Here is a 43,018-nt window from a genome sequence, read left to right as displayed (position 1 = left end):
AAATGGGACCACGGTCACAACCACTCAAATGGGACCACGGTCACAACCACTCAAATGGGACCACGGTCACAACCACTCAAATGGGACCACGGTCACAACCACTCAAATGGGACCACGGTCACAACCACTCAAATGGGACCACGGTCACAACCATTTAAATGGGACCACGATCACAACCATTCAACTGGGACCACGGTCACAACCATTCAACTGGGTGAATCGCCATGGGTTTAAAAGACACCTCAGAGTCATTTAAAATGGCTTAAAGAGAGATGCACATGAGCAGTAAGCGTTATCCTGAAGAGTTTAAAATCGAAGCAGTCAAACAGGTTGTTGATCGTGGCCATTCTGTTTCCAGTGTCGCAACATGTCTCGATATCACTACCCACATAGTCTTTATGCCAGGATAAAGAAATACGGGCTGGACTCTTCCACCGACAAAGAGCAGTCAGATGCTCAGGCCGAGATCCGCCGACTCCAGAAAGAGCTGAAGCGGGTTACTGACGAACGGGACATATTAAAAAAAAACCGCTGCGCAGGGCAAGGTGAACGCGCAGTATAACCTTGTAGTTATGTACGAATAGGGCTTAGATGTGCACCAGGACTACAGCTAGGCACGGGACTGGTATGAAAAAGCCGCAGCGCAGGTTGCTGCAGATGCGCAGTACAATCTGGGTATTACGTACTTTAACGATCAGGGTGTTCGTCAAAATAAATCTACTTCTAAGGAATGGTTCGGTAGAGCTTAAGGTAAAGGAGTCCAGGTAGTTTGTAATAATTACAAGGTATTAAACGAACAAGGTTTTTAATTGATGAACTATATCTTGCAGGAAAAAGACTGAACGGCAACGATGTTGCACTCATAGACAGACCGCGGGGCATACTAAAGCGGTCCATATATGAGCTTCCGATTTAAAGCGGAAGCCGGAAAGAGCAGGAAATCAGATTAATATGGCAAGCCAATCCCGGCGGACGGGTCAGTTAGGTTTAGATAGTAATGCCGTCTTACCCATTTCTTTTTAGCATTGCCACCGCCTCGGTCCCGGGCATCTGGAACTGCACCCGATGGCGCGCTGCGACATCGAGCGCAAAAACCTTCGTGTAAACCTCCGTCGAGCTGATTGATTTGTGGCCCATCAAGCTCTGCAGAACTTTCAGTGGAATACCGGCATAGAGCATGTGCATGGCGTAGGAGTGGCGGAACGTATGCGGGGTCACCGGCACGGAGAACGTCACTCCGTCGGCAGCGGCCGATTCCACCGCTTCATTCAGCCAGGTCCGGACCGTCCGGTCGGTGATCTCCCAGATGCGTGCCTTTTCCATTCTGCCGGTGCGTTTATTCCGGCGTTCCAGCGGAATTTTCAGCGTGGCCACCATCATCTCCAGCTGACTGACGTACTGGCTGTCCGACAGCGGCACCAGTCGATGGGGCTGACTGCCGGCGCGAGTCCTGCCTGCCGTTCTTGCCGCTTTCTCAGCCCGCTGTTTGAGCGTGGCCAGCTGCACAAACGGGTAGGGCGGAGCCAAGGAAAAATCACTCCGGGTCAGGGCTAGAGCCTCATTGATACGCGCGCCGGTATTCCACAGCGTCGCAAGCAACATTTTACGGTGCAGATCGGGCTCGTAGTGGAGGAGGGCGCTGACTTCCGGCGCCAGCAGATATTTTGGCAGTTCGTCCTGAATGAGAGCCATCTGGCGTAAGGCGAGCGCGGCCGGATAGTCTATGGCCACCGGCAGCTGCGCGGGGGAAAACGAAATGCCATGGCTAGGTATTGCCGGCATCATTGTTTGTTGTCCTTAATGGGCAGGTGTTCCTCGATAAGTCGTGCCAGTGCCTTCTGCACGTAATCTTCCCCGACGGCAACATGAATGTCCCCGCGGCGTTCAAGCTCTGCGCCGATGGCACTCATGCCGTGCATCATCGGCAGCAGTTGGCGTAGCAACATGGCATGACTGCATGCCGCCCTTATCCGATCCGCAAACTCATCCTCATCGCGGGAATACTGTTCCGGTGACGGCCTCTCCCTGCCGTTCTTCTCAAACTGCAGCTGCTGGCATAGGGTCAACAGTGCCACTATCTCATCGGCAATCACACTGGCATGGATCTCATGCAGACTAACCTTGTTCATATTGTTCTCCTTGGTATACCGGTATCGTTTTCCTGACGGGCGCTGATATTCAAACCTTTCATTACACCCCGGCGTCAGGTTCTATACCTGACCATTTGACGACTTTGGTCAGGGTGAAGGGATCATCAGGCATGATCACGGACTTCCTTCCGGCAGTAGGACGGCGCCTCGCCCGGATTACGGGTGATATACGCCGGAAACTCAGTGATCTCGGTCTGGCTGTAAGGAGCGAAATTTTCAGTGCCGCCGAAACGGCTGCGGAATCCCTTCAGTACCGCTTCTTCACCGGCAGGCCCGGCAGCAGACATTGTGACAGCCATGCTTTCAGGATCTATAAGTGTATACAGCCCTTTCTCATCGCTGCGCTGGTTCATCCTGAACGTCAGTATCAGATCACCGGCATCGCTTCCTTTCGCACCCGGAGTTCGCCAAGTGACGGAAACGCTAAAGAGGGTATGACCATTTTCCTTGGACTCGACCTTTCCCCTCGAGATCATTGTTGTGGGTAAGCTGAGTTTTCCGTCTCCCGGAAGGTCTGAGTGGCAGACGACCACACTGCCGGGCGGGTAGGCCTCATCGAGCCGCTGCATTTCTTCCCGAGTTGCGGCGCTGACCCCGTAAGTCGTGCCGACAATAACAACCATAACTCCTAACCGGCTTGCGATCTCCTTAATTGTCTTCATTATGCTTTCATCCTGATATTTGTCGGTTCAGTCCGGTTCTACGAATTGATAAATCCCGCCAGCGATGCTCACTAAGAAAAAAAGCAGGAAGGCAGCAAAAGTGTCACTTTTATTTTCCAGTTCAACAAAATCGATTCTGCCTGGAACAGGCACTTCATCCAATGCCTGATGTTTGTACTCACGCAGTTTCCAGCCGTTTCCCGCACCATTCCATATTGCGAGAACCACGCCAGCAGGACTCAATAAATTACGAGAGATATAACCCGGCCCCATAAGGGATGAATCCCGTAACCAGAGAACGGGATAGGTTTTAACCAAGTGGTCATAAACACATTCTGCCGAATGAAAATAATTTGCCTGCAAACTACATGAGTTACACATATATATTCCTTTTGTAATAATTCCGCCACGCAACCAGCACCCACTGACGCAGTTGAAAGTCACACAAAATGACTTTACCTGCCGTCATTATTTTAATGGTGATAATAAGCAGCCATATAAAGACGCCATTAAATTACCGGATGGCCGTTTCCGCCAGATCCGACTTTCTGGCGTATGCAAACTTTCCGGAAGTGTACCACGGCGGGGAAATAAGCGAAGCGCCCATTTATGCCGCTGAGCGACAGGTGGCGATCGGGCCGTAAAACACAACATATAGACAAAACCGCAGCTGACACCGTGGCACATCTTGTGTTTCCGGGCCAGCGGGCGGGGAGTGACGATCATGAGATCCGGGACCTGGGGTTTTCGGATCTGCGGAGAAGATGAGAGGGACTTATGCAGGACAGGCACTAATTGAAGAAGATTGTTGCGGAATACGGATTATTGTCTTTCGGGAACTAAAAGGCGCTGATTATTGCACTGAGTGGACAAATCATACTGAGGCGTATATGCGACGAAGCGGCAGGCATTATTTTCATCCTGAACGTTCTTCCCGCCCTTTGTTATCGTGTCCGGTCAGTAGAGTCCGCTTTGTGCCATAAGCAGACACTGGTCTAATAATCAATCTCACTAGCCCTGACTAAAACAAGGGCTACCGATTTCTTAGGCACTTCTTCAGTATGTCAGCGGTAGCAGGTAGCGGGATTCACCATGCACGTTGGTGATCCTATACTTGTGTGGCGGCACGTCGAAATATTTTTTAAATATACGCGTAAGGGTCTGTTGTGATTCAAAACCATAACGTACTGCCAGATACTGGACCGGCTCGTTGCTCTCTTTCAGCTTCTGCGCAATTTCCGTTAGCTTACGGCTGCGGATGTATTTGCCTAATGAATATCCAGTCTCTTTTTTAAACATCCTTTGCAGGTGCCATTTTGAATAGCCTGAGCGCTGGGAAACTTTTTCAAGAGAGAGCGGTGATTCGAGGTTATCTTCAATCCAGTTCAAAATGCTATGAATAGTAATAGCATCATTATTGCGGTTAACCATCGCAATACCTCTTTCTGTTTATGTCACTTATGGGTGAATATTCAAAAAAAAATAACTACATCTGTTGATGATTGTTTATTTCAGCAGGGTATATCCAATCCGGTCACGATATACCCATATGAAGTTTTAGAGATAACGGGTAGCGTGGTCGTTCATTATTTCAGAAACGGCAGGTGCCCAATATAATCCATTTTCCCGATCTGAACGCCCTTATGACGCAGGATCGCGTAGGCTGTCACCATATGGAAGTAAAAATTCGGGACTGCGTGCTGATAAAAATAATCCTTTCCAATAAAGGCTCCGGCCCAGCCGGTGGGTGCAACGATTCTTTCTTCCCAACCATTGAAGTCGCTTTCTTTCATTGATGTGATATAGCCGATAGTCTTTTCGATACGAACTTTAAGTTCAGGGATCGTTTCCTCGGTATCTTCAAAAAATGGCGCTTGATTGCCTGTCAGGACTGAGGTGGCCAGGTTCGCCGTGTCACATGCCATTTGCACCTGACAGGTAAGCGGGAGCATATCTGGTGAAAGACGGGAATTAAGAAGAACTGCTGAATCAAATTTATTTACCTCAGCGTGCCTGTTCGCCTTATCGAGCAGGCGAGAAAGAGTATGGAGCATTTTTGTGAACTGTGTGATCTGTGCGTACATCATAAGTATCCTTTTGGCGGTGTAGTGGTTCCGATCATTAAGTGGTGAATAATCGTAAATAATTCTTTATTTATGGAATGTGACACTTTCACCAACGGGCGCTTTATTAATCCTGTATTGATTTGCAGGGTGAGTCATATCCGGGTAGCCCAGAGATATACCAAATAATAATTTTAATGACGGATCTATACCGAGTTCTTTGCGAATGGTTTCGCCGTAAAAGCCTAACATGGTCTGGGGAACACCACCTAAACCGTGAGCGGTGAGAGACAGCAGAAGCGTCTGAGCGTACATACCTATGTCACCAGCCACACGAACGTTGTCGCCCACTTCCGGCATAAAAAGCAACGCAACATGAGGCGCACCAAAGAATTCCAGGTTACGACGTGAAGCATCACGGCGCAGATCGTAGTCATCGCGTTTAACGCCAATAGCCTGATAATAGGCCGCGCCTTGCTCTTTATAACGTTCACGGTAGACACCCGGAAAATCATTGATGCCAAAACTGAAGTCTGGCGTTAACTGCCCTGCCTCATCCGCAGCAAGAATGGCCTTGCTAAGGGCATCCCTTTTTGAACCTGAGACAATATGCGTTTGCCAGGGTTGAGTATTACAGTTTGATGGTGAGTGCTGTGCATCCTCCAGCACGGAACGGAGAGTATCTTCAGGGACCGGATGAGGAAGAAAGGCGCGCATTGAATGGCGTTCGCGCACGACATCCTGAAAAAGCATTGAGTTAGACATTATGTACCTCTTTCAATAAGACCGGAAACTAACCAGATGAAGAATTAAGATTTTGGTGACACGGTTTTCATAACCAGATCCTGCAAAAATTACTAAGAAGAAATTTTACCCTTTGCAAAATGGAATGGAATCATCAAAAATAGAAATCTAATTCTCATAAATGGAAAGCTCCATGGATTTTAACGCAGCGAAATTGTTCATCTCAGTGGTGAATTCCGGTAGCTTTTCGGCGGCAAGTGACATAACCGGGGTCCCCATCGCCACGATAAGTCGGAAAATTAATGAACTCGAACATGGGCTGAACGTGCTGTTACTGGAGCGTTCACGACAGGGGGTTAAACCCACCTATAAAGGGCAACAATTCTTTGAACAGGCCCGTCTGGGGATTGAGTTACTGGAAGATGCGCAAAAATCTGTCACTTCTGCTCACGCGCTACAGGGAAAATTGCGGCTGTCTGTACCACCTGATTTTTCGCTGTGGTGGGATTTATTGATTGCGTTCCAGCAACGGTATCCTGATATCACCGTATTTTGTCATTCTGGTGAAAGGGTCGTTGATTTGTTCGCAGATGGCATCGATGTGGCGCTCAGACTGGGTGACCTGAATACGGATGACGTTATTGCTAAACCCCTTATGACTCTGGAAACGTTATTTGTCGCCAGCCCTAAGTTATTGGCGCGTCACGGTACTCCTAAGACACTGGCAGAAATGGTTCAGCTCCCGGTTGCTGCCTGGGAGAGCCTGAATCAGGGGCTTTTCGAATGGAATTCGGGGACCGAAAAAGTTAAATATAAACCTGTCTTTTCCTCTAACAATTTACAGGGGCTAATTCATTACGCCCTTAGTGGTCAGGCGGTTGTCCAGTTGCTGGATTTTTCAGCCAGACCCTGGATTGGAAGCGGAGAGCTGGTACAGCTTTTACCTCATCAGCCCCCGCAAAAAATCGTATTACATCAGGTCTATGCACGCCATAAATATCCTTCAGCGCTGGTGCGGGCATATCTGGAGTTTTGTACAGAGTGGGTGGGGAAGCTAAGTTAGAATGACAATAACAACGTCCGCTCATCGCTCATAGCGTACCTTCAGCTCAGTTATCTGGTCCGCTCCGTGCCAAAAGCGGACGTTAAAATGAATTATCTTAGTGGTTAGGTTTATGCTTATACGACGAAAGCCATCAGTTTTCTGGGCAGATTTTCTTATCGGATAATATTCACCTGTCAGGTAACCCGTTACTGTAATGAAGCTTATTGCTCCATCCAACACCGTGTTATTGCCCAGCAATTATAAGGCTGCCGCCAGGCAGTTTCTTATGTTCCCGTCCGGCCGTTCGGTAAAACGCCCATAACACCGAACTATGTAACAGGGAAAGTGACGACTACTTGGATTTTTAAGCGCCCGATGACTTCCTACTTGTTGAGATACCTGAGAGCGATTAAGCATACACAATTATCTTAACTCTCTGTGTAATACATATGTATTATACAGAGAAATGCCTAATTTTTCAGGTTTATCTTTATGAGTACGTAACACAAAATTTATTACAGTGGGTCATTGAAAATTGATTCATGCGGCACGCATTTTCTTGCGTTACGATTCCATTTTCGTGCTCGGCAACAAATGCCATGTCTCTTGTAATTGGGATTATCCAGGTCAGATCGTTTTTCCAAAGATTAACGTTCCAGAAATCAGGCAGGATAAAGTTTTCTTCGGGCGATTTAACTAACCCCCACGTTCTACTTTTAAATATAAAATTTAATTTGTTCAAGTCCATTTTGAATGTCAAACCCCGAAACATATCATCATGCATTTTTCCATCTGGCCTCATAAAATAAGCCCCTTTGTACTCTAATGTGTCCTGCTCTTCAAAAGACAACTCACTTCCGATCATTCGGAAATTGACGCTTTCCGGACGTTCGCTGGCTAACCTGCCCCTGATATTCCACATCAGGTAGTAATCAGTTATTCTTCCGAAATTAAAGCTATTTTCATTATTTATTGCTTTATCTACTTCTTCCTTAAAAGCATCCTCTATCCTTTTCATAAGTCTTTCCGTGGATTCATCCCATCCTTTTTTTGAATAAAAGACTCCATCGTTGACAGCCTTTTGTTTTACGACCCCGTCTTTATCTACTATCTTCACATAAACTCTATTTACATCCTGTGAAAATAGTTTCAGGAACTGTCTGCCCAGGTAATGCTGTTTATACGTGAACTGCACGGTTTTGGTTCTGTTCCTACGTGGTTTTTTCATATTACCTCAGAATATACATGACGGATTAAGTTCAGCTTAGCTTAGCATGTCCTGATCCTAAACTGTTCCGGTGAGGCCACTGCTGTTTGAGGGTATGAGATGCCCGGACACGATAATTCGGTAAAACCCGCATTCTCCCGAATTGCGCAGCTGCGGTGCGGAATACTACATTTCGTGCTTCACTAAGCCGACAGATATACCAGATATAATGGCCTGGCAATCAGCACTAGGGGAGAACGTGCCGGTTGCCCCTCAGCGCCATTCGGTAAAATTTCGGTAACGGAGGCTTTAACCGAATGCGATTTACCGCCAGCGGAGTTTTTCTTCTTGCTTTTTTACACACTGCACAATGGCGAGGTGGTATTAGAAAATGTCATTTCTGACATTAAGCATATGTCCGCTTTCGCTCAAAGCGGACCTTCCATTTCCACCTGCCTTTTGCTTTTAACCCCTTTCTGCCGTCTCTCGTTCGCCCTTCCATACGATTAATCAGTACAGATCCGACTTCAGGGGTTTTCGGATCTGAGAAAAGAAGGTGTACAGAAAAAAGACAGCTAAGCATACGAATTTATAAAACGTATGCTTCGCAGTATTTAAGTGCTCTCAAATCCAGGATAGTGTATGAGCATTGCAGTAATGCATCCACGCATGAAAAGGTACACGTAATGAGTGAAAAAGAACATGACATGACAAACGACGGTGGAGAGAGCGTAACGTACACGCTGCGGAACATTCCCGCCGACATCGACCGGGTGATTACCGACCTGGCAACTCACGCCCGTAAGCCAAAGGCGACGTTTCTGCGTGAGTTCCTGGAAGACAGCTTCCGCGACGTCATCGACAGTTTCGCCCTGAAAAACCCGCTCATCGCCTCTCTTGATGACGAGCTGGCCAGTTATCTGGGCGCCGAGGTCATGGAGAAACGCTACCAAAGCCACTACATCACCCGCTGGAACCAGGAATACCAGAAGCTGCTCGGGATCTCAACGGAAGAGGAGCTTCGCCGGGTGGTGCTGACCAACACGCCCTTCCTGCACGCACGTGCCGACCAGGTGCTTAAGGGCTGGAAAAAGATCCCGCGCGGGATCTCTCTGACCTTTTCCCTGTTTGCCGAGATCGCCGGCCGGGACAGGGAAACCATTGACCGTGCCTGGAACAGGATTTTTTACTCGCAGTTGCAGGAGAAAAAACACCGCTTTTACCAGGATATCGAGGCCATCCGTGTCCTGAAAAAGCTTCCTGTCCTCTCCGGCTACCGCTGGACGAAGGATGACATCACCGTGCGTATCTACCGCCCTGAAGACTACGCCTACGGCGCGTGGCGTGTTGCTCTGACTCTCCCCGAAAATTACGCCCTACAGATGTGGAACATTCCGTTTCCCGAGCTTGAAGGCCGCCGCTTTTCCGCCGACCCGGGCTACAGCGCACTGATCAGCGCCGAACCCGACAGATGGGATCAGGCCTTCCGTTTTGTGGACGGGAATTGTGAGCTTCATCTTTACACCAACGGCATGGAAGAAGACCAGAATCCCACCCCGCTACCGGATGTCGCTCAGGCGTTGATCAAAGTGGTGGAATATAACCTGCTGTAACGAACCCGCCTCTGCGGGCACAACTGCATCATCAGGAGGGTGCAATGAAAGGACGACAGAGCCGCTATGTCACCGGCGGAGAGAGTTTCGCGGAGATCGCCCGTCGCCCGGTCGGGACGGTGGTGATGCTCAGCCTGAACACCGGCCTTGAGGATGCGCTGCGGGAGACATCCAAATCCCTCAAGTCGGCCTTCAGCCGGAGTGGCCGTAAATGCCGGTTGTCAGCCGGAACAGCGGGAGGTCCGTTTACCTGTCGCAGGCAGGGCACCGCAACCCATCTGTTCGTGGCGGTACTCTGAGGGGGCAGGGGGCAAAAACCTGAAAAATGTATTAGCCTGGCTGCCACGGTACGGCCGAAAATAGATGTACAGAGAGGAATGAATAGCACTTTTTGCTAAAAATACACCAACAATACTATGCTATAGTAACTTTAATGGAAAACTGCGCCTTGACATAGTGTGAGTTTTCTGTTAACCTTACTTACATAGTATCGTTCCGTCCCGCTCCACCCCAACAAATCCGTTTATTTCCCGCCAGACTGGTCATCACCATTCCGGCCTGGATTTTTTTTGGATTTTTTTCCGGGGAGCACCCGGGACGAGCTTAAAATCAGGATGACAAACAGGAGGATGCGAATGAACACATCATAGCGGGGCTGAAAGAGAAAACATTCTGTACGGTATCAACAGCGTTCACGCGTGTGAGGCGCCGGGTGCCTTTTCAATCAAAAAATGAGGTCAGAACCATGATCACAGGCAACACATCAGTGTTAACAACAACCATCCATTGGAGGATATATGGATTTTCTGAAAGACACCGAGGGAACGGTTTTATTCCCATTCCAGACTGAAATCGCTTTTGTTCTGGCGATTATCACCACCGCTAAAAACCTTTCCGTCAGTGCCTGGGGGCACATCGGACAGAAGCAATACTGGAGCGCGTGTCTCTGTATTTTGCTTCTGGTGGCTTACGTGGGACTCTGTGCCGCGGTGGTCTGGGCTGTAGTACCCTGGCTTAAGGCCTTTATTGTGTCGAAATTTGCGGTTTCGGCACTCTGGATCACGCCAGTAAAGAGCGGGCTGCTCTGGGGTATCGGTAAAGTGGTTGGAGCCGCTTACCGAAAGTTTACTCTATCTAAGTAAGAGCCGCAACGCTACACGAACGGATGGCGAATGTCAACAGATATTCGCCATCTCCTTACGGCGGTGGTCCCTGTGGCCACTGCCGCTTTCGCCTGCCTGCTTTTCTTGCCCATGGAACATGATAGCAAACGCCTGGCGTGACCCTACAACGTAAACCGCGGGCCTGTGCGGTAACGATCATCAGCAGCCAGCATTCTCTCAACCAGAGAAAAATCGTTTTCACTGCAGAACACGTACTGCTCTGCGTACTCCACCTGCAGCGCGTTGTAGTGCGTGACATGCTCCGGGGTAAGCGGCATAAGAAGATAGTCTGTAAATGTGTTGAGATGACTGAGCATTTCAAACGGGCGCATGTGACGCGGGATCCGGTACGGGGCTCTGGCCATGAGTAGCTGAAGATTCTGCTTATCTCGAATCATTTTTTCCCGGATGGAAGGGCAATACATGGCCAGCATCAGCGTCGATGACAGGGGCAGATAGATTTCTATGCCGCGTACGGCCAGTCCGAGATTACCGTACGCCCCGAAGTCATTGCTGTTCTTAAGCACTACGGGATTGTCTGATACGTAAAACGGACGTTCTGGCCTGGTTTCCAGAAGGTACCAGTCCTTTTTCAGCAGGTGATCAATATGTGACATCTGCTGGACGAGCTGCCGCAGAAAAATATCCTTGGTATCGCCCCCGGACGACAGGCCCAGGGTTTCCAAGGCCTGCTCTTTAGTCGAACCGATTGCCTCCATCTTATCGGTAAGCACCGAAATCATGCCTGAGATACGCTCCAGTTCGCCGAAGGTTCGTGCGCGCTGCACGGCAACAAACACGGCCAGCCTGTAGCGTTCGTCATGTGTCAGCCTGCGAATATCCCTGTGCGCCAGCAGGGCTGCAATTACCGGTGCCGCGTGGTGCTCGTAAATCCCCAGGAGTGGTTCAAGACTCAGACGGTCCGGGTGATTATCGAGGTTGTAGAACGTGTTGCGGACGGTCGCATCATCCGGCGTGGTGGCATAGGCGCGCCCGACAGCCTTGTCAAAGGCGTATAAACGCTGCCGCTTACCCTTTCCCGGCGTACTGAAATGCTTCAGTAAAAAACGGGGAACCGTATGCTGCCTGACCACATCGGTCTGCAGGTTGACTGGATCGGCCATAACTTTATCTCCCTGAAAAGCCACGCAGGTGCATCGGTATTGACTGCATGGGCAGCTGGTTTGCGGCATAACATTAGAAAACAGAACCAATCGATAATTCCTGTGTTTAACGCCTTGTCAGTATCGATGAAATTTAAATCTCCGGTTATGGTATTTTTCGGATCTCAGCGGAAGAAGAAAGAGATTATTGCTGATAAAGCATAAATTCAGGAGGATTGCTGCAACTAGGGGATTATTGTGACTGAAGGAACAATATATGAAAGTGATAACAAAATTGTTCATCCAACGAACGTCAGCTCATCCTGAATATGTTTTGCAGCCCTCATGCTACGTTTCCGCCATGCATATGCAACTCACCGCGTTCCTAGCTGACGGTGCTACTGCCCGGTCCGGAACGATCCTGATCTGAGGACAGGGCGCGCCTGCCCCGCCTCATCTCAGGGTCCGGAATACGTGAGAATCATAAGAAAAAGGCAAAAAATTGATTTCGTGATCGTTATCAAAGTCAGGCCGACGCAATGACAAAGCGCAAGAAAATCTGTCATTAAATGCGTGTCTTATCACATAAACAAATCAATTAATTTTTAATAAATAAACTCCTATATGCTATTCCTTTTTGGAATACCCCCCCCGAAATACTATTCGGTCGTAAGAACTGATTCCATTTGCTAAAACAAAAACACGCAAAAAATAAGAAAGCTTTTTCCCTACACCACAGGCAGAAAAATATGAAACAACCTACAACTCAAAAACGAAGCGGCTATCGATGGATAGTTGCCGTCATGTTCTTTACGGTATACATGATAGCCGGTGCAGACCGGGCAAATATTGGTGTTGTCGTTCCCTTTATAAAAGAAGACTTTCATCTCTCAAACGTAGATATCGGATTACTGGCCAGCCTATTTTATATTACCTATGCACTGGTTCAAATCCCGGTTGGTTTTCTGTTCAGCAAGTATGGCATCGGTAAGATTTTATCCGGATGCATGATCTTAACGTCTATATCAACATTGTTTATTGGACTGACAGGCAGTGTATTACAATTAAAATTTGCACGTGCTGTTCTTGGGGCATCGGAAGGCCCACTTAACATTGGCATTGTCTCCATTATTAACCGCTGGTTCCCTGCCAAAGAAAAAGGTCTGGCGACCGGTATCTTCATGTCCTCAATTAAATTTGCGCCCGCTTTTGTGCCACCGCTGTGCGCCTGGATCGTGCTGACATGGGGCTGGCGTGAAGTATTCTATATATTCGCGGTACCCGGGTTCCTGATTGCCATTATGTGGCTGATGTTCGTCAAGGACGATCCGTCAGAAAGCAAATACTGCAATGAGGCCGAGCGGGATTATATCCTCAATTCTGATAACGAAGCCCTGGCTCAGACAAACGCCGTTACCGGAACGACCGAACCCGCCAAATCAGGTTTTCTTGACACGCTGATCCGTCGCAAAGAAGTCGATTTACTGAGTGACTCGCGGTCAATTTTCCTGTCCTGGAATAACTGGGCATGTGCAATAGGCTACGGGCTGATGGTGGGCATAACATACTCCATTATGACATGGGTACCGTCTTACCTGATTAATGAAAAGCATATGTCAGTTCTGAGCATGGGTTTCGTGGCCTCTGCACCCTGGGTCGGTGCCATCATTGGTAACCTGTTGGGCGGCGTCCTGTCCGACCGCCTGTTTAAAGGACGCAGGAAGCCCGTCATGTTTATCACTTCTGCATCCACGGTGATCATGATGTATGTACTGATTAATACCCCGACCATCCCGGTAGTCATTGCAGGTCTGTTCTTTCTGACGGGAGTATTGCTAAACATCGGTTATTCAACCTTCCTGGTTTATCCGATGGGACTGGCTGTTAAGCAGAAAGTACCGTTGGCGGCATCCGTTGTTAATACCGTAGGCTCTGTTGGCGGGGCTGTCTCTCCGTTCGTCGTCGGCGTGATCCTCGATAATTACGGCTGGGACCAGGTCTTCCTTTTCCTGAGTATCTGTTCCTTTGTCACCCTGTGCTTACTGATGACCATGATTGAGCCTGTAGCAAAAAAGAATCCCCGGGAACCTAAAAGTACCCTTTTAGTAAACGAAAGCACCCGAATTGAGCAGCCGTAAATAAGGAGTAAGGCATGAAAGTTTTTATTATGGACCCGGTAAGTCCAAAGGTTATTGAAGAAATTTCAAAAAAATATGAAACCGTTGCTTATCCGGAGTCCCGCGATCGCAACTGGCATGAAGAAGCAGATGCGCTGATTGTGCGTACCTGGGTTGTAAGTGCTGAAGATATAGAAAAAGCCCGAAATCTTAAAATCATCGCCAAGCATGGTGTGGGCGTGGACAACATTAATGTACTGGCTGCAAAAGCAAACAATATCCTTGTGACCAATACACCTGGCGCCAATGCCATCAGCGTGGCTGAGTATGTTGTGACGCTGGCGCTCTCTCTTTATCGCAGCGTGCCGCTCTATTCTTATCGCGTACGCTATGGCGAATGGAAAGCCCTGCCGAAAGCATTTGAGCTGAGTGAAAAAACGGTAGGTCTCGTCGGTCTGGGTGATATCGGACTGCGCGTGGCAAAAATCCTGAAATCCGGGTTTGGCGCGCGGGTTCTGGCTTACGATCCCTACGCTCCGGAGCAGCTGTTCACTGAAAACGGTGTTGAGCGGGTACTGACGGTGGACGATTTACTGACCACGTGTGATGTGGTGAGCCTGCATGTCCCGTTGACGCCGCAGACCAGGAATATGATCGCCAGACGTGAACTGAGCATGATGAAAGAAGATGCAGTTCTCATCAACGTATCCCGCGGCGGGATCGTCAATGAAGACGATTTATACGATGCACTCAAAAATAACGTAATTTTTGCAGCAGCATGCGACGTCTTCGTCGAGGAGCCCCTGAATAAGGACTGCCCTCTGCTTGAGCTCGATAATTTCGTGGCCTCACCGCACGTGGGCGGCAGCAGTAATGAATCTCTGATCCGTATGGGCATGGGCGCATTTGCCAGTGTTGATGCCGCCCTGAATGGCCAGTCCCCTAAAAACTTAATTTCTTAATCCGGAGCCTTACTATGCGTACTACTAAATTTGACGACGTTATCAACTTCCCGCGTTTATCTGAAGCACAGATCGAACGCGCAAGAAAATACCAGGCCGCAATTCTCTCCGATGTAGCAGGCCGACGTGGCGCCCTTCACAGCTCCATTAAGCCGTTGCGTAATGATATGCAGGTGGTGGGCACTGCTTTCACGGTTGAATCCCGTCCGGGTGATAATCTGATGTTCCACGTTGCGCTGGCTCTGGCCAAGCCCGGGGATGTCATTATCGTTGCAGGCCAAGGTTATGCATCCAGCGCCATGTTTGGCGAACTGATGGTAACTCAGGCAGAAGCGGCGGGTATCGGTGGTTTTGTTGTGGATGGTGCCTCCCGCGATTTCGACACCATCGGCAATTCCAGAATGCCAATCTTTGCCGCAGGCCGTAACCCGGCAGGCCCGACTAAAAACATCGGTGGTAAAATTTGCTGCCCGATTTCCTTGGGTGACGTGGCCGTACAGCCAGGTGATCTGGTCGTCGGTGACTGTGACGGCGTGGTCGTTATTCCTCGCCAGGAAGTGGACGCCGTACTCGAAGCTGCAGAAAAAAAGGTGCAGGCTGAACAGGAACGGATGAAAGAAATTGAGCAGGGCATCCTCGTTTCACCTTGGCTGGATGATGCGCTGCGTGCCGCCGGTGTTATTGCGGCAAACGAAACCCTGATGTGATTTTCAGCCAGCAGTAATATGTAGCAAAAAATCTTCGCCCCAAGTAGTTTTTAACCGAATCATTGCAGTGTAATTATATAAATAATTATACAGGAAGCGTGCGCATTTTTTTTCGCCGCAATCTTAATGCGTACAATGATTCGGTTTTTTCTTTTTATTTACTTTCAGAGATTACCACCATGTCGATAAACAATATTGAAAAGTTGAACGCGTTAGTGGAACGTGTAAAAGCCGCGCAAAAGATTTATGCCACTTTCTCCCAGGAGCAGGTCGACAAAATATTCCACGCTGCAGCGCTGGCGGCAGCGGACGCCCGAATACCGCTTGCGAAAATGGCTGTTTCCGAATCCGGGATGGGGGTTGTGGAAGATAAAGTTATTAAAAATCACTTTGCCTCTGAATATATATACAATGCTTATAAGGATGAAAAAACCTGCGGTGTGCTGGAGGAAGATGACACATTTGGCACCATCACTATCGCGGAACCCATTGGTATTATTTGTGGCATCGTTCCGACGACTAACCCGACATCCACAGCCATCTTTAAGGCACTGATTAGCCTTAAAACACGTAACGCCATCATTTTCTCCCCGCATCCACGAGCCAGAAATGCCACAAATGAAGCCGCGAAAATAGTGCTCCGGGCAGCGATTGCTGCAGGTGCTCCGGCAGATCTGATTGGCTGGATCGATGAGCCATCTGTCGAATTATCTAACGCGCTGATGCACCACCCTGACATCAACCTTATTCTGGCGACCGGCGGTCCGGGTATGGTGAAAGCCGCCTACAGTTCCGGCAAACCTGCAATCGGCGTGGGAGCCGGTAACACGCCCGTAGTGATCGATGAAACCGCTGACATTAAGCGTGCAGTGGCATCGGTGCTGATGTCCAAAACGTTCGACAACGGTGTGATCTGTGCATCTGAGCAGTCTGTCGTGGTGGTGGACAGTGTCTATGACGCTGTCCGGGAGCGCTTTGCCAGTCATGGCGGATATCTTCTGCAGGGTAAAGAGCTGAAAGCCGTGCAGGGCATCATTCTGAAAAATGGCGCGCTGAATGCGGCGATTGTTGGCCAGCCGGCTTACAAAATCGCTGAAATGGCGGGTTTCACTGTTCCGGTCACCACCAAAATTTTAATTGGTGAAGTGAAAAATGTGGACGACAGCGAACCCTTTGCACACGAAAAACTGTCTCCCACCCTTGCCATGTTCCGGGCAAAAGATTTTGACGATGCGCTTGTTAAAGCAGAGAAACTGGTGGCAATGGGGGGGATCGGTCACACGTCATGCCTGTATACAGACCAGGATAATCAGCCAGAACGTATACAGAAATTCGGTTCAGAAATGAAGACTGCGCGCATTCTGATCAACACCCCGGCTTCACAGGGGGGGATTGGCGATCTCTATAACTTCAAACTGGCTCCGTCTCTTACCCTCGGCTGTGGCTCATGGGGTGGAAACTCCATTTCGGAGAACGTCGGGCCCAAGCACCTGATCAACAAAAAAACTGTGGCAAAAAGGGCTGAAAATATGTTGTGGCATAAAATACCGAAATCCGTGTACTTCCGCCGGGGTTCCCTGCCGGTTGCGCTGGATGAGGTCATTGCCGATGGCCACAAACGCGCTATCGTGGTTACCGACCGCTTCCTGTTCAATAACGGGTACGCCGATCAGATTACATCTGTTCTCAAACAGGCAGGGGTGGAAACAGAAGTTTTCTTTGAAGTGGAAGCCGATCCGACACTGAGTGTGGTTCGTAAAGGCACGGCGCTGATGAATGCCTTCAGGCCTGACGTCATTATTGCCCTCGGAGGGGGATCGCCAATGGACGCAGCCAAAATCATGTGGGTGATGTACGAACATCCGGAAACGCATTTTGAAGAGCTGGCATTGCGCTTTATGGATATTCGTAAGCGTATCTACAAATTCCCTAAAATGGGCGTAAAAGCAAAAATGATCGCGGTTACCACCACATCCGGTACGGGGTCAGAAGTGACACCTTTTGCCGTGGTGACTGACGATAAGACCGGCCAGAAATATCCGCTGGCTGATTATGCCCTGACGCCGGATATGGCCGTTGTCGATGCTAACCTGGTGATGGACATGCCGAAATCATTATGTGCATTTGGCGGTCTGGATGCGGTAACGCATGCGCTGGAAGCGTACGTTTCCGTGCTGGCATCTGAGTTCTCTGATGGCCAGGCACTGCAGGCACTCAGGTTACTGAAAGAAAATCTGCCGGCGTCCTATCATGAAGGGGCCAGAAATCCGGTTGCCCGCGAACGTGTTCACAGCGCAGCCACTATTGCCGGGATTGCATTCGCTAACGCTTTCCTGGGTGTCTGCCATTCCATGGCACATAAGCTGGGTTCGCAGTTCCACATTCCGCATGGTCTCGCTAACTCACTGCTCATCTGCAACGTGATCCGCTACAACGCGAATGATAATCCGACGAAACAGACGACATTCAGCCAGTATGATCGTCCGCAGGCCCGCCGCCGCTATGCTGAGGTGGCAAACCATCTCGGCCTGACGGCGGCAACGGACAGCACAACGGTAAAAATTGAGAAACTGCTGGCCTGGCTTGAAAGCATCAAAGCAGAACTGGGTATACCGAACTCCATTCGTGAGGCCGGCGTTCAGGAAGTCGACTTCCTGTCACATGTCGACAAGCTTGCGGAAGATGCCTTTGATGATCAGTGTACCGGGGCTAACCCGCGCTATCCCCTTATAACTGAACTGAAGCAAATTCTCCTCGACAGCTTCTATGGCCTTAAATACACGGAAGAGGAAATGAGCGGAGAAAGGTTGCCGGTGAACGCCCGACATAAACAGGGTGAAAAAACGCTTACCCGGTAGGACCCGAGCTGGCTCCCGTTACCCCGGGAGCCAGCATAATAACCAGCAAGTTACACTATACTTACTGGAAAATATCCAGTGCTTTATTCAGATTATAATCTGCATTTGTTCTGGCCAGGTTAGCCAGCAGGGGAAGAGAAGTCCGGGTGTCGCTGATATTCCAGCAAAAGTAATAGTCCACGATGGGCAGTTCGAATTCACTGACATGCGCTGTAAGTTTTTTACTGATAACAAGTGGCGTTAAAAGTGTCTGGGGCAGCAGGCTGATACCCACCTTTGCTATAGTGCATGCCGTAATGGCCGACAAACTGTTGCAGGTCATCGTTCTTGCTGAATTTACATGATTATGAGTGATCCATTGATCATAAATACGTTTTAAATGGGAATCGGCTGTGTGAGTCAGATGGGTAAAGTTTTGCAGCTGTTCTGAAGTGATACGGCTACTAACCGGGAGTAATTCGGGTGACGCAGCCCAGAGGAATTTTACTGTGGAAAGCTGAACTGCATTAAAATGCTTATCCTGCTCTGAATTGAACGGCAATATGGCGAAATCTATTTCGCCTTTCGTCAGTCTCTTCAGTAATACTGCGGCAACATCAACATAAATTTCGGCTTCGAAATTTATGTTAATGTTATAAACAGAAGAAATATAGCCAGGAAACCAGGTCATTGCCGTAAGTTCACTTATGCCGGCCTTGAATTTCCCACTTATTTCCGATGAAGGGGTGACTGTGTTGTAAATTTCATTTTCAATCTGAATCATCCGGAATGCATGGTCAAAAATTTTTGTCCCGACTTCCGTTAAGACAAGTTTTTGAGCGGAACGGGAAAAAAGTGACTGCGAAAGAAAACTTTCCAGCTCAAGCACTCTTTTGGAAAGGGTGGACTGGGTTATGTTTAATTTCGCTGCCGCTGCACTGATACTACCGAGGCTTGCCGCCCAGTAGAATGCCTGCAGTTGTTTGAGGGTCATGATTTTTTCCTTTTATTTGTTACGCAATAATTGTAGTCCTTAACTCAGGTTAATAAAAGACGTTGTAACACCAGGTATACAGATTTATGGAGGCAAAATGAAAAAATCAGTAACGAAAAATGAAGTGCCATTTATAAGTTCCTTCGACGCACACGTATCATACTGCCTCCTTGTTGCAATAGGTATTGAGCGTAAATGCGGGAGAATTAATAGCCATCACCAACAACAAAGTTTCATTGATGGCTGGATAAAAAAAGCCCTGCATAACAAGATATTTCCTGTTTCAGCAAGGCATTGTCTTGAAAAACTAAAAAACCAAAATAATTCAACGATTCAGGGCGCTGAGATCCTGAAGAATTGTTTATCCCGCTGGAATTTCTGGCAATCCGTAATACTGAACCAGAGCGATTTGGTAAAAGTTTCATATTTCTGTGAAGAGCTTAAACAGTCAGGCTGGCAGGGGAACAGTATGACGCCAGGAGAATGGGGAACACCTTTTAATGCGATGAATGGAAAACATTATTTCACTCAGAAACAGAGTCTCAGGGACGTTTTTAACAGATCCGGGAAGCTACTCAGTCCCCTTGTATTCAGGGTGAAGCAATATGACAGTGAGTTTATGTCATTGCTGAAAAATTATAATTTTTTGCGCATTAATACAGTAAAACAATGCGGAACGACAGAAATCACAATTGGAGTCTGAATTGCAGCCGCAGGGTATTTCGTGAAAAAGTGACGACCTGTCTCACTCCTAATGCTCGCTCATCATGCCCCGGCACCCGGAAGCTGTGCTCGGGTGCCTGAAGCTGGCCGCGCTGGTGACTAATAATGTAAGAGAATCTGGGCGCGTGCCAGGGCTGGCGATGGAAAACAGGGTCAAGGTAAGTCGCTGGATTCAGTGATCACCCCTGAAATTTCCGGGCTCGTTATTTCATCGTACCGGGTATTTTATTTTTAAGCGTGTAAAGTCTGTCAAATTGCGCGTAGGGTTCTCCTTTTTCGGCTGCATGCCGGAGTTTTGCCTCCAGAAGTTCGGGCAGTGCGATCCCGTGACTGAGCGAATGATAAAGATCATAACCGCTGACACAAATAACCCGCTTAACTTTACCGAAGGCAGTCAGGCCTTCTGCAGTATAACCCATCCAGCTGATGAACACGCCTCGTGTCCAGGTCGCCTTGGTCCTGAGTTTACCTTCGAAAACGTGGAGATCGGCAACGGGCGTCCTGTTCTGGTGCCATTTCGCTTCCATCAGGTAAAATTCATCATTCAGCCGAAAGCTGCCGTCGATCTGTTCGCCTGTGTTACGGAAAGATGAACGGGGGGCGAGCTTAAAGGTACTGAACAGGTCAGCCAGCCAGCTTTCAAACCGGAACCCCCGGGTATGCGGTGCCAAGGTTTTCAGCTCGTTCATTTCGTTTACAAGTGAAGGCCAGTCAATTCCGTGCCAGACCTGGACAGGTTTATCGCCCCTGGCTGTTTCAGCGTCCGTATTTTCCAGTCGGGAAAGCAATGCAAGCCAGTCATTACGGGTTCGTTCAGCCTGTTCAGGCATAGCCTCGGTTTTATATTGCCAGAGGGCGTTGAGAACCTGCAGGGCAGTATCACGATCCACCTGTTTCAGCAGACATCTGACCCGTTTGGCTTTAGACGTTCCCTCCTCCTGATAAAGCTCATCATCAATATCGATGCTCAGTTCTTCATCAAAGAAAGCCGACAGAGTACGGTTAGAGAAATCCAGTATCCATCCCGGGTCGCTTTCAAAAACGAGGTTAAACAGTCTCAGATCCTGCATTTTCAGTTTCACGCCAGCCTCCTGTTTTTTCATCAGTATAACGGGAAGGAAATGCAGGTGGTACTGAGCGACATTCACCGTACCGGTGCAGGCATATTCCGACTTCACCAGAAATCGGATCTGCGCGGAAAAAGAAAGAAACCCGTCCAGGCTGAACACATCCATATGCCCGGCATCTGCATAGGTAAGGAATATGCATATCCTCACCATATGCATATACTGCACATATACATATGCTTTGCATCTGCCTATACTGAGCATATGCACACACCCGGTGCAATCAACATTATTCCGGATATGCGTCATGTATCCATACTTACCCGGAAGAGAATCATGAGAACCGTGTCCATTTTTAAAAACGGCAACAACCGCGCCATCCGTCTGCCCCGCGATCTGGATTTTGAGGGGGTGAGCGAGCTGGAGATCGTCCGGGAAGGGGACAGCATCATCCTGCGTCCCGTCCGGCCGACCTGGGGCTCATTTGCGCATCTCGAAAAGGCCAATCCGGACTTTATGGCAGAGCGTGAGGACGTTGTCACCGACGAAGGGCGCTTTGAACTATGAAGAAGACCTATATGCTCGACACCGGGATCTGCGCGCTTATCCTGCGCGAGCAGCCGGCAGCTCTGCTTAAGCGCCTGGAGCAGGCGGTGCTGGACGGCGATCGGATTGTGATCTCAGCCATCACCTGGGCCGGGATTTCTCTGGCCGCCCGGGCGTCAGGACCTGCCGCTCAGCAGCTGGCGGATGCCTTCGCTGCCCGCCTCGATGCCATCCTGCCCTGGGACCGCGCCGCGGTGGACGCCACCACGGACGTTAAGGTGGCGCTGCGCCTCGCCGGGACGCCGATCGGCCCGGACGACACGGCGATCGCCGGGAACGCCATTGCGGCAGGAGCCGTACTGGTGACTGGGAAGGGGGGAGAGTTTGCGCGGGTGCCGGGCCTTGTGCTGGAAGACTGGGTTAACTGACGGCAGAAAAAACGGTTGAAGGAGGGATGTCCGCTTTGTGCCAAAAGCAGACGTTACTTATATGAAATCCCTGCAGGCTAAGATGAAGCCTGCAGGGTTGAGGATTTACGGCGTAACAATATTGAACCAGAACTCAAACTTATCCATATAGCCCAGCATGGTGTCGAGTTTGGTGCCGTCGCCGGTCACTTTCACCGCGCCGCTCTCTTCAGCCTGTTTCAGGGTCGTTTCCTTCAGGATGATTTTGTTCAGCGTGTCGCGGTTCAGAGTGATAGTGGCGTCGGCATCTTTCGCTTCTGAGTTGGCGGTGTGGTTCAGCACCCCGTTTTCCAGCTCCAGTTTGTACTTGCCTCCGTCGCTGCCGAGGTCGATGTTAAACACGGATTTCGCCGTCCCGGCCTTCTCACCGTTAATGTGAACGGCCAGATAATCGAAGAACATCTCCGGCGTCATCGCCCGCACCGTATCCGGGCTGGCGGTGTTCGGGGTCGGGCCTTTCACCACGCCGTTACGTAGTTCCTGCGCGCCGGTGAGGTAGAAGTTACGCCACGGGCCAGACTCTGCCTGATAGCCAAGCTGTTCCAGCGCATCCGCTTCAAGATTACGTGCTGCTTCATTCTTCGGATCGGCGAACACGATTTTGCTCACCACCTGTGCCACCCAGCGGTAGTTACCCTGGTCGAAGTCGGTTTTCGCCTTCTGCATGATGGCGTCAGCGCCGCCCATGTACTCAACGAATTTCTTCGCTGCCTCTTCTGGCGGCAGCTCATCGAGGGTTGCCGGGTTGCCGTCGAACCAGCCCAGGTAGAGCACGTAGGTGGCTTTCACGTCGTGGCTCACCGAGCCGTAGTAACCCCGGTTCGCCCAGGTATGGGCCAGGTTATCCGGCAGTTTGAAGTTGGCGGCAATTTCATCGCGAGTCAGGCCCTGGTTTGCCATGCGCAGAGTCTGGTCGTTGATGTAACGATACAGGTCACGCTGGCTCTTCAGCAGCTTGTTAACGTTTTCGTTGCCCCATGTTGGCCAGTGGTGCTGGGCCATCAGGATTTCTGCTTTATCACCCCAACGAACAATCGCTTCGTTGATGTATTTCGACCATGGCAGCGGCTCACGGATCTTCGCGCCACGCAGGGAGTAGGTGTTATGCAGAGTGTGGGTGACGTCTTCCGCTGATTCGATCAGCTTTTTCTCTTCGATAAACCACAGCATTTCTGACGGGGCTTCAGAGCCTGGCGCCAGCATAAAGTCATAGGTCAGGCCATCAATGACCTCTTTCTGACCGTCTTTTTCAATGATGTTGGTTGGCGCAATCAGGGTCACCGTACCCGCAGAAGTGGTAGTCCCCAGACCGGCACCCACCTGGCCTTTGGCATCCGGTTTCAGCAGGTTGCCGTACATGTAGCTCGCGCGGCGGCTCATGACGTTACCGGCCATAATGTTCTCTGCTACCGCGGCTTCCATAAAGCCGGACGGGGCATAAATTTTGGTTTTGCCGGCTTTCACATCGGCTTCGTCGACGACGCCGCGCACGCCGCCGTAGTGGTCTACGTGGCTGTGGGTATAAATAATGGCGACGACAGGTTTATTACCACGGTTTTTAAAATAGAGATCCATGCCGACTTTTGCCGTTTCGGCAGAAACCAGCGGGTCAACCACGGTAATCCCTTCTTTACCTTCGATAATGGTCATATTCGACAAATCGAGGTTACGGATTTGATAAACACCGTCGGTCACTTCAAACAGACCGCTGATATTAATTAACTGAGACTGACGCCACAGGCTCGGGTTAACGGTATCCGGTGCTTTTTCACCTTCTTTAATAAACGCGTACTGCTGCGGGTTCCAGACCACATTCCCTTGTTCGCCGTGGATCACTTCAGCAGGAAGGGCGGCAATAAAGCCCTTATGCGCATCGGTAAAGTCAGTGTTGTCGGAGAAAGGAAGCTGATTGTATAGCTGGTCATTGGCTTGCTTTGTCGCCGCTGTTGCATCCTTTGGAGAAACATCAGCATAAGCAGGTAAAATGATGGTTGAAAACAGACCGGCAAGCGCCAGCCCTCTAACTATGGGTTTCAGTTTCATTTTATTTCTCTCAATTTGGGGCGGAGTAACAAACAGAAGTATAGCTTTTCCCAAAAGTTACTATTTGTAACCTGCCCTAACAATATAACTTCTTGTTTCTACTAGGCAAGAGCACACATAAAAAACAGTTGATTAAACAAATTAAGCGCAAGATTTACTTTTTTTCTTTTTTTTGAGATGGTTAACTTTGGTAGCCAATTTTATGATTTTTGTCAAAAAAATATATCACTTATTTTATCTGCATGATTTTTCTTTCATTATCGGTCAGCGACGTCCACTAAAATTAGGAGCAAAGTTTAATTTAACGCCGCAAAACGATTTGCAACACGTAAAACACCCTGCACAGATAATTCGGAAGAAATTAAGAAGATGGAACCATATACTCAGTACATTCGAGCAATTTTGTGGCCGAAACTTAATACGCGTTAAAACTTGCTGCATCAGCCTTGCAAAGTCAGTATTTATAGTCTAATGACATGGTTGTAATGTTCCGATAAGCCTGATTAAAATACAGATAGATGTAACTTCTGCTTCCAATGCTTATGAATTTTTTCAGAGCTCTCTAATCTAGAAGATTTCCCTTAATTTCATTCCTCATTCAGTTGTTATCGATATAAAATGAAATTTGCTGCTGCGCTGCTTACAACCAGCAAACAGTCGTAAATCGTTTTTAGAAGTTGGATGGTTTGCTTCGTTCGGACTAACTCAGTTGCTGCTATGTGACCTATACACAATGTCCGCTTTTCGCTCACAGCGGACAATTAACTTCACAAGAGAGAACCATCAGATCATCTTTTGAACGGGCAGGTACCTGCCGCTACTGACACCAGAAGGTCCCCAGCTTCAGTGTTGTTCAATGATTTACTCCTCTCCATCACGTCAATATCCTGAGCAACCTTTCCTCCGGGGCGCTTCGCCATCAAAAAAATCACCGCCCTACAATGATAAAGACACATCTCAGATGCAAATGCTGCCCAGGCACAAATATCATGCAGCACAGGCTGGTGAATGACCCTGCGGCTGATATTTTTATAAGTCAGACGTTTTACCGGGAGGAATGGAGATAGGCTTCATAACGCCATACTGCTGGCGTTAATCCTGTTCTTTTTTTGAAGAGCCTGGTGAACTGGTTAATGTTTTCAAAACCGCACTCTTCAGCCACCTCTTTCAGTGATTTCGTTTTCTGTAACAGCAAATGACAGGCATGGTCTGTTCTCAGATATATAATGGTCTGCTGGACGGTTCTGCCCGTCTCGCGGGTCATCAGTAAATCAAGTGTTCGCCTGTTTAATCCGAAGCGTGACGCTATGGTATCCGCCTCAAGGCGCGCGGACAGATTGTTTTTAATAAACTGAAGAGTTGATGTAACTTCTGTGGACAGGGATGAAGGATGAGCCCGGGCATCATTATATTCACCCTCATTCATGACTTTCTCAGTGCTGAATTTTTTTATTTCGCTGATTCGTTCCAGCATTTTTTGCGCAATGAGCCCGGCTATCTTTGAAGCAGCATGTCCTCCTGTACACAGCCATATGTCACCTCTGGTAAAAACACCGGTATGAACTGGAATGGATTCAGAAGAGTAATGCTCACCTGAACGCAGGGCAGCATTAAAAGCGGCCAGGGTATGTTCACTGATGAAATCAGTTTTTGCCAGGTGAAAAGCGGCGTGGTCCATACCTGCGACGACCATTCGCTTTTTGAGTGCCTTACCTATAACTGGTTTCAGATAAAACGCGGGCTGTTCATTATCATGGCCGGACCTGCTACCGAAAATGATTAAGTAGTGGTTAATACCTGAGACCATTTCCTGTGACTCCAGGGTCAGGCTGGTCTTAACCTGCGTACCACAGGCTGAGGTTACAGGCTCATTATCAGGTGCAACTAAATCCCAGTTAAAGGTTAGTGATTTTTCTCTGTCACCAGAGGATTGCAATGAAAGCAGGTGCTCCAGAAAAACACTCATAGAGAGTAATGAAAACCCCGGAAGCAAGAGCAGCTTAAGAGATATTTTTGTGTGGTTTTTTACTTTTGGCGGCAAGGGTCAGATATCCGTCATTTAAATATGATTACCGTATGATACTGGGAAAATCCTGAATGAAATCATCTTATTCAGCTCACATTCTTTCTGAATGAATATTTCCCGGATGAAGCTTTAACTATTTTTTTGATGGTCGTGGCACCTTGTCTATACCACTTGTTTAGGCCATCGCCTTCTGCGTGGCGCAGGAAGGATGGAGCGCGTGGTTAGCCGGGTTCCGCATACAGAACATAACGCACCGTGCGGCAGGTTTTGCACGGGATCGAAGGAGGTGAAAAAGAACCGGTTACTTCTGCAGACAGGGCAACTGAATTTCATAGCAGTTATGATGCCTCCAGGTCGTTGGCTGAAAAGCATCTTAAACCTTTTCGTTTCAGCAAAATGAGGGGCAGTTTAACACTTTTAAATATTATTTAAGTGGGACTAAAAAACCTTGAGTAAAAGACATGAAAAGATGCATTGAGCCAGTAGTCACTGCAGCTTATGGTATTCAGAAATCAAGCAAATACTTCTGGCCTGACACTACAACGTCAGTCCCATGGACAATACAGATGGTATGGTTAGGCCAGGTATCATTTTGAACAGCCTTTAGCGTTGCTCTGGATCGCACCAGATTTTTAATAAGGCCCTTAACAGACTGATTAGCCCCGAAATAATAAGCACAATCCAGACGGCTAAAATTGCGACATGTGTCATCAGGGACTCCTCCTCAGGCCAAAAAAAAACTACTAACTAGCCAGGCGATGAAATCAGTACAAACATACTTGAAATACAAATCCTGGTGCCGGGCGCCCGTTACCAGTTATACGAGTCGCAAGCATTTTTACATTAACTGGATTGGCCCGTAGCACAGGGGGATTCACCACAATTAAATCTAGTTAATTTTAAACGAAACACTAATTCTGCCTATCTGAAATAACGGGAAAAGCCAGTTAACTCGCTAACCCAACAATCATCACGAAGGTCTGTTCTTCGCTCACTACGGACCTTCATCCCGGTAAGCTCGTCCGCTCCGTGCCAGGAGCGGACTTTATTAAGCTATTCGGCTTCCTTCGTATGTTCCAGGGGACGGGATACAAATAATTCACCCTGCATAATAGTCCGCATCGTTCTGATGACAGATGTATGCAGCACCTCTTCAGTAAGGGATATTTCGGCGTGAACATGAATAGTACCGAATGGATGATGAATTAATGTTTCACCTTTGTTTTCAAAGGTGCATAAATCAGCGGCAATAGTACCTCTGATACAGGCTGCAGCCGCAAGCGCCATTGAAGCCGTGACCGGGGCTGTTCTGTGAGGACGATCGCAACTGAGATAGCGGGCTGTAATACCGGTCTGGCCCTCCTGCGGTGGGGCAACAACGATTACATCCGGAACGTTAGTTTTAACAAAGCGAGCCTCATGTTCGGTCTGGCAGAGCTGCATCATCAAAGAGGCTTTGATGCGTAGCTCAACCATCCTGTCCGTATAAACCTTATCAGCAAGCAGGGTACGGTAGTCCTCATCACCTTTGATGCCAGCATCTTCGGCCCGGATGATGACACAGGGAACGGTGACGTCGAGCATAGTAGCCTGCATGCTGGTTCCATCGGCTAACTTGATGACTTCAGATTTATTGCCTGTAGGAAAAAGCCCATCACACATGGAAGCTGCCGGTTCCAGAAATGAGAGTCTGACCGGAAAGTGCTTACCCGGCACGCCGCTAATGGTGACCAGTTCATCCTCTTTTGCTTCCGGATCAAACTCCGAAATAATGATTTTATCTGTATTCAGGTTATAAATTTTTACCCTCTGGCGCCCACAGGATGCGTTAGTCCAGCCCTGTTCACAGGCGTAGGGGCCGATGGCTGAAGAGATGTTGCCGCAGTTTGCATCTGTAAGTACGTCTCCTGTTACCGGGTCTATCTGAAAGAATAAATAGCCCACATCGACATCAGGTCTTGAAGAACGTGAGACGACCGCAATTTTAGAAAGCGAGGTTATGCCTCCGCCCATTCCATCAAGCTGGTTACCATCTGGATCGGGGCTGCCTATCGCTGTCTGGAAAAAAGGCGTCCAGAGAGTCTCATCATCAGGCAGATCGTCCCTCCTGAAAATGATAGCTCTGCTTGTCCCACCACGTACGTATGTCGCCGGTATGGAGCATCCTGTAGATCTCATTGCGGTTTTCCTCCCGTCGGTTCAGGTCGTTCAAGCATTAATTTCATGCCGAGATGTGAATCTATGAATCCCAGCGATGTGTAAAATGCGATGGCATCAGGTCGTTGCCGATCTGTCGTAAGCTGAATGATCTGGCAGCCGGCGCGCCCGGCAGCTTCGATCGCAAAACGAAACAGCTTTCGGCCAATCCCTTTTGCCCGAAACCCTTTTTTAACCCGCACACCTTCTATCTGCCCTCTGAGACTTCCCCTGTGAGTCAGGCCCGGCAGCAGCGTTAACTGGAGCATGCCAACAATTTCATCCCCTGTTTCAGCAAGGATAATGTTATTATCTTGACTGGCCTGAATGCGCCGAAAAGCAGCGCTATAGTCACTGAACATTTTTGGATCTGTAGACTCGCGAGCAGAGCCCAAATCGTCGTCATAAAGCAGGCTTATTAGCGTGCTCAGATCTGCTTCATTCGCATAGCGAAAAGAGACAACGTCCGCAAAGTTTTGCATGGCAAGTTTCCCGTTGAACATGATAAAGGCACTTTAGCCCACCCTTCGTCAGTGTCGGCAAAATACAAACAAAAGTGCCTTTACCTCTGACTGAACTGACTAACCTTGAGGTCATTGTGCCGTACTGGCTACCTCACTTTCCCGATACGAATATTGAGAGGCCACGACATTTTTCTACAGCTTTCAGGGTCGCCCCATATCATGGCCAGTTCAGCGGCAAAGCGCGCGAAGATATACTCCTGTCCTTTCTGCTGAGCCTGCCGGACAGCAGACCATGTCGAGATGTAACCCAGCAGAGCCTGTAAATTCCATTCAGCTTCAATCTTTAAATCAGGAACATCTAACTCCTGGAACGGGAAGTAAAGCTCCCTGTAACCTGAATCAACAAGCTTTCGTTCACGAGGCCAGAGATGAGCGATATCTTCGTAATACAGTTTTGCGAAGCGTGTGCCCACGTCTCCCTCAATATTCAGCACACCATAACTTATCAGTGCGATGACAGCGTCCGGGGAGGCCACGCGCCGGACTTCGCGATAGAATTCCTCCAGCCTGAACCAGTGTGCAGCCTGGGCAACCGTGATCAGGTCATAGTCACATAAGTTGCCGGGCAGGCATTCAGCAGCAGAGTGGATGTAAGTAATTCCTGGTGCTGAGGAGACGTTTTTTAACTGATCCTCGCTTGGGTCGACGCCGGTTACGGATGTGAAATAGGCCGACAGAGTACGGGTCAACTGTCCAGTACCGCAGCCAACATCCAGTGCTTTATGGTTCCGCGAAGAAATTTCCGCAAGATATCTGGCGAGCTTTTGAGGGTATTCAGGACGATATTGCGAATAATTTTGCCCTCCCTGCGAGAACCAATTCGCTTCATCAGGTTTAGTGTTCGTCATTGCTCTGCTCCCCCTTTAAGACGTCGGCCTTCGCCTCTTCGATACGACCTTCAGCTGAGCGTTCTGCAAGCGCCTTTATCGTTTTCTCCAGCGTTATCATGATCGGCAGACCCGTTTCTTTCTCGAGTCGGTCGACGGCCAGAAAAATGGACTGCCAGTGCACTTCAAGATCGCGTAGTACAGAGTGACCTAAGGATGTAAGTCGCAACGCGCTTTTTCTTGCGTCCGGTAAGGCTTCCCGCCTGAGAATGCCGTCCTGCTCCATAAGGGCAACTGTCTGGCTGACGGCCCCCTGAGTGAGGAAAGTGACCGAGGTTATTTCGCTAACCGTATTTGCTCCGGCAACAATGGCCCTCATCACGGGGGTGTAGCGGGGGCGGTAATGCACGGGCAGAACGGGGTAAGTTTTCTCCGAACCGCTGTCAAAAAGTTCGGTGAGGTATCGCAACATCTCACCTATCCCATGAATGTAATTCACTGTCTTCCTGCCATGTCAAAAAGCATTAGTGCTAATGCTTTTAAACCGACCACCAGATAGTTGTCAACCAGATAAAGATTTCTCCTGGATAGAGATATGAGTGAATAAAACGTAAAATTTCCGCTTTTCGCTCACAGCGGACGTAACTTCAGCTCATAGCCTGTGAGATTCTTCATACCATACGCGAGGTTGTTTACTTCTGAACCGCCTCCTTGGATTAGTTAGGCCATAAGCCCTCTGAGAACGATATCGCTATGACTTTCTGCGAGTGGTAACAGCTCTGGCCTGAATCCGCTGTCACTGCAAAACACTTCACGAAAAAGGACTGCCGTTATCATGGGGCCCACTATCGACAGCGCCTGAAGGTGTGGATCCCCCTGTCGGATCTCACCTTTCATCTGTCCCTCGGCCAGAATAGTGGTAAGCAGATTAAGCATCCGTACAACAACGTTGTCGTGCCAGATACGTGCCAGATCAGGGAACTGCCGGGATTCAGCGATAACCATACGAACAATAGCCGGTATATGGCTGTCACCCAGACCTCCGGCCGCAGTTTTAAGTAGCATGGGGATGAGCAGGCTGACGGACCCATTAAACCCTGAAGCCGACTTTTCCATCCCTTCAAGATTCGCCGTAAAGGCTGCCTGCGCCACGGCCCTGAAAATGTCTTCCTTGGTATCAAAGTAGCGATAAAGCGTACCCTTCGACACTCCCGCGCGTTTTGCCACTTCGTTCAGGTTTGTGCCTGCATATCCTTTCTCTGCAAAGACGCTGGTCGCAGCATCTAATATTTCCGTCGGTCGCGCTTCCTTACGGCGTCTGCGCTGAGGCTGCGTAATTTCTTTTGTCACAAAAATGCTCCTCTTTTCTCGGGTTTTACAGCGCAGCCGATCTTTAGTCAACGTCCGGGATCTTTACAACCTTCTTTAATGACTCTAGAGTCATTAAAGAAGGTACGGTGTTTGACGGTCCGCAATCCGGCACTGCTGCGCTTCATTACTAATGAGGAATTACTTATGCCCCGAACTGATGTCCTTATCGTTGGTGCCGGTCCCACTGGCCTTGTTCTTGCTATATGGCTGACCAAACAGGGCGTATCCGTACGTATCGTTGATAAAAGTGCAGGGCCGGAGAGACCTCCCGCGCAATGGCCGTTCAGGCCCGTACGCTTGAACTGTACCGTCAGGCTGATTTAGCCGAAGCAGTGGTCGCGGCAGGCTACAAAACTCCGGCAATGAATATGTGGGCGCGTGGCAAACGAAAGGCTCATATTCAGCTCACCGAAGCGGGTGGGAACATTTCGCCTTATCCCTTCGTACTGGTTTACCCTCAGGATAAGCATGAAAAGCAACTGGTTGAACGCCTCCTGAGCCTGGGTATTACGGTTGAACGTAATACGGAATTTGTCAGGTTTGAGGAACAGGAGAAGAGCATTGTCGCTGTCCTGAAAAAACCAGACGGGCAGGAAGAAGCCTGTTATGCCAGCTACCTCGCAGGCTGTGACGGCGCACGTTCGTCTGTTCGTCACCAGACCGGAAACAGTTTTGAAGGGGGGACTTACAGACAGACTTTCTATGTGGCAGATGTTGAGGCAACCGGCGTTGAACCCTCAGATGAGGCTCATATTGCCTTCGATAAATCTGACTTTGTGCTGGTAATGGGCTATGGAGAGAATAAACAGTATCGTCTGATCGGTACCGTTGAAGATAACCGTACAAACGATCCCCGGAGTCTGACATTTGGCGATATAAGCCAGAATGCCATTAAAGGGCTGGGGATTATCATTAAAAAAGTAAACTGGTTTTCAACCTACCGTGTACATCACCGGGTAACCGATCACTTCCGGCACGGACGTGTCTTTTTGCTCGGGGATGCTGCGCATGTACACAGTCCGGCGGGTGGGCAGGGAATGAATACCGGTATTCTTGATGCAATCAACCTGGCATGGAAGCTCGCCGCTGTTCTCAAAGAACGTGCCCCTGACAGTCTGCTCGACAGCTATGATTCCGAAAGAAGAGCTTTTGCACGCACGCTTGTGGAAACAACCGATCGCGTGTTCACACTGGCCACGGCCGAAGGAGGGCTGGCTGATTTTGTGCGCACACGTATTGTACCTGTTTTCGCCAGTGTCGCTTATGGGCTTGAGCCTGTACGTGAATATCTGTTCCGTGTTCTTTCACAGACGATGCTGAACTATCCGGACAGCCCGATCAGCGAAGGGAAGGCAGGTAAGGTGAGCGGGGGGGACCGGCTTCCCTGTGTACATTTTGACGGTAAGGATAATTATGAATCCCTGATCAATATTGGCTGGCAGATCCATGTTTATGGCAATACCTGTGCTGCCTTACGTCACTGGAGTGAGGATCATGATGTTCCGCTGTACATTTTCCCCTGGCATGATGCTTTCGATAAAGCCGGTTTTGCACGTGATGCCGCTTATCTGATCCGTCCCGATGGTTATATCGGCGCTGCGGTCCATCATGAACAGTCAGAAAATCTCACCAGGTATATTAAAAAACACGGGTTCGCGCTTTCCAGAAGCGGACAGTGAAAAAAGAAGGCTGGACGTCAAAGAATAGGCTTTTAACGGCATAAATTGAATCCCCTTGATGATTATGCTTCAGGTGATAAATCCCTTCGTCCTCATGTTTATTATCTGACCCGGAGAAAAGCGGACTTTGCGTAGCCAGCCAGCTCAAGGCCGGTATTCAGGCTTTGCTTTGAGCATGGCTCTCCCGTTATGCTTTTTCAGGGCAGGGTTTAAAAAGGTGGTAACAATGGATCAGGGGAGTATCAGAGTAGCCAGCTACAGTGATGCACACGCTGTGGCGCAGCTGCATATTGCGAGCTGGCGGGATGTGTATAACGATGTGCTTGATCAGGACTTTCTTGAAAACCATGCTCAGGATGAACGACTGTCACACTGGCTGACAGCGCTGGCAGCACCGGATGAAAATGAAGTGACGTTTGTCATGGACACCAGTGACGGGTTGACCGGATTTGTCAGCATCCGGCTTCAGGATGATCCTGTCCGGGGAGCCTGTATCGCCGCCCTGCACGTCAGTGCCCGGACGCGCGGACAGGGAGCTGGCAGGGCCCTGTTGCTGCATGCCGCCCGCTGGATAGCCGATCATGATGCTGACTCTCCGGTATATCTGTGGGTATTTGAACAAAATACACGTGCAGCCAGATTTTATCAGTCACTGGGCGGGAGCGTTGCAGAACGCACCACCTCTGAAATACCTTCGTCTCATGGTGCGCCAGTGCTGAGGATTAGCTGGCAGAATGCGCAGGGCTTATGGCCTGAAGAGAGAAGTGACTGCCCCTGCAGACAGTCACCTTTTCTGGTTTCCGTGAATTTACGGGGCCGAAATGTTAAACCAGGGGCAGTACTGTGAAAGATAAGGTAGTTGCTATCTGAGACTGGTATATCCACCAGGCTGCCCATTTTTCGTCAGGACAAACTGCCATAACTGAATATCCCTGGCTCTGAACGCACCTGCACAGGAGAGCAGATAGTAACTCCACATCCGGTAAAACTTGTCCCCCATACGGTCTGAAAATGCAGGCCAGGATTTGACGAAGTTTTTATACCACATCATCAATGTTTTATCATAATCAGCCCCAAAATTATGCACATCCTCAATAACAAATATCCCCTCAGCAGCATCAATAATTTCATTCATGGCAGGTAATATTCCGTTAGGGAAAATATATTTATCAATCCAGGGATCTGCTGGCGTACCTTTAATATTTTTGCCAATCGTATGAAGTAAAAATATCCCTTCCTCACTCAGACACCGTTGTGCAACCTGCATATAGGTTTTGTAATTTTTACCGCCAACATGTTCAAACATCCCGACACTCGCAATCCGGTCAAATTTCTCATTCAGATCCCGGTAATCCATCAGGCGAAATTCAACCGGCAGATGTCCATAGCGCTTTTGTGCATAATCAATCTGTTCTTTAGAAATAGAGATACCGCAGCATTCCACACCATAATATTCTGCAGCAAACCCCATCAGGCTTCCCCATCCGCAACCGATATCGAGAAGGCGCATGCCCGGTTTAAGCTCGAGTTTCTGGCATATTAAGTCCAGTTTTGCCGTCTGTGCCTCATCGAGCGTTCTGGCACCACGGCCCCAGTAACCACAGGTGTAGGTCATTCTTTTATCGAGCATAGCGGCATAAAAATCATTGCCGATATCATAATGCTCTGTCCCGACCTGCCAGGCGCGACTTGCCGACTGCAGATTAAATAATTTTTCTCTCAGTAGATTCAGTTTCGCTCTCAACGGGATAACCTGTCTGTCCAGTCTTTCCCTGAGGATATGGCAGAAAAACATGTCGAGCGCCTGACACTCCCAGTCACCGGCCACGTAGGCTTCACCCAGCGCCAGGTTTCCGTGCGTGAGGACTCTTGAGGGCAGGTCTTTATTGAAGATTTTAATATCCTGAGATCTGTCGCCATTGACTTTTACGTCTGCACTGGCAAGAAGTTGTGTAATTACTTTCCCTGAGGAAGAATGACTAATATCTGCCTCGCACCATATTTTATTCAGTTCAGAAAAATCTGAACTGACCTCTTTGTAAGCGTCTGTCATACACATTATTCCTCCTGTCTCTTTTTAAAATAGACTCTCAGGTTGTTTCTTTCAGAACAGGTAATCTTCCTGAACAAAAGGAAGATATAAGACTTACACTTCAGCAATGAAAAAAAATGGGTGGACTGCCGTCGTCCTCGCCTGAAACCGAAGAAACAGTTAGCCTGATGAAATTATCTGTCTGTAATACTGAATGCTTTGTTGTGATGATGGGACTGAACAACACAACCCGCCCGGTGGTATTTATGGTTATCACATCCGCGCTGTCGGATACGGTATTGAGACAGGAACGCCATTTATCGTTTCCGGGATCTCACCGGATTTCTGACCTCCTGGTCAGGGGAAGACATTATTGTGGAAAAAGGAGAGGGGTCCATCGGATTGAAAACCCCTCCCAAACAGAGCACCGGCAACAGGGAATTTGCCTGCACCAGTCCCACACACTCCTGTCGTTATCTTGCTGCTCAGTTGCCAGACGTCGGTTATGACCGGTGCAGCGACTTGCTCGCTTTCTTGCCGGTATGGTGATGGACATCGTTACCAGTCACCGCCTGGTTTCCCTTGAACACCTCTACAATCACAACGCCACCGAGTGACAGTGCGCCACTAACAAGCAGTGACCAGGTGAACGCTTCGTTCAGGAACAGGATCGCCATGATTGCAGTAAAAATTGGGATCAGGTTAAAGAACAGCGACACGCGTGAAGGGCCGAGACGTTTGGAACCGACCATCCAGGTCAGCGGTGCCAGAATGGACGCACCAATAGCGGCATACAGGACCATTCCGCCAGAAACCACCGTCAGGGCATGTTTTTCACCTGTCAGGTAAAATGGCAGCAATACAACGGCTGCGGTTGTCGCCTGAACATAAAGGGACAAAATCAGCGGCACGTTGACATGCCAGCGTTTCAGCAGAATGTTATAAACGGCCATCGCAAAGGTCGCCACGAGCATCAACCCGTCACCGATATTCATGCCCTGAGTGATCAGCTTTGACGGTTCTCCGCCTGAAATGACCAGGACAACCCCCGCCAGTGACACCAGTGCGCCAACCACAGTCCCTGCCCCCGGTTTGTTACGGAATACCAAGCTTGCCAGAATAATCGCCATCAGGGGCATCAGCGCCTGAATAATCCCCATATGCATAGCGGATGTATACGCCGCCGCGTTATATGCCATGCTCTGGAAAATGACGCTGCTTAATAAGCCTAACATCATCAGCTTGGGTATATTAGGCAGTACTTCCTTTTTATGTTTTTTCATTGGACGCCAGACCACGGGCGTCAGAATAATTACAGCAATCAGCCAGCGGAGAAAACTTATCTCACTTGGTGAAATGACACCGGACGTCATCTTGGTAATTATTGTATTGGCTCCCCAAAGGAAAGCGGCCAGAAGTGGGAATAAGTAGCTCATAGTAATTTCCTGCGTTTTTCAATCGGGGCAGACTTTAACATGGTCCCAAAAAGAACATATAATCATTTTGAGACATTCGATGCAGATCTTTAGACAGTTACCAGTTTCCGGGCCTTACCCAAAGCGGGCGCATCATGAGGGTGCAATGCACTGGAATGACATGACACCGCAGGGTGCCGGTAAAGAAAGATGTAAAAACAGGTAGTTAAGATTCAGATTATTACTTCCTTTCGTCCCGGCCAGTAAAATAACCCCCGCGCTCTGTAATTAGTGCACTATTTTAGTACGCTCCCTTCAATATTTCCCGACGGCCTTTGTCATGCTGCCATTTTAATTAGGAATTTGTACCTTTAATTATTCAATTACCGCCATGCAGCCTTAGTTAAAATAAGGGCATGTCGCATTATGAGTACGGGTTGTCTTCAACTCGTTATCATCTGACTACTTTGCGGGAATTACTGGCACAGGGCTTGCTTTATAATGCCCGGGCAGTAAAAGCCAACATACAAAGGTAAATATAATGACAAGTAAGACTCCTTTTTTTGCCCAGGAATTGAAGAAAATCCGCGTTGCGGCTGTACAGGCAGAGCCTGCTTTCCTGGATCTGGATGCAACCACAGAGCTGGCCTGCGAGCTCATTCGACAGGCCTCTGAAAAAGGTGCAGATCTCATCGCATTCCCGGAGGCTTTCGTCCCAAGCTTTCCGAACTGGTACGAATCTCTCTGGGAAGGTTCGCTGTCACGCCAGTTCGATAAACGACTGTTCCTGCAGTCGGTCGAAGTCCCCGGCTCACACATTAATGCGATTGCCGAAGCCTGCGGTCGGGGCTCCATCAATGCCGTCATCGGTATTAACGAGCGACTGCCGGGCACGACGGGCACCATGTTCAATACCCAGGTACATATTACCCGTGACGGAAAGATTGCGGGGAAACACCAGAAATACGTCGCCACCACCGGCGAGAGACTGGTTCATGGCCCGGGCCAGACGGGGCACTACAACAACTTCATGACAGATTTCGGACCGGTATCCGCTCTCATTTGTGGGGAAAACTCGAATCCGCTGGCCCAGTACGCAGCGGCGCTGAGCTATCCGGTGGTGCATGTCGCGTCGTGGCCGGCGTACTTCGGCCCGTTTGTACCAATGCACCATGTTATTCATACGGCATCTGCGGGACTGGCGTACTCACTCAAATGCTTCACGGTCAGTGCGGTATCCCGCATTTCTGAGGAGTACATCAATGCCGTCGCCATCCGTGACAGCGTTCGTGAATACCTGACTGACCTGCGTGAGCAGCGTAAGGGGGCAATGATTTTCAACCCACTGGGGCAGCTTATCGCCTGCGGCGACGGAAATGATGAGGACCTTCTCTTCGCAGACATCGATCTCAATGACGTCCTGATCCCCAAAATGGTTCAGGACACCGCCGGACACTATAACCGCCCGGAACTCTTTGCGGACCTGTTCCGCCGGGACTGAACGGGCTTTTAACATGATAACCATCAGGTGAAATTATGCGTATAAAGTCGATATTGCCGTACCTTGCTCTTGTCGGAGCAAACCTTTTTTTTAGCGGTAACTATATGCTGGGTGGGCTGGCGATGTCGGCGATGCCACTAATGAGCCTGATGTTCATCAAATGGTTTACAGCCTCTGTCCCCATGCTGTTGATCGCCCATTACGTTGAGCGGCCGGAATGGGGACTGGTACTGAAAAGCTGGAGAAAGATCTTCCTGTTGGGAAGTCTGGGGATCGCCGGGTATGGCTTCATGTTTTATCAGGCGCTGAGTCTGACGACGCCCCTCAATGCTTCACTAATCAATGCGTTTAATCCTGCACTCATCGCGCTGGCATCCGCAATATTTTTGCGGGAACACCTGAGCCGGAAAGCATTCGGCGGGATAGTATTGGCCTTCTGTGGCGTGACATGGGTGCTGACGAATGGCCATCCCGGCGTGATTTTCGCACACAGGATGAATCAGGGAGATCTCTGGATGCTGGGTGTCATCGCCTGCTGGGCTGCGTATACCATTATTGCCCGCAGGGGAAGTGACGTCCCGCCGCTCACGAGTGTGGCACTACAGATGACGCTCTTTACCCTCTGTATGGCACCTTATGCTGCCATCAATGGTATAACCCTTCCACAAACCGCAGATGTCGCCTGGTCAATGGCCTACATCGCGATTTTCCCGTCAGCTGTGGCATTTGCATTATGGAACTATGCCGCGCGGAATGTATCCCCCGGCGTGGCAGGCCAGTCTCTGAACCTGACGGTACCTTTTATCGCCATAATGACACTTCTTTCGGGTGGCAGTATCAGTGCTGTGGACATTGCTGGGGGAGCACTGATACTGACCGGCGTTTATATTACCCTCAGGGCGAATGTGGTACCCGCTGCTGCATCTGGGCCAGCGGTAGCCCTGAAAAGCCCAAAGGTATGTGAATAACGATCGGTTATTCACAATCCCCCTTATCGTTTAACAGTACCCGGCAAGATGAGCAGCATAAATGCTGCTCTTTTTCTGTAAAAAGCCGTGGACATCCCCTCTCCGTTATAGTCTATAATTTGCGATATCGTGAAAATACGACACATGAAAGTGGGGAAAGCCGGTGAGAGAGTCAGGTGTTATTCCTGTAATTGATGATTTGCCAGGCGAACTTTATTTCCGGCATGACCAGCTGGCAGCGATGGAATGGCAGACTCACTCTCATTCCTGGGGCCAGTTAAACTATGTCTCTTTCGGTGTAATGAACCTGGAAATCAATGGCATCCGTTTTCTGTCGCCTCCCCAGTATGCCATCTGGATCCCTCCCAACGTGGAGCATTTCTCTTACACACTTCAGGAGGCTATCTATCGTTCAGTTTACATCGGACTTCAGACCTCAGCGAAACTGCCCTCTGCTCCCTGCACGATGAGCGTCAGCCCGGTTTTAAGAGCCATTTTTGACGACTTTGCGCTGAGGGATATTCGTACACCGGAAACAGAACAGGATATCCGCATGGCGCAGGTCGCACTGGATCAGATCCTGAAGGTAGAAACACATGACAACTATCTGCCGTATGCCTCTTCCGAAGAGCTTAACCGGTTGTTAAGACTCCTCCAGGACAATCCCGGAGATAAGCGCAGTGTACGGGAGTTAGCGGCAACACTTCATACCACGTCACGTTCTCTGGAGCGAAAATGTCAGCGCGAGCTCGGAATGTCATTCGGAGAATGGCGCCTCAGGCTGAAATTTATGTATGCACTGGAATGCCTTGATGCTGGTCATACGGTACAAAGTATTGCTCTTGATCTGGGCTATTCGACCACGTCAGCGTTTATTGTCATGTTCCGACGATTTACCGGTACTTCACCCGATCAGTACAGGACCACACGACGCATGAATCATAAGCTCTGAAGCACTAACATAGACCACATTTTCGCACGACTGTTATTCAGCATCCCCACTCCTGAAGATCCACTACTCATTTAAAACCCAACCAGCATCCCGATTTTCATTCTACAAAACGAGTTTCTAACAAAGATCCGACTTTTACTTTTTTCGGTTCTGCGCAGAAAAAGAGAAAAACCCGTATAGGCTGAACATATCCATATGTAATGGATATGCATATGTAATACATATGCAAATACTTACCATCTGCATATCCAGTCCCTATACATATGCATTACATCCGCCTATACTGAACATATGCACACACCCGGTGCAATAAACACCATTCCAGATATGCGCCACATATCCACACTTACCTGGGAGAGAATCATGAGAACCGTATCCATTTTTAAAAACGGCAACAACCGCGCCATCCGTCTGCCCCGCGATCTGGATTTTGAGGGGGTGAGCGAGCTGGAGATCGTCCGGGAAGGGGACAGCATCATTCTGCGTCCCGTCCGGCCGACCTGGGGCTCGTTCGCACAGCTGGATAAGGCCGATCCGGACTTTATGGCGGAGCGTGAGGACGTTGTCAGCGACGAAGGACGCTTTGAACTATGAAGAAGACCTATATGCTCGACACCTGTATCTGCTCGTTCATCATGCGCGAGCAGCCGGAAGCCGTTCTGACACGCCTGGAGCAGGCGGTGCTGCGCGGCCACCGTATCGTGATCTCGGCTATCACTTACTCCGAGATGCGCTTCGGTGCCACCGGCCCGAAGGCCTCACCGCGCCACGTCCAGCTGGTTGACGCGTTCTGTGCCCGCCTCGATGCCATCCTGCCCTGGGACCGCACCGCGGTGGACGCTACCACAGATATTAAGGTCGCGCTGCGCCTCGCCGGGACGCCGATCGGCCCGAACGACACGGCGATAGCCGGGCATGCCATTGCCGCCGGTGCCGTACTGGTGACGAACAATGTGAGGGAGTTTGAGCGGGTGCCGGGGCTGGTGCTGGAAGACTGGGTTAAATAGACAGGCAGTACTTAAAGGTAATAAATGTCCGCTTTGTGCCAGAAACGGACATTGCCCACAATCTGGGGGATCAATTGGTTGCTGGCCTCGATACGGCTGATTGAGTTGCCCCGCTTAGTTCCGGACTGATTTGCACATTTATGGTTATGCTATCCAATAATAACTTACTGATATACGTAGGAAAATAAAATTTTATGAAAGGAGGTGAGAATGCTAGCCAATATTCTCACCTCCGGTTGGTTTTTTTACCGACAGGAATTTAAGCGTTGACGTCAACCACCGTACGACCGCGAACCTTGCCTTCCAGAACGAGACGTGAAACTTCGTCGACCTGAGCAAGCCCGATAGTGCGGATGGTGCTATTCAGCTTATTCAGGTTCAAATCTTTGGCCAGACGTTCCCAGGCTTGTTGGCGAACTTCTTGTGGTGCGTTAACTGAATCGATCCCTGCAAGAGTAATACTACGCGTAACAAAAGGCAGGACGGACCCAGGCAGATCGGCACCCTGCGCAATACCACAGGTAGTAACAACGCCCCGATATTTTGTTTGAGCCAGTACGTTAACCAGAGTGTGGCTTCCGACTGAATCGACAGCACCAGCCCAACGTCCATTCGATACCGGGGCTGCTTCCTGAGAAAGCTCGCGACGGTCAATAACTTCAGCTGCGCCCAGACTTTTCAAGTACCCGGTTTCTTCGAGTCGTCCCGTCGATGCGACCACGCGATACCCAAGATCTGAAAGTAGCGCAACCGCGATTGAGCCAACGCCGCCACTGGCACCTGTGACAAGCACATCGCCACAGTCAGGGTTAAGGCCACCATGCTCCAGTGCCAGAACGCTGAGCATTGCTGTGTAACCGGCAGTGCCAATGGCCATCGCGTCTCGTGTAGAGAGCGGTTGTGGGACCTTAACCAGCCACTCTCCTTTCACACGTGCTCGTTGGGCGTATCCACCGTGGTGGTCATGACTGAGTGCCCAGCCATTAATCAATACAGATTCACCCACGGAAAACTTGGGATTCGTTGATGAGATAATCTTGCCGGAAAAGTCGATGCCTGGAATAAGCGGGAAATGCTGGATGATGGGCATCCGTCCCGTAATTGCTAAACCATCCTTATAGTTAACTGTTGAATAGTCTACGGCCACAGTGACGTCGCCAGGTGAAAGATCCACCTCATTGAAGTCCACAATTTGGGTTGAAATGGTGTTCTGAACTTTGGTAGCAAGTAACGCTTTGAAGGTCATGTCGGTAATCCTTAGATCGTCTTCGAGGCCTTCATACTAAGATGTAGATACCATCATCACAAGAATGTACAATTATGATAGGTACTATCAATAATGAATGTATAAATGCGAACTAAACGTTTTGACCCCAAGAGCGGTTGTGCCGTGGAAGTGACTCTCTCAGTTATCGGTGGCGCGTGGAAACCCGTGATCTTGTTTCATTTGCTCGAAGGTAAGAAGCGATTCATGGAGCTTTCCAGACTGGTTCCTAATGCAACACAACGGATGTTGACTTTGCAACTACGTGAGTTGGAGCAGGACGGAGTGATTCTCAGGCACGTCTACCCGCAAGTTCCACCGAAGGTGGAGTACGAGATGTCGGAGTTTGGTCGAACCCTGGCTCCTATTCTTGTGTCTCTGCGGGAATGGGGGGATGCGTATCGCGGAACCAACCCGCATATACCGAATGAAAGCGAGCATGGAGATCCATGGGCTTGTGACCACTCCTGATGATTTCAGGGGTTAGCCAACTTCCGCTTCTCGCTCACAGCGGACCTTAAGCTCTTTTAGTTTGTCCTTCCTGTGTCAGAAACGGGCTTTATCTCTCAGGATCCACCAAACTATCCATTAGGATGTACTGCGCAGCTTTACGCGCATATTGGTCAATCAAAGGTACTAGCCGAGTGAAATGCTCGCTGGCGCAGTGCGCATCAAGTGCCGTATGGTCAGGCCACTCTTCAATGAAAATAAAATGCCCCGGATCCTTTTCATCCCGGTACAAATCATAAGCAACACACAGAGGCTCTCGCTTTGTTGCCGCGATGAGCTCGCGGTATAAAGGGAGAACCGTGTCGACGCACTCGATCTTGATAAAATCTTCGGCAATGACCTTTAGCATTTGAACTCCTTTATTAAAAATGGCTGAGGCTTTTGAGGGATAGTGCCAGTCTGAATAGTGAATCGCCACGGATAATCTAGACACTTCTGAGCCGTTGATAATACTGGTTTTCATATTCTGTCGGTGACATCTGATCGCTAGAACCATGCCGACGCTTACTGTTATAAAACATTTCGATGTAATC

At 49.3% G+C, this 43,018-nt stretch carries 41 protein-coding genes and 3 pseudogenes; 21 read left to right on the top strand and 23 right to left on the bottom strand.

Features of this window, described 5'->3' with window-relative positions; all coding sequences use genetic code 11:
• Nucleotides 1-278: 278 nt before the first annotated feature.
• Nucleotides 279-532: pseudogene (locus MXM41_RS21990) on the top strand (transposase); the annotation flags it as partial.
• 133 nt (nucleotides 533-665) lie between these two features.
• A pseudogene (locus MXM41_RS22905) lies at nucleotides 666-749 on the top strand (hypothetical protein); the annotation flags it as partial.
• Between the two features lie 256 nt (nucleotides 750-1,005).
• On the opposite strand, the gene MXM41_RS21985 reads toward MXM41_RS22905, so the two are convergent.
• From MXM41_RS21985 to MXM41_RS21955, 7 genes are all read right to left on the bottom strand, one after another.
• On the bottom strand, nucleotides 1,006-1,785 hold the full coding sequence (locus MXM41_RS21985) for a site-specific integrase (RefSeq protein WP_159340472.1): 780 nt from the start codon (nucleotides 1,783-1,785) through the stop codon (nucleotides 1,006-1,008).
• The gene (locus MXM41_RS21980) at nucleotides 1,782-2,129 is read right to left on the bottom strand and encodes a hypothetical protein (protein ID WP_172693849.1); all 348 of its coding nucleotides are present in this window, start codon (nucleotides 2,127-2,129) and stop codon (nucleotides 1,782-1,784) included. The genes MXM41_RS21985 and MXM41_RS21980 overlap by 4 nt, the downstream gene beginning before the upstream one ends.
• Nucleotides 2,130-2,254: 125 nt before the next feature.
• Nucleotides 2,255-2,812 (bottom strand): hypothetical protein, encoded by a 558-nt coding sequence (locus tag MXM41_RS21975; RefSeq protein WP_159340474.1) that lies wholly within the window; start codon nucleotides 2,810-2,812, stop codon nucleotides 2,255-2,257.
• Between the two features lie 27 nt (nucleotides 2,813-2,839).
• Nucleotides 2,840-3,193, bottom strand: coding sequence for a hypothetical protein (locus MXM41_RS21970; RefSeq protein ID WP_325934399.1), 354 nt, complete (start codon nucleotides 3,191-3,193; stop codon nucleotides 2,840-2,842).
• A gap of 675 nt (nucleotides 3,194-3,868) precedes the next feature.
• Nucleotides 3,869-4,243 carry an MDR efflux pump AcrAB transcriptional activator MarA gene (gene marA, locus MXM41_RS21965; RefSeq protein ID WP_325934398.1) on the bottom strand — a complete coding sequence of 125 codons (375 nt, stop codon included), beginning with the start codon at nucleotides 4,241-4,243 and terminating at the stop codon, nucleotides 3,869-3,871.
• A gap of 155 nt (nucleotides 4,244-4,398) precedes the next feature.
• Nucleotides 4,399-4,899: a DUF1993 domain-containing protein gene (locus MXM41_RS21960; RefSeq protein WP_325934397.1), complete on the bottom strand. Its 501-nt coding sequence runs from the start codon at nucleotides 4,897-4,899 to the stop codon at nucleotides 4,399-4,401.
• A 63-nt stretch (nucleotides 4,900-4,962) separates the two neighbouring features.
• The gene (locus MXM41_RS21955; protein ID WP_325934396.1) at nucleotides 4,963-5,640 is read right to left on the bottom strand and encodes a nitroreductase; all 678 of its coding nucleotides are present in this window, start codon (nucleotides 5,638-5,640) and stop codon (nucleotides 4,963-4,965) included.
• A gap of 172 nt (nucleotides 5,641-5,812) precedes the next feature.
• On the opposite strand from MXM41_RS21955, the gene MXM41_RS21950 reads away from it, so the two are divergent.
• Entirely contained in the window at nucleotides 5,813-6,682 is an 870-nt protein-coding gene (locus tag MXM41_RS21950; protein ID WP_325934395.1) for a LysR family transcriptional regulator, read from the top strand.
• 472 nt (nucleotides 6,683-7,154) lie between these two features.
• On the opposite strand, the gene MXM41_RS21945 is transcribed toward MXM41_RS21950, so the two are convergent.
• Nucleotides 7,155-7,892: a hypothetical protein gene (locus MXM41_RS21945; RefSeq protein WP_325934394.1), complete on the bottom strand. Its 738-nt coding sequence runs from the start codon at nucleotides 7,890-7,892 to the stop codon at nucleotides 7,155-7,157.
• A 665-nt stretch (nucleotides 7,893-8,557) separates the two neighbouring features.
• Here MXM41_RS21945 and MXM41_RS21940 point away from each other — a divergent pair.
• The 3 genes from MXM41_RS21940 (at nucleotide 8,558) to MXM41_RS21930 (ending at nucleotide 10,626) form a co-directional block, all read left to right on the top strand.
• A complete protein-coding gene (locus tag MXM41_RS21940; RefSeq protein ID WP_325934392.1) occupies nucleotides 8,558-9,484 on the top strand; it encodes a hypothetical protein in 927 nt (308 codons plus the stop codon).
• A 44-nt stretch (nucleotides 9,485-9,528) separates the two neighbouring features.
• Complete coding sequence (locus MXM41_RS21935) at nucleotides 9,529-9,783, top strand: hypothetical protein (RefSeq protein ID WP_172693851.1); 255 nt, start codon at nucleotides 9,529-9,531, stop codon at nucleotides 9,781-9,783.
• Between the two features lie 498 nt (nucleotides 9,784-10,281).
• Complete coding sequence (locus MXM41_RS21930; protein ID WP_172693852.1) at nucleotides 10,282-10,626, top strand: abortive infection protein; 345 nt, start codon at nucleotides 10,282-10,284, stop codon at nucleotides 10,624-10,626.
• Between the two features lie 143 nt (nucleotides 10,627-10,769).
• Here MXM41_RS21930 and MXM41_RS21925 read toward each other — a convergent pair whose 3' ends face one another.
• A complete protein-coding gene (locus MXM41_RS21925) occupies nucleotides 10,770-11,771 on the bottom strand; it encodes a DUF4238 domain-containing protein (RefSeq protein WP_172693853.1) in 1,002 nt (333 codons plus the stop codon).
• 728 nt (nucleotides 11,772-12,499) lie between these two features.
• On the opposite strand from MXM41_RS21925, the gene MXM41_RS21920 reads away from it, so the two are divergent.
• The 4 genes from MXM41_RS21920 to adhE all read left to right on the top strand — a co-directional run bounded on the left by MXM41_RS21920 (nucleotide 12,500) and on the right by adhE (nucleotide 18,394).
• Complete coding sequence (locus MXM41_RS21920; RefSeq protein WP_172693854.1) at nucleotides 12,500-13,888, top strand: MFS transporter; 1,389 nt, start codon at nucleotides 12,500-12,502, stop codon at nucleotides 13,886-13,888.
• A 14-nt stretch (nucleotides 13,889-13,902) separates the two neighbouring features.
• Nucleotides 13,903-14,829: a hydroxyacid dehydrogenase gene (locus tag MXM41_RS21915; RefSeq protein ID WP_172693855.1), complete on the top strand. Its 927-nt coding sequence runs from the start codon at nucleotides 13,903-13,905 to the stop codon at nucleotides 14,827-14,829.
• 14 nt (nucleotides 14,830-14,843) lie between these two features.
• Complete coding sequence (locus MXM41_RS21910; RefSeq protein ID WP_043519730.1) at nucleotides 14,844-15,536, top strand: RraA family protein; 693 nt, start codon at nucleotides 14,844-14,846, stop codon at nucleotides 15,534-15,536.
• A gap of 179 nt (nucleotides 15,537-15,715) precedes the next feature.
• Nucleotides 15,716-18,394: a bifunctional acetaldehyde-CoA/alcohol dehydrogenase gene (gene adhE / locus MXM41_RS21905; protein WP_172693856.1), complete on the top strand. Its 2,679-nt coding sequence runs from the start codon at nucleotides 15,716-15,718 to the stop codon at nucleotides 18,392-18,394.
• Between the two features lie 61 nt (nucleotides 18,395-18,455).
• Here the strand turns inward: adhE and MXM41_RS21900 are convergent, their stop codons facing one another.
• Nucleotides 18,456-19,367, bottom strand: a complete 912-nt coding sequence (locus MXM41_RS21900) for a LysR family transcriptional regulator (RefSeq protein WP_172693857.1) — start codon at nucleotides 19,365-19,367, stop codon at nucleotides 18,456-18,458.
• A 97-nt stretch (nucleotides 19,368-19,464) separates the two neighbouring features.
• Here MXM41_RS21900 and MXM41_RS21895 point away from each other — a divergent pair, with 97 nt between their 5' ends.
• On the top strand, nucleotides 19,465-20,070 hold the full coding sequence (locus MXM41_RS21895) for a hypothetical protein (RefSeq protein WP_172693858.1): 606 nt from the start codon (nucleotides 19,465-19,467) through the stop codon (nucleotides 20,068-20,070).
• Between the two features lie 223 nt (nucleotides 20,071-20,293).
• On the opposite strand, the gene MXM41_RS21890 is transcribed toward MXM41_RS21895, so the two are convergent.
• Nucleotides 20,294-21,172, bottom strand: coding sequence for a restriction endonuclease (locus tag MXM41_RS21890; protein ID WP_172693874.1), 879 nt, complete (start codon nucleotides 21,170-21,172; stop codon nucleotides 20,294-20,296).
• Between the two features lie 321 nt (nucleotides 21,173-21,493).
• Between MXM41_RS21890 and vapB (MXM41_RS21885) the strand changes: the two genes are divergently transcribed.
• Nucleotides 21,494-21,724: a type II toxin-antitoxin system VapB family antitoxin gene (gene vapB, locus MXM41_RS21885; RefSeq protein WP_325934386.1), complete on the top strand. Its 231-nt coding sequence runs from the start codon at nucleotides 21,494-21,496 to the stop codon at nucleotides 21,722-21,724.
• A complete protein-coding gene (locus MXM41_RS21880) occupies nucleotides 21,721-22,131 on the top strand; it encodes a PIN domain-containing protein (RefSeq protein ID WP_325934381.1) in 411 nt (136 codons plus the stop codon). The genes vapB (MXM41_RS21885) and MXM41_RS21880 overlap by 4 nt, the downstream gene beginning before the upstream one ends.
• 105 nt (nucleotides 22,132-22,236) lie before the next feature.
• On the opposite strand, the gene MXM41_RS21875 is transcribed toward MXM41_RS21880, so the two are convergent.
• From MXM41_RS21875 to MXM41_RS21845, 7 genes are all read right to left on the bottom strand, one after another.
• Nucleotides 22,237-24,213 (bottom strand): alkyl/aryl-sulfatase, encoded by a 1,977-nt coding sequence (locus MXM41_RS21875; RefSeq protein WP_325934380.1) that lies wholly within the window; start codon nucleotides 24,211-24,213, stop codon nucleotides 22,237-22,239.
• A gap of 1,045 nt (nucleotides 24,214-25,258) precedes the next feature.
• Nucleotides 25,259-26,254, bottom strand: a complete 996-nt coding sequence (locus MXM41_RS21870; protein ID WP_325934379.1) for a helix-turn-helix domain-containing protein — start codon at nucleotides 26,252-26,254, stop codon at nucleotides 25,259-25,261.
• 1,038 nt (nucleotides 26,255-27,292) lie between these two features.
• Nucleotides 27,293-28,417: a PrpF domain-containing protein gene (locus tag MXM41_RS21865; protein ID WP_325934378.1), complete on the bottom strand. Its 1,125-nt coding sequence runs from the start codon at nucleotides 28,415-28,417 to the stop codon at nucleotides 27,293-27,295.
• A complete protein-coding gene (locus MXM41_RS21860) occupies nucleotides 28,414-28,917 on the bottom strand; it encodes a GNAT family N-acetyltransferase (RefSeq protein WP_325934376.1) in 504 nt (167 codons plus the stop codon). Before MXM41_RS21860 ends, MXM41_RS21865 begins: the two co-directional genes overlap by 4 nt.
• 128 nt (nucleotides 28,918-29,045) lie before the next feature.
• Nucleotides 29,046-29,807, bottom strand: a complete 762-nt coding sequence (locus tag MXM41_RS21855; protein WP_325934375.1) for a class I SAM-dependent methyltransferase — start codon at nucleotides 29,805-29,807, stop codon at nucleotides 29,046-29,048.
• A complete protein-coding gene (locus MXM41_RS21850) occupies nucleotides 29,794-30,285 on the bottom strand; it encodes a MarR family transcriptional regulator (protein WP_325934374.1) in 492 nt (163 codons plus the stop codon). Before MXM41_RS21850 ends, MXM41_RS21855 begins: the two co-directional genes overlap by 14 nt.
• 221 nt (nucleotides 30,286-30,506) lie before the next feature.
• Nucleotides 30,507-31,136 carry a TetR/AcrR family transcriptional regulator gene (locus MXM41_RS21845; protein WP_325934373.1) on the bottom strand — a complete coding sequence of 210 codons (630 nt, stop codon included), beginning with the start codon at nucleotides 31,134-31,136 and terminating at the stop codon, nucleotides 30,507-30,509.
• A 78-nt stretch (nucleotides 31,137-31,214) separates the two neighbouring features.
• On the opposite strand from MXM41_RS21845, the pseudogene MXM41_RS21840 reads away from it, so the two are divergent.
• Nucleotides 31,215-32,836: pseudogene (locus tag MXM41_RS21840) on the top strand (FAD-dependent monooxygenase).
• Between the two features lie 226 nt (nucleotides 32,837-33,062).
• Complete coding sequence (locus MXM41_RS21835; RefSeq protein ID WP_325934371.1) at nucleotides 33,063-33,683, top strand: GNAT family N-acetyltransferase; 621 nt, start codon at nucleotides 33,063-33,065, stop codon at nucleotides 33,681-33,683.
• 15 nt (nucleotides 33,684-33,698) lie between these two features.
• On the opposite strand, the gene cfa is transcribed toward MXM41_RS21835, so the two are convergent.
• Both cfa and MXM41_RS21825 read right to left on the bottom strand, forming a co-directional pair.
• A complete protein-coding gene (gene cfa, locus MXM41_RS21830) occupies nucleotides 33,699-34,889 on the bottom strand; it encodes a cyclopropane fatty acyl phospholipid synthase (protein ID WP_325934370.1) in 1,191 nt (396 codons plus the stop codon).
• Between the two features lie 482 nt (nucleotides 34,890-35,371).
• Nucleotides 35,372-36,304, bottom strand: coding sequence for a DMT family transporter (locus MXM41_RS21825; protein WP_325934368.1), 933 nt, complete (start codon nucleotides 36,302-36,304; stop codon nucleotides 35,372-35,374).
• A 520-nt stretch (nucleotides 36,305-36,824) separates the two neighbouring features.
• Here MXM41_RS21825 and MXM41_RS21820 point away from each other — a divergent pair.
• The 5 genes from MXM41_RS21820 (at nucleotide 36,825) to MXM41_RS21800 (ending at nucleotide 40,711) form a co-directional block, all read left to right on the top strand.
• The gene (locus MXM41_RS21820; RefSeq protein ID WP_325934367.1) at nucleotides 36,825-37,784 is read left to right on the top strand and encodes a nitrilase-related carbon-nitrogen hydrolase; all 960 of its coding nucleotides are present in this window, start codon (nucleotides 36,825-36,827) and stop codon (nucleotides 37,782-37,784) included.
• A gap of 35 nt (nucleotides 37,785-37,819) precedes the next feature.
• Nucleotides 37,820-38,752: a DMT family transporter gene (locus tag MXM41_RS21815; protein WP_325934366.1), complete on the top strand. Its 933-nt coding sequence runs from the start codon at nucleotides 37,820-37,822 to the stop codon at nucleotides 38,750-38,752.
• Between the two features lie 163 nt (nucleotides 38,753-38,915).
• Nucleotides 38,916-39,704 carry a helix-turn-helix transcriptional regulator gene (locus tag MXM41_RS21810; protein WP_325934365.1) on the top strand — a complete coding sequence of 263 codons (789 nt, stop codon included), beginning with the start codon at nucleotides 38,916-38,918 and terminating at the stop codon, nucleotides 39,702-39,704.
• A gap of 363 nt (nucleotides 39,705-40,067) precedes the next feature.
• Nucleotides 40,068-40,298: a type II toxin-antitoxin system VapB family antitoxin gene (gene vapB, locus MXM41_RS21805; protein ID WP_325934364.1), complete on the top strand. Its 231-nt coding sequence runs from the start codon at nucleotides 40,068-40,070 to the stop codon at nucleotides 40,296-40,298.
• Nucleotides 40,295-40,711 carry a type II toxin-antitoxin system VapC family toxin gene (locus tag MXM41_RS21800; RefSeq protein ID WP_325934363.1) on the top strand — a complete coding sequence of 139 codons (417 nt, stop codon included), beginning with the start codon at nucleotides 40,295-40,297 and terminating at the stop codon, nucleotides 40,709-40,711. Before vapB (MXM41_RS21805) ends, MXM41_RS21800 begins: the two co-directional genes overlap by 4 nt.
• 259 nt (nucleotides 40,712-40,970) lie before the next feature.
• On the opposite strand, the gene MXM41_RS21795 is transcribed toward MXM41_RS21800, so the two are convergent.
• Complete coding sequence (locus tag MXM41_RS21795; RefSeq protein WP_325934362.1) at nucleotides 40,971-41,957, bottom strand: MDR family oxidoreductase; 987 nt, start codon at nucleotides 41,955-41,957, stop codon at nucleotides 40,971-40,973.
• Between the two features lie 105 nt (nucleotides 41,958-42,062).
• Here MXM41_RS21795 and MXM41_RS21790 point away from each other — a divergent pair, with 105 nt between their 5' ends.
• A complete protein-coding gene (locus MXM41_RS21790; RefSeq protein WP_325934361.1) occupies nucleotides 42,063-42,446 on the top strand; it encodes a winged helix-turn-helix transcriptional regulator in 384 nt (127 codons plus the stop codon).
• A gap of 88 nt (nucleotides 42,447-42,534) precedes the next feature.
• Here the strand turns inward: MXM41_RS21790 and MXM41_RS21785 are convergent, their stop codons facing one another.
• Both MXM41_RS21785 and MXM41_RS21780 read right to left on the bottom strand, forming a co-directional pair.
• A complete protein-coding gene (locus tag MXM41_RS21785; protein WP_325934360.1) occupies nucleotides 42,535-42,834 on the bottom strand; it encodes a putative quinol monooxygenase in 300 nt (99 codons plus the stop codon).
• A 76-nt stretch (nucleotides 42,835-42,910) separates the two neighbouring features.
• A partial coding sequence (locus MXM41_RS21780; RefSeq protein ID WP_137986747.1) for an IS3 family transposase occupies nucleotides 42,911-43,018 on the bottom strand: 108 nt, incomplete at its 5' end.

The sequence above is a fragment of the Leclercia adecarboxylata genome (assembly GCF_035787115.1).
GTDB classification, from domain to species: Bacteria; Pseudomonadota; Gammaproteobacteria; order Enterobacterales; family Enterobacteriaceae; genus Enterobacter; species Enterobacter adecarboxylatus_E.
This window is presented reverse-complemented; position numbering and strand designations above follow the sequence as displayed.

Bases quoted from the DNA above. Each gene is read 5' to 3' on its own strand.
- MXM41_RS21955 (WP_325934396.1), bottom strand. From the start codon at position 5,640: ATGTCTAACTCAATGCTTTTTCAGGATGTCGTGCGCGAACGCCATTCA.
- MXM41_RS21825 (WP_325934368.1), bottom strand. From the start codon at position 36,304: ATGAGCTACTTATTCCCACTTCTGGCCGCTTTCCTTTGGGGAGCCAAT.
- MXM41_RS21950 (WP_325934395.1), top strand. From the start codon at position 5,813: ATGGATTTTAACGCAGCGAAATTGTTCATCTCAGTGGTGAATTCCGGT.
- MXM41_RS21860 (WP_325934376.1), bottom strand. From the start codon at position 28,917: ATGCAAAACTTTGCGGACGTTGTCTCTTTTCGCTATGCGAATGAAGCA.
- MXM41_RS21795 (WP_325934362.1), bottom strand. From the start codon at position 41,957: ATGACCTTCAAAGCGTTACTTGCTACCAAAGTTCAGAACACCATTTCA.
- MXM41_RS21820 (WP_325934367.1), top strand. From the start codon at position 36,825: ATGACAAGTAAGACTCCTTTTTTTGCCCAGGAATTGAAGAAAATCCGC.
- MXM41_RS21855 (WP_325934375.1), bottom strand. From the start codon at position 29,807: ATGACGAACACTAAACCTGATGAAGCGAATTGGTTCTCGCAGGGAGGG.
- vapB (WP_325934364.1), top strand. From the start codon at position 40,068: ATGAGAACCGTATCCATTTTTAAAAACGGCAACAACCGCGCCATCCGT.
- MXM41_RS21800 (WP_325934363.1), top strand. From the start codon at position 40,295: ATGAAGAAGACCTATATGCTCGACACCTGTATCTGCTCGTTCATCATG.
- MXM41_RS21835 (WP_325934371.1), top strand. From the start codon at position 33,063: ATGGATCAGGGGAGTATCAGAGTAGCCAGCTACAGTGATGCACACGCT.
- MXM41_RS21900 (WP_172693857.1), bottom strand. From the start codon at position 19,367: ATGACCCTCAAACAACTGCAGGCATTCTACTGGGCGGCAAGCCTCGGT.
- MXM41_RS21910 (WP_043519730.1), top strand. From the start codon at position 14,844: ATGCGTACTACTAAATTTGACGACGTTATCAACTTCCCGCGTTTATCT.
- MXM41_RS21925 (WP_172693853.1), bottom strand. From the start codon at position 11,771: ATGGCCGATCCAGTCAACCTGCAGACCGATGTGGTCAGGCAGCATACG.
- vapB (WP_325934386.1), top strand. From the start codon at position 21,494: ATGAGAACCGTGTCCATTTTTAAAAACGGCAACAACCGCGCCATCCGT.
- MXM41_RS21985 (WP_159340472.1), bottom strand. From the start codon at position 1,785: ATGATGCCGGCAATACCTAGCCATGGCATTTCGTTTTCCCCCGCGCAG.
- MXM41_RS21930 (WP_172693852.1), top strand. From the start codon at position 10,282: ATGGATTTTCTGAAAGACACCGAGGGAACGGTTTTATTCCCATTCCAG.
- marA (WP_325934398.1), bottom strand. From the start codon at position 4,243: ATGGTTAACCGCAATAATGATGCTATTACTATTCATAGCATTTTGAAC.
- MXM41_RS21980 (WP_172693849.1), bottom strand. From the start codon at position 2,129: ATGAACAAGGTTAGTCTGCATGAGATCCATGCCAGTGTGATTGCCGAT.
- MXM41_RS21960 (WP_325934397.1), bottom strand. From the start codon at position 4,899: ATGATGTACGCACAGATCACACAGTTCACAAAAATGCTCCATACTCTT.
- MXM41_RS21790 (WP_325934361.1), top strand. From the start codon at position 42,063: ATGCGAACTAAACGTTTTGACCCCAAGAGCGGTTGTGCCGTGGAAGTG.
- MXM41_RS21920 (WP_172693854.1), top strand. From the start codon at position 12,500: ATGAAACAACCTACAACTCAAAAACGAAGCGGCTATCGATGGATAGTT.
- MXM41_RS21975 (WP_159340474.1), bottom strand. From the start codon at position 2,812: ATGAAGACAATTAAGGAGATCGCAAGCCGGTTAGGAGTTATGGTTGTT.
- MXM41_RS21940 (WP_325934392.1), top strand. From the start codon at position 8,558: ATGAGTGAAAAAGAACATGACATGACAAACGACGGTGGAGAGAGCGTA.
- MXM41_RS21970 (WP_325934399.1), bottom strand. From the start codon at position 3,193: ATGTGTAACTCATGTAGTTTGCAGGCAAATTATTTTCATTCGGCAGAA.
- MXM41_RS21785 (WP_325934360.1), bottom strand. From the start codon at position 42,834: ATGCTAAAGGTCATTGCCGAAGATTTTATCAAGATCGAGTGCGTCGAC.
- MXM41_RS21895 (WP_172693858.1), top strand. From the start codon at position 19,465: ATGAAAAAATCAGTAACGAAAAATGAAGTGCCATTTATAAGTTCCTTC.
- MXM41_RS21875 (WP_325934380.1), bottom strand. From the start codon at position 24,213: ATGAAACTGAAACCCATAGTTAGAGGGCTGGCGCTTGCCGGTCTGTTT.
- MXM41_RS21880 (WP_325934381.1), top strand. From the start codon at position 21,721: ATGAAGAAGACCTATATGCTCGACACCGGGATCTGCGCGCTTATCCTG.
- cfa (WP_325934370.1), bottom strand. From the start codon at position 34,889: ATGACAGACGCTTACAAAGAGGTCAGTTCAGATTTTTCTGAACTGAAT.
- MXM41_RS21865 (WP_325934378.1), bottom strand. From the start codon at position 28,417: ATGAGATCTACAGGATGCTCCATACCGGCGACATACGTACGTGGTGGG.
- MXM41_RS21935 (WP_172693851.1), top strand. From the start codon at position 9,529: ATGAAAGGACGACAGAGCCGCTATGTCACCGGCGGAGAGAGTTTCGCG.
- MXM41_RS21945 (WP_325934394.1), bottom strand. From the start codon at position 7,892: ATGAAAAAACCACGTAGGAACAGAACCAAAACCGTGCAGTTCACGTAT.
- MXM41_RS21915 (WP_172693855.1), top strand. From the start codon at position 13,903: ATGAAAGTTTTTATTATGGACCCGGTAAGTCCAAAGGTTATTGAAGAA.
- MXM41_RS21815 (WP_325934366.1), top strand. From the start codon at position 37,820: ATGCGTATAAAGTCGATATTGCCGTACCTTGCTCTTGTCGGAGCAAAC.
- adhE (WP_172693856.1), top strand. From the start codon at position 15,716: ATGTCGATAAACAATATTGAAAAGTTGAACGCGTTAGTGGAACGTGTA.